Source organism: Bacillus sp. AFS012607, from assembly GCF_002558005.1.
Lineage (GTDB): Bacteria > Bacillota > Bacilli > Bacillales > Bacillaceae_G > Bacillus_A > Bacillus_A thuringiensis_S.
Window position 1 is genome coordinate 173,015 of the sequence record NZ_NTVM01000006.1, and the last position, 57,671, is coordinate 230,685.

Genomic DNA, 57,671 nt, shown 5'->3' on the forward strand with positions numbered 1-57,671 from the left:
CCATTGTATAATCCCTCTCATTCGTATTTAAAAATAGGATGGGTGACTTAACCATTTCTTTAATTCCACATTACCTTGCACAGATAACAGTCGGTATAAATAACGATAAGGCTGTCTATATTCTTCTAAGTGAGGAATAGACATAATTGTTTCGTAACCACTTTGAAAGGCATGTGCTTCTTTTTCGGTAAGTACATATTCTAGTCCGATAAAATCAAGCTCTCGCGGAGCAACAGCGTAAGCTTCAGTATCTACTAAACCCGTAATAGTTGTACCGTCAGATAAAAATTGAGTAGGATCCATATCAATTAAGACGAGTGTAGATTCCTTTGGTACGGACAGGGAAGAAAGTTGTGATTCAAAGGTAGGGAATGTATTTTGTATGCTTTCATCATCAGAATAAAACATATTCACAAGCTCTTTACTTACGTTTAAAATATGTGATTGGAATTCATCTAGTGGAACTTGGAACGTGCCTGACGGATTTCCTATGAAATCGGCTTTAAATTTATGTATTTCTGCAAGTCCTTTTCCTAGGCTGAATAAAATAGAATCTGGTTGCTCGATAAAAGATTGAACTGTGTTACCTACTAACTTTTCAACCACCACAAATTCACGGCCATTTAAAACATGTTCTTCTAATATTGTTGGGATAGGAAGATTCGTATGTTCTTGCAGCAATGTATGTACCGTTTCTAAATGATGGACGTTCCTTGGATCAATTCCAAATAAATTTTTACATCCCCACCAAAAATCATTATTTGGTTCTTCATTCATTTTAGAAGCACGAACGATAACTTCTGTATCTTCTGTTTGAACGAGAAAAACATCACTTGCATGATCTTCATAACCTGGGTGCAAGGCTTGAACGGATAGAATAGGTGAATTGAATAGTTGTTGTAACATGAAAAGACCTCTTTTTCTGTAAATTCTATAAATTTATTATATAACAGGTGATGTGTTATGGGGATAAAGATAAAAAATTGAAATCATAGTTACATTTATAGTGAGAACTTATTAAAAATATTATATTTCTCCATTTTTGTGTGAATTGTCAAAAAAACAGAGTGATAGTATTTGAATGTAAAGCTCGTATCTTTAAAGCTATGAAGAGTAAAAGTAGAATTAAGCATTCGTTTATAAGATTGTGAATCATAATAATGTAGACTATTGAAAATATTTCTCAATAATAAAATGAAGAGAAAAGCATGAAGAAGTAGAATGCATTCATTTATAATAGATTTAAATTAATTAATATAATTAATTGTTAATTTTATTATATTAAATGGATAGGAGAGAATATTATGGCAAATGTACTCGTAATAAATTTCCCTGGGGAAGGTCATATTAATCCGACTTTAGCTATTGTAAGTGAGTTAATTCAGCGAGGGGAAACAGTTGTTTCTTATTGTATTGAAGATTATAGAAAGAAGGTTGAAGCAACAGGTGCGGAATTCCGAGTGTTTGAGAATTTTCTCTCTCAAATTAATATTATGGAACGAGTAAATGAAGGTGGGAGCCCTTTGACGATGCTATCTCATATGATTGAAGCATCAGAGCGTATTGTTACTCAAATTGTAGAGGAAACAAAAGAGGAAAAATACGATTATTTAATATATGATAATCATTTTCCAGTAGGACGTATTATAGCGAATATTTTACAATTACCAAGCGTTTCATCTTGTACAACGTTTGCTGTTAATCAGTACATTAATTTTCATGATGGGCAAGAATCGAGACAAGTAGATGAAATGAATCCATTATATCAATCTTGTTTAGCGGGAATGGAAAGATGGAATAAGCAGTATGGAATGAAATGTAATAGTATGTATGATATTATGAACCATCCTGGTGATATTACGATTGTATATACTTCAAAAGAATATCAGCCGCGTTCAGATGTATTTGATGAATCGTATAAATTTGTAGGTCCATCAATTGCTACTCGAAAAGAAGTGGGGAGTTTTCCTACTGAAGATTTAAAAAATGAAAAAGTAATTTTCATTTCTATGGGAACAGTTTTTAATGAGCAACCTGCTCTGTATGAAAAGTGTTTTGAAGCGTTTAAAGATGTAGATGCGACAGTCGTATTAGTCGTTGGTAAGAAGATAAATATAAGTCAATTTGAAAATATCCCGAAAAACTTTAAGTTGTATAATTATGTCCCGCAATTAGAAGTTTTACAGCATGCTGATGTATTCGTGACACATGGTGGTATGAATAGTTCGAGTGAAGCGTTATATTACGGTGTTCCATTAGTTGTAATTCCGGTAACAGGAGATCAGCCATTCGTTGCAAAACGATTGACTGAAGTAGGGGCAGGCATAAGACTTAATCGTAACGAGTTAACTTCTGAATTGTTATGTGAGACTGTAAAGAAAGTAATGGATGATGTGACGTTTAAGGAAAATAGTCGTAAAGTGGGAGAGTCGCTTAGAAATGCTGGTGGATATCAAAGGGCAGTTGAGGAAATACTTGAATTAAAAATGAAGCCGTACGTAAAGATTAAATAGATGTTAAAAACACACTTACTTTTAATTGGTAAGTGTGTTTCTAGTATTACGCGCTAAATGTGTTACATAAAAATAGCGATAAAGGTGAAACTTTTGTGTATATAAACTGATATCTTTGTCTTAGCAGAAAAATTACGTTAAAATAATACTAAGAAAATATATAAGCTTTGGGGGTAATGAATGAAGAAAGTATTTGAATACGTATTATTAACAATTGGCTCAATTATAGTAGCAGGTTCATTAGAGCTTATTTTAGCACCTAATGGATTAGTAGATGGCGGGGTAACGGCTATTGCTATTATGGCAAATAAAGTTGCAGGATTGCCGCTTTATGGCGTTTTCTTAGGAATTAATATCCCAATTTTATTATTTACTGCAAAAGTAATGGGAAAGAAATTTTTTATCCGTACATCTTATGCGAATGTAGTTACAACACTCGGATTAATTTATTTAAAACCATTTCCAGCAATTACGACTTCTGAGTTATTAATTGTACTTTATGGTGGAGTGCTGTTCGGAATTGGTGTTGGGATTGTTGTTAAAATGGGTGGAGCAATTGACGGTTCGGAAATGTTAGCAGTTTGGATGAATAAACACTTTAATGTACCAATTAGTACATTTTTACTTGCAGTAAATGCAGTTATTTTCATCTTTGTTGCAATTTTATTTTCAATCGAACAAGCGATGTTCTCATTAGCAATTTTCTATATTGTTACGAAGATGATTGATTTTATATTAGATGGTATTAATCAAGGTAAGAGCGTTATGATTATTTCTGGTAAGAATAAAGAAATAGGCGATTTACTTATGAAAGAATTGCAACTATCTGTTACGTATCTACATGGAGAAGGTGGTTTTTTAGGGGAGCATAAGAGAATCATTTATTGCATTACAAACCGATTCATTTATCCGAAAATGAAAGATCTCGTTCTCTCTGTAGATCCAACCGCTATAATTGAAGCTTCCTATTCAACAGAAACGACTGGTGTGAAACGTCCGGGAAGGAAAGCTAGGTCAGGTGAGTAACTAGAAGAAGGCTGTCCAAAAAGTTATTTTGGAACAACCTTCTTTTTTATTTTGTTGAATTGTTAGTATGTTACAAGTTAAACCCACTGTTAACAAGTTTCCTTGCAACTAGGGAACCAAGCGTCTTTCAATAATGTAGCCAACGTCTCAATTTTATTTTCCGGAATACTACCAAAACCGAGTAATACATATGATTCCTTGCGTAAATCATTCATGAAATCATATGGAGAAAGTGGGTATAATTTAACGCTTTGTTTTTTAGCGGATTCAATCAGTTCATTTTCATTCATACTGTTATGTACACATAAAACAATATGAAGTCCGGACTGTTCGCCAAGAATTTGAACATTAGCCCCCATTTCTTTCATAATGGATTTTACTAACGCATGATGTTTTCTTTTATATAGTGTACGACTCCGATTAAGGTGACGTTCCCAATTCCCGCTTTGTATAAAGTTAGCAAAAGCAAGTTGTTGTATTGTAGCCACTGTTTGTTTAAAAATTCCATGCAGTTCTTGATATATTTTTAAAAGATGTGGTGGTAAAACAACATATCCCATTCGTAAAGAAGGTAAAAAAGATTTTGAGAAAGTCCCCATATAAATAACGCGTTCATTTGAATCAAGACTTTGTAAAGAAGGAATCGGCTTACCAGCGTAGCGAAACTCTCCATCATAGTCATCTTCAATAATGTATCCATTGCAATCATTAGCCCACTTTAACAATTCTAATCTTCTAGGTAAAGGCATAATAATCCCAAGTGGAAATTGGTGTGATGGTGTAACGTATGCGACATTGGCATTTGTATTGTATAAGCTAGAAATATTAATCCCTTTTTCATCCAATGGTATGGGATGGATTTGTCTATCACAGCTTTTAATGATTGCGTGTATACGGTGAAATCCAGGGTTTTCAATGCCGTATTTTTTTGTAGGGCCAAGCAGTTGAAGTAGTAACCAGAGAAGTGGCTGCGTTCCGGCACCGATCACAATTTGATCAGGTGAAGAATGTACACCGCGAGAATGATATAAATATGTTGATATATGCTCTCGAAGAGCGAATTCACCTTGAGGGTCTTCTTTGGCAAATAGTGCATTTTCGTATGTAAGTATGGATTCTTGTAATGCCCGTTTCCAATTTGTAATCGGAAATTTATTTTGATCAATAAGCCCTTGGCTACAATCGTATTCGAATTTTTCGTCTATCAAATTGCTCGTCTTCTTTGCTGCATTTCGTTTTTTATTTGGGATAACGTCAATATCGAAATTTGCTACAAAAATACCACGTTTCGGTTTACTTTCTACATAACCTTCAGCTAATAATTGTTGATAAGCTGATTCAACAGTAATGCGGCTAATATTAAGTTGTGATGCTAAATTTCTGTGTGAGGGTAGACGTGTGCCAACAGAAATAGTCCCTTGTATAATTTCAGCTTTTATATATTCGTAAATTTGCAAGTAAATAGGTGTGTTACTTTGTAATTGCAATGGGATAGTAAAATCCATATAAAACTCTCCTTTAAAACTGACCTTATAAAAAATACTGAAACTGCCACTTAAGTAAAGGGCAGTCACTTTCTATAATAATGATATAACATTTAGAAAATTAAATAAATAGTTAAGGGAGAGTTAAAAATGAATGTTAAAGAAGTAGTAACAGAAGAGCAATTACATGAAGTATTACCTGTTTTACAGCAATTACGAACACAACTTTCAAAAGAGGAAACAGGCACTTTATTTCGAAATATGAAAGAAGAAAATTATAAACTATTCTCGCTGCGTAATGAAGATGATGAAGTTGTTAGCCTTGCAGGTGTAGCGATTTGTACGAACTTTTATAATAAGAAGCACGTTTTCGTATATGACCTTGTAACGGCAGACGCACATCGTTCAAAAGGACATGGAAATGTATTACTTTCGTATATAGAGAACTGGGGAAAGGAAAACGGATGTGAGTCTATCACCCTCACGTCAGCATTTTCAAGAATTGATGCTCATCGTTTTTATGAAAGAGAAGGGTATGATAAGGTGAGTTATTCTTTTCATAAAGAATTATAAATAATAAGAAGAAGCTGTCTCGAAAAGTTGGGAACAGCTTCTTCTTCTTATTATTATTATTATTTCTCAAGTTATTATTGAACCGTAAATAGGTTGTAAGTTATGGTATATGTATTTGAAAAGGTTATATAGTGTTATTGTATCGAATTGTTTTAAGTAATAATAAAGAGAATGATTGGAGCGCTTATACTTGAAAAAAATAAAGAAACTATCAATCCCTAATGATGCTAGAGTTATTGTCATATCGGATATTCATGGAGAATTAAATCTTTTAAAAGAAGCACTACATAAAGTTAACTTTAAAGATGAAGATTATTTAATTATTAATGGAGATCTTTGCGAGAAAGGACGAGATAGCGTAGGTGTAGTAAACTACGTTATGAATCTTGTAAAGAACAATTCAAAGGTTCACGTTGTTGAAGGGAATTGTGAAGTTTTAGTTGATGCTCTTCTAAATGAAAATCCTCGTCTTATTAATTATTTATGTACGAGGAAGCATTCAATTTTTAATGAATGGCTAGAGCAATTGGATTTTTCAGTTCATGAAGGTACTTCAATTCGTGAAGTGAAAGAAGCATTGCTAAGTGAATTTTCACAAGAACTATATTGGCTAACGGAGTTGCCAACAGCGATTGAAACAGAAGATTATATTTTTGTGCATGCAGGGCTAGAAGATAGAGTAGATTGGAAAGAAACAGAGCGCAAAAATGCGATAGCAATGCCGGAGTTTTTTTATAAATCACATAAAGCAAATAAGTATGTAATAGTTGGTCATTGGCCAGTCGTGAACTATTCTGAAGAAGCACCGTCTAACAATCCAGTTATTGATGAGGAGAAAAAAATTATTGCAATTGATGGAGGAAATGCAATTAAAGAAGCAGGACAATTAAATGCATTTATTATTCAGAGGAAACAAACGGGCGATACATTTTCTTATACATATGTAGACTATTTCCCACAGTATGAAGTAATAGCGGATTTTAATGCGAATTCAGAAATGCAGGGCGGAGTGACATATCCGTATTATTACATAGAGCCTATCGAGAAGATGCAAGATTACACCGTATGTAAGCAAAAGGAAACGAATAATTTGCTCACTGTAAAAAATGAATATATGAAACAACTTGAGTCAGGTGAATATACAGTGAAAACCGATATTTCTTGTGCGCAAATAAGCGTTAGGAAGGGAGATATCGTTTCTCTCATTGATGATAGCTGTTCAGGATATGATTTAATTAAAAAAGATGGCGTAGAGGGTTGGATAGAGAAAGGGATTTTGCTTGAGGTGAATAAAAAGGGAAATAATATATTGAGCTGAAATAGGAGGGGATAACCTCCTATTTTTTATTACCTATTTTACAATCACATATTTCAATTAACCTTTTAAATTAGTGGACTGCTTGCTGTCTTTAATAAGTAAATAAATCGTAGTCGGCAGAATGATAAGCGTCATTCCTAAAAGAATTGCTAGTATGCCATAACCTCTATAGGGAGCAGAAACGATAAAAGGAAGTATCGCTAAAAAAATCCCTGCTATCATCATTGAAATACTACTAATATTTGAAGCTCTTTTTTCAAGGTGCTTATCATTCCATTCTAATGAAACGGTTGATTTAGTCGTATCAATTTTGGAACTGAAATAACCTATTAATATAAATAAAAGCCCTAATGCTAAAAATATGAAATGATCAAGAGGGAGTGAAAAGCCAAGAGCAATGAGGGCGATGACAATATCGACAAAAAATAAGAATAGTAATATTGTGTTGCCGATCCAATGGAGAAATTTCTGGTTACTCGCTGCTTTAGATAAAGCTAAAAATATAAAGAATAAGAAGGAACATATAATTATATTTACGATTACAAAAGTGCTTTTATCCATTGTTGATGTAGGCGTTCCATTGAAGTCCCATTTCGTAACAATATTTGATGGTAAGAAGAAATATAGAATAATATTTGTGGTAACAATAGTGAGAAATAAAGCAATACTAAATCGATTATTCACTGAATCACCAGCTTTCTAAATCAATAATTGGTATCTAATAACAAAATTATACAATATAATATATGATATTAGTTTTGATTTTTCTGAAAAAACATTATAATTATATATGAAATAAAGAGGAATGCAGGAGGGAATTATGCAAAACGTTGTATTAAAGGGGAAGAAAGTTACAATTCGTACAATAGAAGAATCGGATATAAAAACATTATGGAATATCATATTTAAAGAAGAAAGCCCAGAATGGAAGAAATGGGATGCGCCATATTTCCCGTTCTCAATGCAAGAATACTCTTCCTATAAAGAGAAGATGCAAAATCGTTTGAAAGAAGAACCACTGTCAAATTTAATTATAGAAAATAACGGTCAAATCATTGGGACAGTCGGGTTTTATTGGGAATATAAAATGACGCGTTGGTTAGAGATGGGAGTTGTGATTTATGAGCCAACATACTGGAATGGTGGATATGGTACAGAAGCATTAAAATTATATAGAGATTTGCTATTTGAAAAAATGGAGATTGGTAGAGTAGGAATCACGACTTGGTCTGGCAATGAACGAATGATGAAAGTAGCAGAGAAAATAGGAATGAGCTTAGAAGGTAGAATGCGAAAGTGTCGTTATTATAACGGAACATACTATGATTCTATTCGAATGGGCATAATTCGTGAAGAATGGGAAGCGCTATGTGTAACGAAGGGGTGAGAAAGATTGTACGCTATCATTGCTACATTTAATCGTGTGTTTACTAATAAAATTACAGAATTACAAAATAAATTAACAAATGTAATTGGAACAAATCAATTAGCTGGAGTAGAACCTCATATAACGATTGCGGATTATAATGAGTTGGATGTTAATTTGTATATTGAAAAATTAAAGGAATTTGTAGCTATTCAAGAAAACATGTCTGCAGTCACTTTTCCTTCTGTTGGAACTTTTCCTACTAACGGTACGGTTTTTCTAGCGCCGACTGTTACCGATGATTTATTGAGACTTCATCATTTTTATCATGATCATTTCAAAACTTTTCATGATAATTCAAATTCATATTATGTACCAGGAAAATGGGTTCCGCATTGTACGATTGCGAATCATTTGAATTCAACTCATTTTTTAAGTGTGATGGAGTATATATATGAGAATTTTGATGTTACAACAGCTTCGATTGAAAAGTTAAAATTAATTAAGGTCAATTATGAAAATGGTTCTGCCGTTTCTTCTAGTATATTAGCAGAATATAATTTAAAGAGAATGGAGACATCGAGATGACATATATAATTAGAGAAATGAAGCAAGAAGATATTCAGGCTGTACAATCAGTAGCGAAAATAGCTTGGCATGATACATATGAAGGCATTATTCCGAGAGAGATTCAAGATAGTTTTTTAGACGAGGCATATTCTGATGAAAAAATGAAATATCGCCTTAAAAATACACATTTATTCGTTGCGGAAGAAGAGGGAGAAGTAATAGGATTTGCGAACTTTTCACCTGTTAGACTACAAAACGAAGCAGAATTAGGGGCAATTTATTTGTTACCAGATCAGCAAGGAAAAGGGATCGGAAGTGCTTTATTACAAAGAGGGATTAAGGCATTAAATGGGATACGGAAATTGTACATACATGTAGAAGCTGCAAATGAAAAAGGAAAACGCTTTTATGAAGCGAAAGGTTTTGCTGAATTAGAGCAATTTGAAGAAGACTTTGAAGGACATATGATGCAGACAGTAAGGATGGTTTTATACGTATAAGGAGGACTAGTAATGAAAACTTTTGATTTTAGTGAAAAAGTAGGAAAGCACTTATCAGTATTTCAATCTAATTTCATCATGTCGAAAATAGTAAACCATCAAGGAAATGTACATATCGGTGCTATGCATTTACAAGCCAATGGAATAATCGGATGTCATGAAGCAGTTGTATCTCAACTGCTTCTTATTGTGGACGGAGTAGGATATGTGTGTGGGGCAAATAAGGAAAAGGTAAAGATAGAAGCGGGACAAGCTGTGTTTTGGGAGAAGGGAGAGCTTCATGAAACAAGTACAGAACAAGGATTAACGGCAATTGTTATGGAAGCGGAGAATCTTGAACAAGGGATAGTAATGCCTATTATTCAAGGGGAGTTGTGAAAAATGATAATTAAGGCGAATCAAGAAGATACCAATGAAATATTAAAATATGCGGCTCAATCGCTTTTTGAAGGGACGAGAGGGAATTGTCAATTAAGTATCGAGAAAGCGATTGAAATTACAAAGCCGATTGTAGAAAAAGGAGCATACTATTTAATCATTAAAGAAGAAAATAAAGTAATGGGATGGATATTAATAGGGGAAAATACAGACTATTTTTCTCGTGAAAAACTTGGATTTATATATGAATTGTACGTTTTCCCAGAATATCGCGGGAGAGGATTATCGCGAGAACTGATGGAAGGTGGTATTAAGGAATTAAAGGAGAAGTATTCAGAAATTAGGTTGAATGTATTTGCTGGGAATTTTGCAAAAGAGATGTACGAAGAGTTTGGGTTTGTTGAAAGGCAGGTAATTATGACTTTGAAGTGAGTATTATAGTCGGAATGGGAGAAGAGAAAATAATGATTTAGTGGCTACTTTATCGCTGGAATTTAAAGCCAATAAGTCCTTATAAATATATAAAATAGATGGTTTGCCTTTATTTTATAGTAGATTGATAGTGTATGCTTAAAAATAAATAAATTACTATTATACAATATATCGTTATTATAGTAAAAGAGAAATTTTGGAAAAATATCATTTTTTTGTTTAGAAATTTTTAAATTATTGATATAATCAATTTGTAGAATTGATTATTGGTTAATTTTACTATTTTTAAATTTTAAGGGGGATTTAATAATGGCAGGACAAATTCGTATGTCACCAGAGGAACTTAAATCGAAAGCTACTCGATATGGACAAGGTGCAAATCAAATTGAGGACATTTTACGTCAACTACAAAACTTACAAAATGAATTAAGAGGAGAATGGGAAGGTCGTGCTTTCGAAGGTTTTGACCAACAGTTCAATCAATTAAAGCCAAAAGTACAAAACTTCGCACAGTTATTACAAGAAATTAATATGCAGCTTAATAAAACTGCAGAAGCTGTTGCTAGACATGACGAAGATCTTTCTCGTAATTTCGGTCTACAATAAGACAGATAAAAAGAAATATATAATTTAGCCATGCAACCATACGTTGTATGGCTAAATTACTTTAAAACTAGAGTAAGATACGAAGTCTTTCATTAGATAGACTCGCAGTCGCAGGAGTGATAAGTTGTGAAAAAGTTCAAATGGAGCATCTTGTTGTTTATTATTTTAGCTCTTGTACTATCAACAGGGGTCTCCTATTTAGCATTAAATCAAAATGTTAAGAAAGCTAATGAGAATACTACACCAAAAATGACAGTTGCGTTGGTAAATGAAGATCAGGGCACTGTTTTTGAGGGCAATAAAATAGCGTTTGGGGATCAATTTGTTAAAAATGTAAATAAAAATACGAAACAAGAATGGTACGTAGTTAGTCGCGGGGTAGCAGAAAATGGATTGAAAAATAATAATTACAATATGATGATTGTTATTCCAAATGATTTTTCTAGGAAAGCAGTTGCGATTGATTCAGAGATTCCGGAGAAATTAACGTTAAACTACAAAGTAAATGCAACTGGGAATAAGGATTTGAAAGCTGAGGCAGAAAATACAGCTTCTGTTATTTTAGAAGATTTCAATAAGCAAATAATCGACGTTTATTTTGCGAGTATTATCGGTAAGCTACAAGGTGCACAAGATAATATAGGTAAAATAATTGAAAAAGGAAACGTTCAAACAACTATGTATAAAAAAGATATACATAGTCCGTTAGCAAATTACACAAATCAATTTAAAACAGTACAAGATTATACAGGTGTTTCTGTTAATAGTTTCAAAGGATTTCAGGATGTTTTAAAAGGTTTCGGTCAAGCGTTAGATGAAGGGAATAAATCTAACAGTACGTACTTAGATGGTTTTAATAACTTTCAAAAAATGCAAACTGATAACAATTTGTTAGCGAATAATTTCACAAATCAATTCAATCAATATATGAATGATATGAATACAGGCGATGCTTTAAAGCAATTAAGTGCATTGGAATCAGCTAATAAAAGTATTTCAAATCAATTTACGTTTTCAGAGAAAGAACCAAATATTTTAACTGATGCTTCAGCAGTTCAAAAATATTTAGCAGATGTAAAAAAACAAGTATCTGAATATGATACAGAACTTGCTGGAAAGTTAGAAAGTGATATTCAAGAGACGGTAATTAAGAAGTTAAAGCAATCTATGTCGAATGATGGAAAGCAAGAAATCTTTATAAATACATTAATGAAACAACCAGATGCTCGAATAAAGAAACAAATCGAGAATTTAATTGCGAAATTACCTAGTTTAAACATGGAAGAAATCGGTCAAAGTGATTTACCAGATGCAACGAAATTACAACTGCAAAATGTAATTCAATTTACAAAAAAATATAATAAAGAAAATAATTTTTATTATGATCCTGTAAATAAAATATCTTTAGGAAACGCAATTAAAGAAGTGAAGGATAGACTTTATACAGAGAGAATTACATTTAGTGATACTGCGAAAGTAATTAAAATGGAATCGCCGCAAATTTTGAAGATAAAGATTCCAGAAGAATTTAAATTAGATGGAAGTACAGAAGCTTTATATATTGATGATGTGGATCGTACAAGTGACTTTCTACAAAGCGAAGCAGGAGAAATTACAATAGCTCCTCGTAATGAAGGGGATATAAAGATTGATCTGCATGTGAAGTTAAAAGATCCAAACATCAATATAGATGTTTTCTCTCCTGTAATGTGGCAATGGGAATTGAGTGGGACTCATACAAAAGAAACTAGTCCTGAGAAAGAAGAACCTAATAAAGAAGATAAAGGAACACAAACGGAAAATAGCAAGGTGGAAAATGTGGTTCATAAATCACAGTATGGCATAATGCCGTTAGTACACAATGCTAAAACGCCTATTATTCAAAAAACAGAACAGAGTAATAATGGTGACAGTGTAAAGCCTGATACAGGAGGAAATCCAGACACGGGAGGAAAACCTGATACAGGAGAGAAACCTGACACAGGAGAAAAACCTGATACAGGAGAGAAGCCAGACACTGGGACAGATAACGGTAGCAATTCAAAAATTATTGAAAGTACAACGAATCAAGTTATACATCAAAAAACAGAAAAAATACCAGATATTACTTCTAGTGTATTAATAAAAGAAGCAGTAGATACAGTCGAAAGTTATCAAGGTTTAATGAGCCTTTACGAAATGTATTATGGGATTGATTTAAGAACGAAAGATGTAGGTCCTAAGTTAGAAGAGGGAAGTTTAGATGCAATTGCGACGGATCAATCTTTGTACTACGTATTAAATAAACAAAGCTTAATCGATTTAATTTCAAATCTTGTTTCATCAAGTATTACTACAGAAATAAAGCAAGATATGTCAGGTTTAAAACAAAAAATAAACTCTTATCAACAATCTATTACTAGTGCGGATCAAAATTCTATGCTACTAGCGGAGAAATTAAATGGAACGACGCAACAAGCAACTAGTATGAATGAAAATTTAGGAGAGTATGTAAAAGGTTTAGCGAAATGGCGTGAGAATAGCTTAAAGCTAGTTGAAGAGCAGCAAGTAGTAACAACAAATCATGCTGGTGAGCAAACGGCTGTTTTATCGTTAGATTCTGGTATTAAATCATTAATGATGCAAAGTCAGTCATTGGTCGAAAGTTCGAAGCATAGTTTAGCAACTTCAGACGATGTATATAAAACATTTGATCAAATTAATGGACAAGCAAAAGAAATTCAAGACAGCGGAACGACAATTGTTTCAAAAGCTGATTTATTATTAAATGACTTTACAAAGAAAATGGAAGATGATAAATCATTCTCCAAAAACTTTACGAAAATTTTAGCGAATAGTCGTATTGGAGATCGTCAAAATGAAATGCTATATGACTTTTTAGCTAGTCCAGTTCAAAAGCAAAATGATGGAGTAATTGTAGCAGGTAATGCTTTTACACCGTACTTAATTGTATTAACTTGTTTCATTGTTGCATTATTTACAGCATACGCAATTGCGAATCAAGAAAAGAAACGAATGCAATCGGATCATTTTGAAGAGAAATTCTCATTAATTGATATGAATGTACCAACTACAGTAGTAGCTTTCGGTATATCAATTGTGGAAGGAATTAGTATAGGTATCATTTCTGGGCGTCTTTTAAAGTTCGGTCAGGATCAAAGTTTACTATGGATTGCGTTCATCACATTTATTATGATGGCGTTTGTATTGGTCTCAACCTACTTATTACGACAAATAAAAATGGTAGGAATGTTTATACTATTAGTATTTTTAAGCATGTACCTATTTTTAACTGAGGCAGTTGGAAGTAAAGTAGATCAAATGTCTTCTGTCGGAAAGATACGTCAATTCTCACCGCTTCAGTATATAGAAAGTTTTCTAAATGATTTTATTAGTGGTAAAGATACTGGGAAAGTTATTTTTGTCGTATTGTTTGTAATTGCCATTATTGGATTGGTTAGTAATCTATTTGTATGGCATAAGAAATGGGAGGAAAAAGAAGTAAATGATCAAACAATGGAGCATAGTGGCTAAGTTATCATTTCTCTCTATCCTTTTACTGTTTGTCGCGCTACCGATAAGGAGCGCGGCTGACAGTTATCTTGGTGATGATGGGAAGATTAAGTTTAAAGTGGATCGACTTGAAGAAAGCGACCAAGAAAAAAATAAAAAGGAACATAAGGAAACAGAATTAGATAAAGCATCAATTGAGTTATTTAACCAAGATATAGAAGAAGAAATTGAGAAAAAGAAAAAGAAAGAACAAAAAGATATGGAAGCTCTGCGAGATTCTCTTTTTATAAAACAAAAAGAGAATAATAGTGTTAAAGATACGAAAAATAGTTTGTTTAGCAGTGAATACATTGTCAGAAAAAGTGCAGATGAAGTAGCGAGTAATGAAACAATGAATGAAGAGCCAATTAGTATAACAATAATATTATTATTTGGCGGCGGCATTCTACTTATTTGCATCGGTATTTATACGGTTCTTCGTAAAAGTTGGAGGTAAAGCGATGGCAATACAAACACATATTAATGTCACAGTAGATTTTAATAAATGGAATGGAAATACATACGATTTGCGTATTCCGAATCACCAATCTATTAAATATTTATTGAAAAACTTATTAGATACGCTAAAGATTGATAATCATGAAGGTTCACATTTTGTAATTAAAGTGAAAAATAAGTCAATTGTTTTAACAGATAATGATCGTTTAATTGATCACCAAATAACAGATGGAGATATTTTGCAAGTTTTATAAAGAATATTTTTTACTTTTAGTTATTTGAAAATAAGTTATTACGGGTTATAAAGAAAAGGAGAAGAGGATAAACATGACGGAAAAAATAATTCAAATTGATGCAATGAACTATCAATTTCAAATAGAAAAAGAAAATTGGAAATTGGAGATGACCAAATCTCAAACACGTATAAAAGACTTCCGTCAATTCGATATAATTACGGGCGTATCATCTGAATTTGTACCATTAACAATAGAAGAAGCGGATGATATGTTTACGTTTCTATATCAAGTAGATAAAAAATTATATAAGTGGGACAATCTTAGCCGTTTTGGAAGAAATGAGAAATTAAGACTACTTCGGAATGTTGCGCAGTTTCGTAAATATTTGAATAAACGAATCACGTTCTTTTTACATCCAGACAATATAGTTTTTAATGCTAATTTAATACCAAGTATTATACATAGAGGAATTCGAGATATTGTTCCACCAACCCCGTTATCAGAAGAACAATTTTTAACACAATATAAGTGTCTAATTATTGCTTTATTCTCCCAAAAACATAACTTTGATGATTTGTATGCTGGGTTACTAAAAGATGCAAAAGAAACAACATTTGAACAGACCGTTGCTCAAATGGAAAGCTTAGATGCATTACTGCAGTTTCTTGATGACAGCTTTGAGAAGGAACAAACAAAAACAGAGAAAAATATGCAGTTAGTACCTAAAAAAAGCTATAAATCGTTTAAATACTTAGCTTTTTCCTTCATAGCGGCGACAGTTATTTTAGCTGCTCCTTTAATATATTTCACTTTTATAAAATTTCCTTATCAAAATAAATTGTTAGAAGCAAATGCAAGTTTCATAGCAACTGATTATGACAAAGTCATTACGCAATTAAATGAAGAGGAATTTGAATCATTACCGATTGCATCTAAATATGAGTTAGCATTTGCATACATTACAGCTGAAAAACTAGGTGAAGCTCAAAAGAAATCGATTATGAAAAACATTAGTTTGAAAAGTGATGAAAAGTATTTGCTGTATTGGATGTATAACGGAAAAGGTAATTTTGATAAATCATTAGATTTAGCTAAGACACTTGATGATCCTCAGCTTATTATGTACGGCCTTGTTAAACAAATTGAATCACTGAAAAATAATCCGGATTTATCAGGAGAAGAACGTGATCAAAAGTTAAAAACATATGAGCAACAATTAGATGAATATAAAAAGAAATATGGCAATTCATCAAGCGATAAAAATTTGGCGGACACAGAGAAAAAAGAGTAAGCACTTGATGAGACAGTTGAAAAGGAGCAGTGAACACGGATGGAGCAACTATTAGTATTGACTTATGGAGACAAAATATATAAGTGCACATTACATCCAAATGAGCAATCAATAGTGTCGATTGGAAAAGAGTGGACAAATGATATTACGAATCCAAGTTTAGAACAAGAAATAGAGTTAAAGTGGAATAATGAAGTAAATGCTTGGATGGTACAGGATCAATTAATAGAATTCAATAAGGAAGTTGAGATTGGAAAAACAAGAGATGTGAGCTTGAAAATCTTTATATCTATTATTGGCACAACTAAAGTGTTTGATATCGGAACGAAACTTTCTCTTACAGTGAGTCGAAACGATTACGATGATATTTCTATTACCGGGACTAGTGTAGATTTAATGCTATCTCGCGAAACGTTGTACGATTCTTTTAAAGTGAACGTGTATGGCGGGGATGTATTTCATAATTATACGAAGTTAAAAGATAGCGTTATGTTGGAATCAGGAGACGTATTATATTTTGATGGTATTTTATTGGAGATTGGTAGTGAAGACATTCAAGTACTTTCTTCAGAAGATAAAGTGAAATCTGCGTTACCTATTTTAGTAGAATCAGAAACGAATTATCAAAGTGGTTATCCAGACTATCATCGTTCACCACGTATTATTTACCGTGAACCAGAAGAGAAAATGACAATTGCAAAGCCTTCAAGTATGCCATCAAAACCAACGGAGCATTTAGCAAGAATCATTGCACCTTCACTTGTCATGATTGTCGTAACTGTATTACTTGCTATTTTCATGAAATATGGAATGTTTATTATCGCATCGATTGCGATGACATTAGTAACAATCATTGTTTCTGTCACATCGTATATTAAAAATTTGAAGCAATATAAAGTCGACATTGTTGAACGAGATAAAAGCTATAGAGAGTATATAAAACAAAAAACGAAAGATTTACATGCAGAAAGTGAAAAACAGCGTCACGCATTACATTATCACAATCCAAATGTAGAAGTAATACGTAATATGGCAGTTCAAGTAAATCCTCGAATTTATGAAAAAACAATGTTACATCATGATTTCTTAACATTTAGCGTTGGAACAGGACAAGCTAATACGAGTTTTGAAATTCAATTTAATGAAGAAGAATTTAGTCAAACGAAAGATGAATTAATTGATATAGCACGTGAACTAAGACAGCGTTATCTATCATTGGAAGATGTACCAGTTGTAACAGATTTAATGAATGGACCAGTCGGTTATATTGGTCAACGCTCTTTAGTGTTAGAGCAATTACAATTATTAGTTGCACAAACGGCTTTATTCCATAGTTATTATGACTTGCAGTTTATTACTATTTTTCCGGAAGAAGAAAAAGAAAAATGGGATTGGATGCGCTGGTTACCTCATGGAAGTGTTCGCGATATAAATGTACGTGGATTTGTATACCATGATCGTAGCCGTGATCAAGTGTTAAATAGTTTGTATCAAATATTGAAAGAACGAAAATTAAAACTAGATGAAAAAAGTTCTACTAATGAAAAAATGTACTTTGCACCGCACTATGTCGTTCTCATTACAGATGAAAAACTAATATTAGACCATGTTGTTATGGAATTCTTTAATGATGATCCGAGTCAATTAGGTGTATCACTTGTATTTGTACAAGATGTTATGCAAAGTTTACCGGAGCATGTGAAAACGGTAATAGATATAAGAGATGCAAAACAAGGGAACATCATCTTAGAGCAAGGAGAGCTTGTTAACCGTCAATTTAAACTAAATCATGTGCCAAAAGGGTTCAATTTAGAAGATATTTCAAGGGCATTAGCACCATTAAATCATTTGCAAAACTTAAAAAATAGTATTCCAGAAAGCGTAACATTTTTAGAAATGTACGGCGTTGAAAAAGTAAAAGAACTGAATATTACAAGTCGCTGGGAGAAAAATGCAGCGCATAAATCTTTAGCTGTACCACTTGGATTACGTGGGAAAGAAGATATCGTAAACTTAAACTTACACGAAAAAGCACACGGACCACACGGGTTAATAGCAGGTACAACAGGTTCAGGTAAATCAGAAATTATACAATCGTACATTTTATCTCTAGCAGTTAATTTCCATCCGTACGAAGTAGCCTTTTTACTAATTGACTATAAAGGCGGCGGTATGGCGAATTTATTCAAAAACTTACCGCATTTATTAGGAACAATTACGAACTTAGATGGAGCACAAAGTATGAGAGCGCTCGCATCAATTAAAGCTGAATTACAAAAAAGACAACGATTATTTGGGGAAAATGATGTAAACCATATTAATCAGTATCAAAAACTGTATAAAGAAGGCTTAGTAAGTGAACCGATGCCACATCTATTTTTAATTAGTGATGAATTCGCGGAACTGAAGTCAGAACAACCAGAATTTATGAAAGAGTTAGTTTCAACAGCGCGTATCGGTCGTTCACTCGGAATCCATTTAATATTAGCTACGCAAAAACCGAGTGGTGTTGTAGATGATCAAATTTGGAGTAACTCGAAATTCAAACTAGCACTAAAAGTTCAAAATACGTCAGATAGTAATGAAATTTTAAAAACACCGGATGCTGCTGAAATTACATTACCAGGACGTGCTTACTTACAAGTTGGGAATAATGAAATTTATGAATTATTCCAATCAGCTTGGAGCGGAGCAGACTATGTAGAAAACAAAGAGGATAAAGAACATTTAGACGCAACAATCTATGCAATAAATGATCTAGGACAATATGAAATATTAAGTGAAGATTTAAGTGGACTTGGTAGCAGTAAAGAAGTAATAAGCGTACCATCTGAACTGGATGCTGTTATTGACTACATTCACGATTACGCAGAAATAAATGAAATTGAAGCATTAGCAAGACCGTGGTTACCACCACTTCCAGAAAGCGTATATTTACAAGACTTACATGCTATTCAGTTCAAAGAAGCATGGACGAAAGAAAAGAAACCATTACAAGCAACAGTTGGTCTACTAGATCAGCCTGAATTACAATCACAAACACCATTAACACTAGATATTAGTAAAGACGGACACGTAGCGGTCTTCTCAAGTCCAGGCTACGGAAAATCAACATTCTTACAATCAGTCATTATGGATGTAGCTCGTCAACATAGTCCGGAGCATTTGCATGTGTATTTAGTGGACCTTGGAACAAATGGTCTTCTACCTTTGAAAGGATTACCTCATGTAGCGGATACGATTACGATTGATGAATCTGAAAAATGTTTAAAGTTTGTTGAAAGATTAACTCAAGAAATGAAAAATCGTAAACGATTATTAAGTGAATATGACGTTGCAAATATTGAAATGTATGAAAAGGCAAGTGGGAAAGAAATACCACATATTATTATTGCGATCGACAATTATGATGCAGTAAAAGAAGCGAAGTTCTATGAAAGCTTTGAAATGCTAATTATGCAAATTGTCCGAGATGGTGCAAGTTTAGGAATTCATACCTTAATTAGTGCAGGGCGACAAAATGCACTTAGAATTCAATTGTACAATAATATTAAAATTCAAACTTGCCTATATATGATTGATCAAAGTGAAGTAGCTAGTATTGTAGGGAGATCTGATATAAAAGTGGAAGAAACAGCAGGAAGAGCGTTAATAAAACTAGAATCTCCTACATTATTCCAGATTGCATTACCTACGAAAGCAGAAGATGAATTACAGCAAATTCAATTATTACAACAAGAAGCAAATGATATGGATCGAGAATGGGATGGAGAACGTCCGAAGGCAATTCCAATGATGCCAGAAGTGATTGATATTGCTACTTATCGTAAAAATAAAGACGTTACAAAAGCTCTACAAGCAGCAAGAATTCCAATGGGGCTTGATTTTACAAACGTAGAAGTTGTAGCTCATGATATTGCAGTGAATGATCATTTAATGATTTATAGTGTAGATGATAGTATGAGAAAACAAATTGTATCTAGCATCCTATCTCAATTGAATAAAGATTATTTTGAAAGTGTAACGTTGGTGGATACAGCAGAGTATAGTTTCGTTCAATATAAAGACGATGTGACGCACTACATTGTAGACGAAAATGAAATAAATATGCATGCAAAGTATTGGATGGAAGTAATTCGTGAACGAGCTCTTGAATTAGCACAAGCAAGACAAGAAGGTAGAGAAATTCCTGCATTCACAAAACAACTCATTATCATGACAAATGTTGAAGAGTTTAGTAAATTTGTTTATTTAGAAATGGAAGATGCAGCAACTTTAATTGATCTATCTCGTACAGTAGGCATTTACTTTGTATTAGCAGGTCACCACGACTACATGGACCGAAATCGTGAAGCTCTACCTATGAAAATGAGAAGTAAGCTAACAGCAGCAATTATCGCAATGCCATTAAATGATCAAAGTATCTTCAACATAAAATATATAAGCAACGAAGCGCCATTAGGTAAAGATGAAGTGTATTACTATCAAAAAGGGAACATAATGAAACTAAAAATGCCTAGAGTAACTAACGAGGTGACAGTATGAAATTAAAGAAGAAAGCTAAGGTGATGATAGTCGTGTCAATAGTGGCAAGTTTATTAAGTGGATGTGGTTTTGGGGAAAAGCAAATAGATTATAAGCCATTTGTCAAAGCTTTGGATGAAGGTGACATGAGAAAGGTTATGTCTGCGAGTGATGATGGGTATGCGTATGTGAAGGAACGGGTTATTGATTTTACGACAGAAAAAAATGGTGATGACAGAATTCATAATACACTATATCAAACTACTGAAGGTATATATAATTTGAAAGAAAAATTGTTATATGGAATAACGTCTCAAAAAATAACAAGTAAAACAAAAGATATAAAGGATAGGCATAAGGATATTAATTATAAAGAAGAAGAAAAATATAATACCAACTTTATGTATAAAAACGGAAAACTTCAAGGTTCGGATTCAAATTTAGATATTTCTCCTGTGAAATTGATATTTAATAGATTACAAGGTGTAGGGAATTTAAAACTGAAAGCAGATGGTAATAGAAAAAAATTTAATGAACCAAATTCAGTTGGATTTACTTTAACAGAAGCACAATTTCAAGAAATAATTAATGATAAATTAAAATTGCAATATAATAAATTTGAAAATGCATCAATTGTACTTAACTTTAACGATTCAATAGACAATGAAAAACACCCAATGCAAATAACAGAATTAACAATTTCAATTGACTATGAGAAGAAAAATGATGAAGGTAAAATGTTAACGCATAGTCAACAAATATATGTTTATTTTAGTAGTAAAAAAGATAACAATCAGGAAGCTAAGAAAGAGTTTGTAAATTATGAAAAACAATATAAAAATAAGTAATTAAATGGGAAGGTGAAGTGGTTTGACGAAAGGTGTGGAAAAGACAGAAAATTATAGATTGACTTCGGATTGGGGGAAATTGAAACTAGCAGGAGAAGATATATATAGTTTCAATAACAGCGAAGAGCCATATAATAAAACAGGAGAAAACGGCAGGGAATTAAACATAAATACTTTAGAAGAAAAATTTGGTGCAACACTTATAGAGGTTGAAGTGGATAAAGATACAGGATTTGCAGCTTATGCCTTTAAGGATAATAAAACAGGAGAAGTTGTTATTTCGTATGTTGGAACGGAAGCTGGAAAAGACAATAATAGTGATGTAGTAGTGGATGCGGAGATAGGTGGTCATAATTTAACCAATGCAAATAAATTAGTGTTTAATGATTGGGAACATGAGTTAGAAGTAAAACAATATGATCAAGGAGAGGCATTTTACGAAAAAGTGAAACAATATGCTGATGGTAAAACCATTAGTATAACAGGACATTCTTTGGGCGGAGGTATTGCAAATACAGTAGCATTAAGGCATCAAGAAGACGATATTGATGTTTTGGCGCTAAATCCAGCACCAGTTTTAAATCGAGATGTAGATAAGTTTGGTAATGGCTTTGATATGAAAAATGTTCGGAATATCATTAATCAGAATGATCCACTACATATTGGGATAAAGGCAGCAGACTTCACACTTCCAGGAAGAATGTATAAAATCCCAAATCAAGCAGGACACTCATATGCTTTTACAGCGAAGGATTATGATGAAAGTGGGCACCTAATATGGCTTGATAAACTAGCAAGTGATAATGATACAGGGTGGGATATTATTCCGGGGATTCTGGAGCTTTCCCAATCTACTGGTGCAATATATACAGGAACTATAAATGACGTATTTCATAGAAAAGTTTCTATCCAGGAAGAAAAAATAGCTGGAAATGCAATTAATTTGATACTAAGCGTAACGCCAATTTCTACTATTTTAGGTGGGATATTATGGTACTCGGACGTTATGCAAGGTAGCAAGGAGCTTGAAAAGCTAAAAGATATAGTTCAAGAAGGTTTTTCAAGATTAAATACAAAGTATGAAGGGCTAAAATCCCAAATTACAGCAGAAGCAATTCAATTTAGCCTAATGGCTACAATTGAAATTAAAGGCACAGTAGATACAGCTGTAGAGTGGATTGAAACAACTTTAGCGAAATGTAAGGAAAAAGTTTTAGAAGTATTAGAGTCTGTATTTAATACTGCTATAAATTTTTTGGCTGGAAGTGTTGTAGTATATTTAGCTACAAGTGAAATTTTAGAAATTGCAAAAGAAGTAGCAGCTTCTTACGTGCAAGATTTACTAGATTTGTTTAAAGGAGATTTTGTGGTAGATACAAATGTAGCTGCAATTGTATCTGAACATATATTAAGTCATCGTCACTCATTATTAAATCTTTTTATGAATGACAACAGCAGGGGGATAAACCGTTCTTTATTAGGTGAAATTGCTAAAGATGTAAAGGAGTTATCAAAAGATTTAAAGCAATTAAACAACGATGTTTCAGAGGCAGTATTTTCTATGTTTGCAAAAGATGAAGAATTAGGGGCAGTTTCATATTATTAAAACTCCAAGTTTATAAATTTAAAAGAGAGGGGTATGAAGGTGGATTTACATACGATAATGTCAAGAGTTCATAGTACATTTCCAGCTAGTGGTGGACGAGAACAAATTATAAACGTTGTAGTGCAATTGGAAAAAGCAGCTGCATCTTTAACTGGGGATATTAGAAGGTTAGAGAGTAGTATTGATAGTACATTACAAGGGAAAACACGTGAGGCATTTATTGATCGTATCCGTCAATTAGAGAAAAAAAGACAAAAAATAGAAGAGAAAATTAGCGTACTAAAAGGGACAGTGAATTAATATGAAAGATTATATGGATAGAGTATTACCTTTAGGCAGTGTTGTGAGATTGGCTCTTAAAGAAGGGGAAAATGTAGAGTATGTAATCACTACGAGAGGTTTATTACTTGATGAAAACACATTCTATGATTATGGCGGAGTATTGCATCCAGTGGGTTTAACCGAAGAGACATATAAATTATTTAACCACGCGGATATTGCAGAGGTTAAATTTGAAGGGTATCGAAATAAAATTGAAGGTCAATTCGCAGCTAAGTTTAAAATGTGGCGGAATGAGTTTGTTGAAAAAGTAATTGAAAAAAATAAAAAGAAACAACGAGAACAAGGGTTAGAAATAAAGGGAAAAAAATAAATTAAAAAGGAAATAAGCTTTCCTCTTCCAAAATGGAGAGAGGGAAGCTTATTTTGATTGATTAAGGGTGTCAGTATGAAGTTAAAGAAGAAAGTTAAGATGATGATAGTTATGTCAATAGTAGCAAGTTTATTAAGTGGATGTGGTTTTGGGGAGACAAAGATAGAGTATGAGAGATTAGTAAAGGCGTTGGATGAAGGGGACATGAAGACTGTTATGTCTGCTAGTGATGATGGGTATGCGTATGTGAAAGAAAGAAGCATATATGGGACTTTTGAGGAAAAAGAAGACGGTACTCATAGTAAAACAATCTATCAAACAACAGAGGGGATTTATAATACCGATGAGAAAAAATTATTTGGAGAAACAACGGAGGAAATAGCTACGAATATTAAAAATGAAAAAGAAAAGGCGGATAATAGTAATTACAAAGAAGAAGAAATTTATCATACTAATATAATGTATGAAGGTGGGGAAGTGAAGACTGTAAAAAAGGTATTTGATGTGTCCTCTGTTAAATTAATTATGGATTGCTTACAGGGAATAAAAGATTTGAAAGCGTCAGAAGATACAAAGGGATTCGATGAACCGAATATTGTTAGTTATAGTCTAACAGAATCTCAGTTTCAACAAGTACTAAACGATAAATTAAAGTTAGAATATGATGAATTTATTGGTAGCTCAATTGGATTGCACTTTAATGCTATAAAAGATTCAAAGAAAGGATCTATGGGACTATTAGAAATAAGAATAGCTGTAAGTGTAAAGAAAGAAAATGTTTTAAAACAACAGCAAATATTTGTAAGCTTTAATGATAAAAAAAGTAATAATAAAATAAAAGAAGACTATTTGAACTATCAAAGACATTTTAATTATGTAGGTGATTAATGTGACCAAAAGATTAATTAATAAAATAATTATTATGATGGTAGTAATGATTCTATTAGGTACGTGTAGTTTTGGTGAAAAAAAGATAGATTATGAGCCGTTTGTCAAAGCTTTGGATGAAGGAGATATGAGAAAGGTTATGTCTGCGAGTGCTGAGGGATATGCGTATGTGAAAGAACGAGTTGTTGATTTTACTATAGAAACAAATGGTGATGAAAACCATTATAATACGCTATATCAAACTACTGAAGGTATATATAATTTGAAAGAAAAACTGTTATATGGAATAACGTCTCAAACAATAACAAGTAAAACAAAAGATGGAGAGGATAGACATAAGGATATTAATTATAAAGAAGAAAAATATAATACAAACTTTATGTATCAAAACGGAAAAGGTCAAGAATCTGATTCGAATTTGGATGTTTCTCCTGTGAAATTGATATTTAATAGATTACAAGGTGTAGGGAATTTAAAATTGAAAGCAGGTGGTAATAGAAAAAATTTAATGAACCAAATTCAGTTGGATTTACTATAACAGAAGCAAAATTTCAAGAAATAATTAACGATAAATTAAAATTGCAATATGATAAATTTGAAAATGCATCAATTGTACTTAACTTTAATGATTCAATAGATAATGAAAAACACCCAATACAAATAACAGAATTAACAATTTCAATTGACTATAAGAAGCAAAATGATGAAGGTAAAATATTAACACATAGTCAGCAAATATATGTGTATTTTAGTAGTAAAAAAGATAACAATCAAGACGCTAAGAAAGAGTATGTAAATTATAAAAAGTAATATGAAAATAATAAATGATTAAATAAGTGATTGAAAGGCCGAAAGTTGAGGAGGATTTAGGCGATAACAATTACTTCTGGTTGTATTATGATGGAATATTTAGAGAGAATAGTATGGTGAATGTTTCATAATTATTTCTAGTTGTAGTGGAAATAATTTGAGAATAAACGCCCCAATTGCTGGAGTAGATGCAACAATTGGGGCGTTTATCCCGCTTTAATGGGCAGTAAGACCCCCACCTCAAAATTCAGCGAAAGCAAAGAAGTTAGGTGGGGGATCAACTGCCCATAAAAGTCCGATTGGTTCAACTAATAATCAGTGGGGGATGGAGAAAACCCCCACTGATTAAAGTTTCACTTTATCTGTCTAAATTTAGTTTGAATGCATACCATTTTTTAGTTAGAGTCCTCGCTCCTCAAGTAGTTTCTTCATAATAACGGTGTGAAGTTTTTGTGTAATCGGCTTTTATTGCTAAGTTACAACTATTTCCTCTTATAGAGTACTTCTTATTATCGATACATCGTCCACATTCCAATGTCTTTAAATCCTAGTCGTTTATAAATTCGTCTAGCAGCTGGATTGTTATAAAATAAACAAAGTGTTCGGCCTTCTTTCGTAAAGTCTTGGATCATTTTTTGTAATATGAGTGAAGCGTAGCCATTTCCGCGATAATTCGGGTGTGTACATACACCAACTACCATAGCGGATAATGAATTTTCAGCGGAAGTAGAGGCGGATGCGATGATCACGCCATCTTTTTCAATATAGTATGTGCGTCCTGTATTTGTTTCGATAGTCTGACTTAATATTTTCTCTGATTCATTGGTAGTCGGAAATTCAGCGATGTCACTTCGTAATTTCATAATTCGTTCTATATCATCGAGTGAGGCAAGTTTAATTGTTTCATGAATTGGTGTGCTAGGTAAGTTGTTGTCATTTAGACATTCGCAAAAATACATTTCATTTTTAGTACCTAGTTGTATATTTGAAGCAGTTTCAAATTGTTCTACGATAGTCGACTTACCAGAGAGTTTAAGTGGCTTATATGCGGAAAGAAGTGCCTCATAATCAGTGGTAATAAATTCTTCTTTACTATAGGGTATAAATGAATCGTGGAATCGGAGTAGAATTGATTTTAATGTTCCATTCTCTTTAAATACTCCCCATAATTCTTGAAAATCTGTGTCATAACCGAAAGCTTCAATATCTCCAATAATAAACAAGTTAAGGGCTGCTTCTTCTTTTAGATAAGCGAATACTTGTTCATGATCTTTCTTTGTTAATTTTCGCATCATAACGAATCGACCTCTTTTTTATTTTTCTAAATATTACAACTTAAGTTTTTTGAAATCAATATAAAATTTTATGTTTAGTTCACAAACTTTCGGAAAAACTAGGAAAGATATGACAAAGGAGGTTATGAACGGTGGATCATCCAATTCAAGGGTTAATGAAAGCAGCAATGGAAAATTTAAAAGAAATGGTTGATGTAAATACGATTGTTGGAGAGCCTGTTCAAACGGCTGACGGTGGTGTGGTGTTAACGGTTTCTAAAGTAGCGTTCGGTTTTGGAGCAGGAGGTTCTGATTTCCCAACGAATGATGGACAAAGAGCGAACGGTAACGCTGCATTTGGTGGCGGTAGCGCGGGTGGTGTTTCGATTACACCAGTAGCATTTCTTGTGGTGAATAAAGATGGAGTAAATATTCTTCATTTACAAAATGCGACACATTTAGCAGAAAAAATGATTGAATTAGCTCCGCAAACAATTGATAAAATTCAATCGATGTTCCAAAAAGAAGAAAAGAAAGAGGGAAATCATCATCCTCAAAACCCTGATGAAATCCTTTAAAAACGCCTGCTTATGAGCAGGCGTTTTTTCTTGTAATCACTATGTAATAAAACACATGAAATTGTAAATAGTTTTTGAAGTTTTTTCTATGTTTCTAAAATTTTTCATGTTAAAATATGCTATAGAATTGAAACATATAAAACGAAGGTGGCTAGGTGCTTTGTCTGGAGGATCTGACCAAGTAAAGAATATGATATATATTAATGGTAATCGTCGAGGTCATTGTTTTATTACATCAGGAATTACGTTTAAAGAGTTTGCGAGTAACATCCCTTCACCGCTTCATCAAGTGTTGCTTTTGAAGCACAACTTTGAATGGACGGATTTTCATTATCATACTTTATTTGAATATGTTGAGGAAGAAAATATACATAAGTTAATTCAAGCAGAGATTGATGAATTTGATGAATTTTGTTGGGTAGATTTTGATGATGCAAGCGATTTAGATGAATTAGAGCCGAAAGAAATTGCAGAATTATTATATTTGGCTCACAAAAAAGAACCACTTGCAAGAACATTCTTTCCGCTGTTGAAAAATCGATTTGTTTATTTTTCACATGATGACGGATGGTACAACAAAGTGTATTATCGTAGAATTGCTGATTTTGTAGGAATGTTAAGTAAAGTCATTCCGTATAAACTCGGTGCTTTCGGTAAGAAACGTTTTTCTTTCTTCCAAAAATCAAAAATTTTCCCAGCAATTTCAAAAGAATTGATCATGGGGCTGATTCCACTAATGGAAGATGGTCTTTACATAGATCTAGCAGGGAAGATTGAGTCAAGAAGAGGTCTTGAAATTCCGGTATATGTAGTTGGTTCGTATGAAAGTACGGATGAGGTGTTAGATAATATCGATGAATTGAAAGAGGAAGCAACAGAAACAGGTTGGCTCATTTTTGATAAGAAAGAACAAGAGTGGCAATGGGTTGTTGACTAAGAAAACTTGGCGTATGAAGTCAAGTTTTCTTGTCATTTGAAAGGAGTACAAATGAAGAAATATTATACAATTGTGGGTATTATAAGTATTATTCTCGTGGCAATATTACTTATAACTTGTCCGAAAGAATCAGATTTTAAAGTGTATGTAGAGGATAAGTATGCGTTGAATTGTAATGAGAGTAGTTTTGAATGCACGCAAAATGTAGATGGTAAAAAAGAAAAACTACAATTTGAAAGTACAGATGCACGAAATGGTGTATTCTTTATGACTGTAAAGCAAACATTTAAAACAGAAGCTGGTGTTTCAAAAGAATATAGCGGAGTAGGAATGTTTGGTACATTTCTTTTTGTTTCAGAGAAGACTTTCTAGTAATAGAAGGTCTTTTTTTTATGCTTATGTTCATATAGATGAAGTAAGACAAGCATAGGAGGGATAGCGATGAAGAACACATGTATCGTTTGCGGTGGTGAGGAGTTTTTTTCCTCAACGTTATATGCACGTACGAAACAAGATTGGGCATATGCACCAAACATGTATCGATTTGAAAAAGTATTTATTGAGCATCGAGATGAAGAAAATTATCCAGTGTTTCAAGAAATTACAGCGAAACATTGTTGTGGATGCGGTCATATTATGTTGTATCATGAATGAACACACCAAGTATAACTTGGTGTGTTTTTTTAAAACGCTGACAAAGCAAGCGGATAAAGTAAAGTAAATAAAACAGAAAAACTACCAAAGCCAATTGCTGTATATCCAAGTGTTCTTGCTCCGAAATTGACAGCTAATAGGCCAACTAAAATTGCTAGGGAGCCGAGCGTAACGGGATAAAAAGCAATGGAGAATAACGAAAGAAATAAGGCGACATAGCCTACCATTGCGCCGGTATTTGTACCTTCTATCTCATTTGCAATTTCTTTACGCTTATGTCTAATTGGAATGCCAGCTGGTGATATTTCAGCAGCATACTCTTCGTTTTTTTCACCACTTTTAAAATGATGATTTCTCTTTCTTCGCATGTACATCCCTCTCTTTCAATTGGGTGTATCTATAGTATCTTTCAAAATGAGAAGAGCATGAGTATGAGTTAAACCCAAGTAAAGCAAAAATTGGAGAATACGCATTCCATCGTTAACATATCCATCTCCTATTGAAGATAAAGTGTGGAATTTTTTCCACTAGGACTGATTATCAGCCAGCGACAATTGGATTTTTATGAGCAATTCTCTCCCATTAACTGGTCCGCATCCATTGAATTTTGGGGTAGGTGTCTTACTGCAAGCGGGATAAAACAGGAATTTTGGAAAATGATGTAGAATGAAATGAATGATAATACGTGAAGGTAGGGGAATGTATGACAACATTTAATTGGCATGAATCAGCAGAGAAGAAATGGGATAGTAGTGCGGAGTTTTGGAATCAAAATAGTCAGGAAATGTGGGATAGCGGGAGTAGGAGCACAATTATTCCGTTTTTTGAACAATACGTGAAGAAAGAAGCACAAGTGCTCGATGTTGGTTGTGGTGATGGGTACGGTACATATAAATTAAGTCGCGCAGGCTATAAAGCAGTGGGAGTAGATTTATCGGAAGTGATGATTCAAAAAGGTAAGGAGCGCGGAGAAGGACCAAATTTATCTTTTATAAAAGGAGATCTTTCTGCATTACCATTTGAAAATGAGCAATTTGAATCAATTATGGCAATTAATTCTTTAGAATGGACGGAAGAGCCATTACGAGCGTTAAATGAAATAAAGCGTGTGTTAAAGAAAGATGGATATGCATGTATTGCAATTTTAGGACCGACAGCAAAGCCACGAGAGAACAGTTATCCTCGCTTGTATGGAAAAGACGTTGTTTGTAATACGATGATGCCTTGGGAATTTGAACAGTTAGCGAAAGAACAAGGTTTTGAAGTTGTAGATGGCATCGGCGTATATAAGCGCGGAGTAAATGAGAAGATGCTAGGTCAACTACCTACAGAGTTACAACAATCGTTAACATTCTTATGGGTATTTATGTTAAAAAACGTATAAAGAAATGAAAGAATTTTTAGGAGGTAAATAAGTGCAGAAAATACAAAAAACTGATACAATATCATCAGAACCAATTAAAGGGGGACTAGGGTATATGACAACTACTACAACAGTGAAATCCGATATTGAAATCGCACAAGAAGCGAGTATGAAGAAGATTCAAGAAATTGCAGCTGATTTAAATATTTTAGAAGATGAATTAGAGCCATACGGGCATTATAAAGGTAAGTTATCTCTTGATATTTTTAAGCGCTTACAAGATGAGAAAGACGGTAAAGTTGTTTTAGTAACAGCGATTAACCCAACTCCAGCTGGAGAAGGTAAATCAACAGTAACAGTTGGTTTAGGTCAAGCTTTTAATAAAATTGGTAAGAAAACAGTAATTGCACTTCGTGAACCATCTCTTGGACCAACGATGGGATTAAAAGGTGGAGCAGCAGGTGGCGGTTTTTCACAAGTCGTACCAATGGAAGACATTAACCTTCACTTTACTGGAGATATCCATGCGATCACAACTGCCAATAACGCATTAGCAGCGTTTATTGATAATCATATCCAACAAGGAAACACACTTGGAATTGATACGCGTAAAATCGTTTGGAAACGCTGTGTTGACTTAAATGATCGTGCCCTTCGTAATGTAGTAATTGGTCTTGGTGGACCTGTACAAGGTGTACCACGTGAAGACGGTTTTGACATTACAGTAGCATCTGAAATTATGGCCGTGTTCTGCCTTGCAACAGATATTCAAGACTTAAAAGCACGTCTATCTCGCATCGTAGTTGCTTATAACTTTGCAAATCAACCTGTGACGGTTAAAGATTTAGGTGTAGAAGGTGCGTTAACGCTATTATTAAAAGACGCATTAAAGCCAAACTTAGTACAAACGTTAGAAAATACACCAGCTATTATTCATGGTGGACCATTTGCGAATATTGCTCACGGTTGTAACAGTGTTATCGCTACGACAATGGCAGCAAAATTAGGTGATTATGTTATTACAGAAGCTGGATTCGGTGCTGATTTAGGCGCTGAAAAGTTTTTAGATATTAAAGCCCGTGCAGCTGGTATTAAACCAGAAGCAGTTGTTATTGTTGCGACTATTCGTGCGCTTAAAATGCATGGCGGCGTTGCAAAAGATCAATTAAAAGAAGAAAATGTAGATGCATTAGCAAAAGGTATGGAAAACTTACAGAAGCATGTTGAAACAATTCAAAGCTTCGGTGTGCCTTTCGTAATTGCAATTAATAAATTCATTACAGATACAGATGCAGAAGTTACATACTTACAAGAGTGGTGTAATGAGCGTGGCTATGCAGTATCCTTAACAGAAGTTTGGGAGAAAGGTGGCCAAGGCGGAGTTGATCTTGCTGAAAAAGTACTAAAAGAAATCGAAAAAGGTGAAAACAACTACGCACCACTTTATGAATTAGAATTACCCTTAGAAGAAAAAATTCGTACAATTGCTCAAAAAGTATATGGCGCAAAAGATATTGAATTTGCTCCGAAAGCACGTAAGCAATTAGCTCAATATGAAGGAGAAGGTTGGAGTAACCTACCAGTTTGTATGGCGAAAACTCAATACTCTCTTTCTGACGATGCAACAAAATTAGGTCGTCCATCTGACTTTATCGTTACAATTCGTGAGTTAAAACCATCTATCGGTGCAGGCTTTATCGTTGCGTTAACAGGTACAATGTTAACAATGCCAGGTCTTCCAAAACAACCAGCAGCACTTCAAATGGATGTAAATGAAGATGGAAAAGCAGTAGGTTTATTCTAAAAGGTTGTAATTCATCTCGTTTATCTGTAAACTATATATACATCAAGTGGCGCCTTTCCATCGAAAGGCGCCTGTTTTTTGGAGGAAATTATGTTTGATCCAACTGCTTTTGACAATTTAAAAGTAATCGTAGAAGGTGCTGTGTATGATTTTGATCTACATGGAGATATTCTTGTAACAGATCGAAAAGATATGATGGACCTTGCTTCATTAAGTCGTATATATCATATCTCATTTCAATTAACAGAACCGTTTGAACCATTAGTAGAAGCAACATTTTCATTATCTGTGGATGCAAAGAACTTGTCTGGTGAAATACTAGAAGTGCCTCAGTTTACACCAGGTTGTGAAATGAAGCTAGCATTTTCATTCCCGTTAGAACAACCAGAAGTAGGATGCGAAGAAATTGAAACTTTAATGCGTTCTATATGGGGAAAAGAAAGAATGATTATGCAGAAAGTTTCATACGAATATAATAAGCAAGCGATTTCATATCATAATAAGGTAGAGGTTCTATTTCAAAAAGCGATTACAGAAGACCATGTTGATGATTTAATAGCTGTTATTTCACACATGATAGAAACGGTGCGAACAATACAGCATTTTCTTCAAAAATAGAGATAAAGGAGAAAAACAAATGATAAAAGATATGCAACCATTTTTACAAGAAGCTTGGGAGAAGGCTGGTTTTAAAGAATTAACTGAAATTCAAAAACAAGCGATTCCAACTATTTTAGAAGGACAAGACGTTATAGCTGAATCTCCAACTGGAACAGGAAAAACATTAGCGTACTTATTACCCCTTTTACATAAAATTAATCCTGAAGTAAAACAGCCACAAGTTGTTGTTTTAGCACCAACACGTGAACTTGTCATGCAAATTCATGAAGAGGTTCAAAAGTTTACAGCAGGAACTGAAATTTCAGGGGCATCTTTAATTGGTGGTGCAGATATTAAGCGCCAAGTTGAAAAATTAAAGAAACACCCGAGAGTAATTGTCGGTTCACCAGGACGTATTTTAGAATTAATTCGAATGAAAAAGTTAAAGATGCATGAAGTAAAAACGATTGTATTTGATGAGTTTGATCAAATTGTAAAACAAAAGATGATGGGCGCAGTACAAGATGTAATTAAATCTACAATGCGAGATCGTCAATTAGTATTCTTCTCGGCGACAATTACAAAAGCGGCAGAAGATGCTGCACGCGATTTAGCAGTTGAACCACAATTAGTGCGTATAACACGTGCAGAGTCAAAAAGCTTAGTTGAACATACGTATATCATTTGTGAGCGACGCGAAAAAAATGATTACGTAAGAAGAATTATGCATATGGGCGATGTAAAAGCAGTTGCTTTCTTAAATGACCCATTCCGTTTAGATGAAATTACTCAGAAATTGCAATTCCGTAAAATGAAAGCAGCAGCTCTTCATGCAGAAGCAAGTAAGCAAGAGCGTGAAGCGACGATGCGTGCATTCCGTGGTGGGAAACTAGAGATTCTCCTTGCTACTGATATTGCAGCACGCGGTATCGATATTGATGATTTAACACATGTAATTCACTTAGAGTTACCAGACACAGTAGACCAATACATTCACCGCTCAGGACGTACTGGACGTATGGGTAAAGAAGGAACAGTAGTTTCTCTTGTAACAGAACAAGAAGAACGTAAATTACTGCAATTTGCGAAAAAACTAGGCATCGTATTTACGAAGCAAGAAATGTTCAACGGATCATTCGTAGAAACGAAACCGAAAGCACCAAAGAAAAAGAAACCAGCATTTACTGGGAAGAAAAAGCCTAGATAAATAATGGGGAAGGCGTAACTATTTGTAGTTACGTCTTTTTTTATTTGCAATTGAATAATACAAGGAGGTTTATTAATGGTTATTAAAATGTATCTATCATCATTTTTTAAATCAACATATGTAAAAGGAAGTAATATAAAAAAAGTCGAATATTAAATTGATGCGAAATAATAAAAAGAAGGTACATATATGGATAGGAAATTAGGAATGTTTTTGAATACGAAACATATTGAAGTAAACGAAGGAATACAAAAAGCAAGGGAATGGGATTTAGAATATATTCAATTATATGCTATGAATAAAAACTTCAACTTAGCTAATATTCCAGTGGTAGAATGGACTGCTTTAAAGAAAAGCTTATCTTTTAATGGAATAAAGATTCCATCATTAGCAATTAGTTTTGGAGAAAATGGAATTACAGGAACAGAAGTTGACAGTGCAATAGATCAGATTAAATATATTACTGACAGAGGTTTGGAGCTGGGAGCAAAGATAATAACAGCTCATATTGGGAAAGTTCCAGATGATGAAAAAAGTGAGTACTATGATAAAATGATACGGGTTTGTTATGAGATAGGGGAATTAGCATTCAAACTTGGGGGAGTCTTTGCTATTGAGACGGGATCTGAAAAAACAATAGTATTAAAACAATTTTTAGAAACTGTAAACTCGAAAGGACTAGCTGTTAACTTTGACCCAGCAAATTTAATAAGTGATGTAAATGAAAATCCGGAAGAAAGTTTATTACTATTAAAAGATTATATAGTACAAACTCATATTAAAGATTGTAAAGAAGTGAAAAGCAATCGTTCAAGTAAGTATATAGAAGTAGCAGTAGGAAATGGTGAAGTGGATTTCGATATATTTTTCAAAGTATTAGATGAAATTGGATTCGACGGATATAACATGATTGAAAGAAATGATTATTTTGACGAACTGGATGGGATGAGTCAGTCGATAAATTTTGCAAAGAAGTACATACCAACTCAAAAGGAATAACGATAGCACCTGTGGAAACCTACATAGAATATAAAAAACCATTAGGGGGAAATGAAATGATCCATAAAGTTGGACAAATTATGCTGTATGTAAATAATCAAGATGAGGCAGTAAATTTTTGGACGGAAAAGGTAGGGTTTCATGTAGTAGCAGAGGAAGATAACAAGCAAGGAATGAGATGGATTGAAATCGCTCCGACTAATGGTGCTGAAACGAGCATTATACTACATAATAAAGAAGTTATTTCGAAAATGAGCCCAGAATTAAATCTTGGTACACCGTCCTTAATGTTCTTCTCAGAAAATCTGGATCAATTATATGCAGATTTAAAAAATAAAAATGTTACTGTTGGAGAAATGGTAACTATGCCTTCTGGTAAAGTATTTAACTTTGCTGATAGCGAAGGGAATTATTTTGCGGTTATGGAAAAGAACAAATAGTAATATTACTATGTGAAAATCCCCCTCAAATATATTGAGGGGGATTACATGTTTGAAGTGGATTTTTCATTAGAGAATTGATTAATATAAAATACGCCTTTTTCAATGGCTGTCTCAATATAACCAACGATTTGGTCAAACGTAAACACTTGTAAGTCTTCATGCAAATGTTGCTCCGGATACAACATATCTTCAAAAAGATACTTTCGAAAAGAAAAAACGTTTTCTTTAGAAACTTCTTCAATATCCATGATGTGAGCCTCTTGGTTGAGAAGAGAGAAGAGTTGCTGTTCTGTATCGTAATGATGAAGCAACTTTGCATTTAATAATTTAAAATCGTTATAGTACAGGGGTGCGATCGTTTCGTCATTTTCGATTCTATTTTTTAGCCAAGGTAGAAAAAAGCCGCTTAGCCAATTGTCATCGGCAATGAGATGGGTGTAATAGCCTAAGAGAAAAGGGGAATCCATATGAGCTTTATATTTTTGAAAAAAAGAATTGAAATCTATCCTTCTCGTATAGTTTTTCGTTGTACCAGCGTAAAAGTGTGAAGTTCCTTTTTCTTCTGCTGAATGAACCGCATCAGGGGCTACACCTCCAAGTATGAAAGAAGTTTTATCTTGGATATATAGTTTTTCGGCAATCTTGATAGCGATAATAGCATGCATAATTCGTGATCCCATGAATGACACCTCGGTTTCAAGTATTCATTTCAGGAAGAGGACTGAACAGTTAGTATTACTTTCCCTGTACTTTTTCTACTTTCGACCCATTCATGTGCTTTCCCTGCATCTTGAAGCGGAAAAGATTTCGTTGCTTTTACTTTTAGACTGCCATCACGTAAATAACGGAAAACTTCATTTGCAGTTTCTTGGAGTAGTTCAGGACGTTTTTTTCGTGTAGTGCCAAAGCTAAAACCGAGTATAGAGCGACAACTTGCGTGTAAATCTTTCGTTTGGAAATTACCAATTTCACCGCTAGCATTACCGAAATGAATGAGGCGACCATAATAAGCGAGACAATTTAAACTTTTTTCTGAAACCGTTCCAGAAATAGAGTCTAAAATTACATCAACCCCTTCACCGTTTGTCAGTTCGTTGACTTTCTTTACAAAATCCTCATCTTGGTGACAAATAACATAATCAGCTCCAGCATTTAAAGCTATTTTTCTTTTTACTTCACTTCCGACAGTACCAATAACGGTTCCAGCCCCTAATCGTTTTGCAAGTTGAATAGCTGTTGTACCAATTCCGCCAGCCGCAGCATGAATGAGTACAGACTCGCCTTGTTGAAGCCTTGCAACATTTGCGAGTAAATTATAGCTTGTAAAAGATACAATCGGACAAGCAGCTGCAGTTTGAAAATCGACTTCATCAGGTAAAACGAAAGTAAGGTTTTCGTTTGCGACAACGTATTCTGCGTAAGATCCATTTTGAGGAAAAGCAATGACACGTTGTCCAGGATGAATATTTTTCACTTGAGAACCGACACGTTCTACAATACCAGCGGCATCTATCCCTGGTATAAAAGGTAGTGCTTTATTTCCTTTTTTACCATAACGGGATTTAATATCGGCGAAATTCACACTAGTAGCAACAACACGAATTAAAACTTGATCTTCTGAAATAGCGGGTATATCCACATCTGTATATTTCATCACTTCAGGACCACCGAACGACGTTACAACGATAGCTTTCATTATATGTCCTCCTAAATTTGACTATATAAAACATTTTAAATGTTCATTAGAAATTGGGAAATTATATAATAGTTATGCGACTTTATAAGTGAAGCTTATGTACATATTGAATCATTATATTAATCTATATAAAAAAATTTAAAAAATCGAACGAAATAGTAATTACTTGCCAATATATAGTGTAGGACAAAGGAGGGATGGTATGTGAAGGATGAAACAGTGTATACAAATTTAATCCAATTGACTTTATCAGGAAATAAAGAAGCGTATAGCGAATTGTATGATAAAACGATTCAAGAAGTATATAAAACAGCACATTTTTTAATTGAAGATAAAACAGATGTAGATGATGTCGTTCAAGAAATATACATACAACTATATGAATCGCTTCGTAAGTATGATAGTGAGAAGCCATTTCGTCCTTGGCTAATTGGACTTGCGATTAAACAAATTCACTCTTATAGAAGAAAGAGGTGGATGCGACTACGCATTATAAAAAAAGCAGAAGAGCAAAGAAAACCAGTACAAATTGATTTTTCTAACGATGTTGTAAGTAAAATATCAAACAAAAAACTAATTGAACTCATTCATAAATTACCGTATAAATTGAAACAAGTTATTATCTTAAGATACTTACACGATTATTCACAAGAAGAAGTAGCACAAATATTACATATTCCAATTGGTACTGTGAAATCTAGAATTCATTCGGCATTAAAGAAACTACGTCAAAAAGAGCAAGTAGAAGAAATCTTTTTAGGAGAGGTAGGGAATGTGAAATGAGTTTAGATTGTAGAGTTAGAGAATCTATACGAGAAGAAGCGAAGGGGATTGTTGCCCCGCCGGAGTTAAAAGAAAAAGTAATCGTTCAAATTAAAATGAATCAAGGAGGGCGTAAGAGAAAGAAACATCTTATTGCAGGAGTGCTTGCAGCAGCTCTTTTAATCCCGACGACTGGTTTTGCGTATCAATCTATTATGGCGGATGGTATATACGGATCTTTTGAGAATTTAAAAAAACATGCCGGAGCAATGACATTAGAAACGTATATGCGTTTTAATGCAAAATTATCAGAAGCGAAAGATGAAATGGGTACGAAGGAATATGAAGAGTTTACAAAAGAAATGAAAAAATTAACTAGTGCAAAGCTTGCGTACGGAGATTCGAACGGTAATATAGATTACGATCAATTATCACCAGCTAAAAAAGAGGAATTGAAAAAGGTAGTAATGGAGCTTCATCCGTATTTTGATAAATTAAATGGCCATAAATCTAGTAAAGAAGTACTAACTCCTGAAGAGTATGAACAATATATGGAGGCATTAATGTCATATCAAACTGTGTTAGTAAAAACGAAATCGAGTGGCGGGATAACAGTAGAAGAAGTACCTGAGGCGTACAAAGAAAGATTTATTAAAGCGGAGCAGTTTATGGAGTATGTAGATGAAAAGGTGAGATAAGTAAAAAAGCTCAAAGCTTTCTTTCGTTTAACTATTACATATTGAATATGTAAACAATAAAAAATGAGTATACAATCTACGTGATTGTATACTCATTTTATTATTACTTAAATTTCCTTACCGCATGAATAGCGACTCTTACAAGTAATATCGCACTTATAAATAAACCACCGTAACCAACGACACTTAAAAATTGATCATTTGGCTCTGTCGCACTGTTTGCTAAATGCAATACGCCTACCGAAATCCCACCAAATGCAGTTCCAATAAATGCAATGAGGAATTGTGAGATAAATGTAGTAATAAACGATGCATTTGTTTCGTCAGAGAAAAAGCCAACCTTAACGGATAGTTCTCCGTTTTCTAGTTTTGAACTTAAATCATCTAGTTTTCTAGGAATGCGTCGCATGGCAGGTAACATAGCGAGTAATTCGTTTGTTGCAGCTTCTTTTAAACTAGAATAATTGTTAACTGACATGAAACTAGCTGCATGATCTTTCGCAAAGCGTTTCGCTTCGTCCATTAAATTGAATTCGGGATTTAGTTGCAGCATCGTTCCTTCTAGCGTAATTAGAGAACGGAAAGCCCCTGCAACCATTGGATAAAATGCTAATTCAAACTCAGCGATTATTTGAAATAGCCCCTGAATGAATTCTTCAGAACCATTTGTAGAACCATACGTACTTTGGATTAATAATTGACTGATAGATTGTTCTAATGCCTCTTTATCAACATTTGGCTTCTTTTCAACTAATTGAAGCAGTCCATCAAGCAAGACATAAGAATTTTTGCGCTCAAAGCCGATAAGTAGTCGCTTGAATGCATCTTGTTGTAGTGTTCCTAATCGCCCGACGGAACCGAAATCAAGTAATGCAGGTGTGCCATCACGAAGAATATACACATTACCTGGATGAGGGTCTGCATGGAAAATACCTTTAAAGAAAATTTGCTCTAAAATACAATCAAAGAGTTGTCGTTGTACTTTTTTCGTATCAATTTGTAATTCATTCAATAATGCTGACCCACTTTTAACACTTACTCCATCTAAAAATTCAAGCACAAGTATTTTTGAATTACTGTATTCTTTATATACTTTCGGTATTTTTACTTTCGTTTCGCTATTTTTTAGTGAATCAGACACTTGTTCGAAGTTACGAGCCTCAATTTTGAAATCAATTTCTTCTTTCATTGCGATGGAGAAGCCATGTGCTAAATCAAGAAATCCGATATTTTTAGCCCAAGTTGATTTGTTGGAAATCCATAAAGAAAAATGAATTAAAATATCTAAGTCACGTTTAATTGTCTCAGAAATATTAGGACGTAGTAGTTTAACGACGACATCCTGGTCGTTTTCTTTCAACTTCGCTTTATGTACTTGGCCAATAGAGGCGGCAGCTAACGGTTCCATTTCAAAGGAGCTGAAAATTTCATCTTTTGGTATATGTAGTTCCTTTTTTAATATTTCTTCAACTTGTTTTTGTGATAAACGCGTTACATTTTCCTGAAGGTTTGATAACTCGTGAATAAAAGCAGGTGGTAATAAATCAGAGCGAGTTGATAAAACTTGTCCGAATTTAATAAATACACCGCCGCATTCTTCTAGTGTATTTCGAAGTGAAGTGGCGAGCTTACGATCTGCTTCTGGCGAGCGCTTTAAAGCTAAATATTTACCCATTCCGTGTTTTATTGCAATAGAAGAGACACGCATATATCTTTTTTGTCTACCAACCTTTGCGAAGAATTTTGAAATAGGGTTTCGGCTTTCCGTTACTACGTCATCCATTTCGCCTCGTCTAATAGGATCAAATAATTCAAAAACTAGGTAACAAAGCATGGATACAATTAATGAGCTTCCTAGCCAAAAATATCTATCAACACCGACAACCGATTCATCTTGATAGCGTAAATATAAAAACCAATACAGAGCTGACGTAAGTGAAACACCTAAAGTTGCTGCACTTGCTTGTTTGAAAAGATTTAGTTTTGTACCAATTAGTCGACCACTAATAAAAGACATAATGATTGCTAGTAGAAAAAATTGAAAAAACATTGTATCATTCCTCCGAATTTTATTCGATAACTGTATTATACAGGAATATAATTATTCTAAAAACAAGCCAAGGAGGTACAATCCTTGACTTGCACGATTAAATAGAGCATTCAATTATATTTTTTCATCGTTGCATTGTCCTTTTGTATAAAACAATCTAATAGTGAATAACCAGCTATTAAACTAATTATCGTAACAAAAGTTGTATTTATAAGAATAACATTAGCTAAATAAGGTAGGTATTCGCCAAGTGGTGAGAAAAGTAGTGCTGGAGAAAAGGAAATTAATATTGTAGGCACTGTAATAGCGATAAACTTATCCGGTTGAAAACGCCAGTTTTGTTTACTTGTTTCGTGATTAATGGATTGAAGGAATCGTAATAAAATGCCGACCAAAAGAGGAAAGAGTGTAAAGTAGAATAATCTTGGATAAACGTTAAAGTTCACTTGCGCGTCTGTATCTAAATAAAATTGAATCTTCACTCCAACAAATAATAATAAGACGATAAATAATGTGAAGCAGAGGTATAGCATTACTCTTTGCATTATATTCCACCATCCTTTACTCAAAATATATTCAAAAAAAGAAGAGATATACAATAACTACTGTTGTATATCTCTTCTTTTACTGTTAGTTAATAGTGGAGTTTGCTTTTTCTTGCTTCGTGAAATAATCAATAATGCCCATCGCACTAATTTCTATATCTAGATGTAAAATGTTATAAACGGAATGATCTGCTGGAACGTTTAACTTTGTAAGATGAGAAGAGATTTTATCCATTAATAAAGTTTGTAAAGCTTTAGTCGCTTCATCGAAATCATTATACTGTTCAAAGACTTCCTTACCAGTATGAACGAAAATAGGTAGCCAATGTTCCAGTTGATTATATATTTCTGTAACATGAGAGGATGCGCCGTAATGACCGAAATAAATAGTATCTACATTCATGCTTTGAATGTGATTTTTAGAAGCAATCATCGCATCTGGTTGGAATTGTGAAGGGGACGTTGATGGTAGATATAACTCTACATCAACGTCTGCGAGTTCTCTATAATAAATTCCAATTGTATCGCCAGTAAAAATCCCGTTTGTTAATGAATCGTGAATGCTAATATGGTGCTTCGCATGCCCTGGTGTATCATAAAATGTAAGGATGCGGTCTTCTGCAATTTTTAACGTATCACCATGTTGTACAATATGAACACGTTCTTCTTCAATTGGAAGAATTGGATCAAAGAGTTTATCAAAATCTTCTTTGTACACAGCTTTTGCACCTAAAATAAGTTTTGTTGGATCAATCATATGACGAGCACCACGAGAATGCACATATAACGTAGCATTTGGGCATTTTTCCATTATTAAACCAGCAGCACCGGCGTGATCTAAATGAACATGTGTAACGATAATGTTTTTAACTTCGTTTAAATCAATATGTAATTGTTGTAAGCCGTCTAAAATATACGGAAGAGAAGGGGCTGCACAAGTTTCAATTAAAGTAATATCGTCACCTAATAAAACGTACGTACCTGTTCGTTCATTATGCTGTAAATCGAAATCATCAATAAGATATAGGTGAGAAGATAATTGCTCTACTTTTTTCATATTTACCACTCCTTATATATTACATGTTTCTATTATACGCTAAAATAGAAAAAAGGCAGAAAACGAAAGCTCGTCTTCTGCCTTTTGTAATACTATTATTTCGTTTGTTGTTTATTAATAGACATAATGAACAGTCCAACAATCCCACCAACTAATGGAAGCATAATTTCTCCTGCTAAATTAAAGTAGGAGCTTAAGAATAAACCATTTACATCGATTACCCAGCCAGTAACATACAATAACATCATATATAGTACGAAATAAAACTCGCGATTTGAAATCGTTTCATGTTGTGCAGTTTTCATAATGAACACCATCCTTTTCTTTTATAATGGAATATAAACTGTCACATTTTGTTCACATTTCGATTGTAAAACTTTCCATCATAAAAGTCTAGTAGTTTGTGCCGAATTTTCGAACGGAAATAAAGCGCTATCATTATAGCGTATAAGTACGTAATAAGAGCTGTATATTCACGAATGTAGTATAGTATAAACATAGAATGATAGTGAAGAGAGGGGCAAAGACAATGACAGTTTATGATTTTTCAGCTAAAACAATTACAGGTGAAGAAAAATCGTTAAAAGATTACGAAGGAAAAGCACTTCTTATTGTAAATGTAGCTAGTAAATGTGGTTTCACACCGCAATATAAAGGATTACAAGAGGTGTATGATAAATATAAAGACCAAGGACTCGAAATACTCGGGTTTCCTTGTAACCAATTCGGGGGACAAGAACCAGGTACAGAAGCGGACATTACTAGTTTTTGTGAATTAAACTACGGTGTAAACTTCCCAATGTTTGCAAAGGTTGATGTGAAAGGTGATAAGGCTCATCCTTTATACACATACATGACAGAACAAGCACCAGGTTTACTCGGTATGAAAGCAGTGAAATGGAATTTTACGAAGTTTTTAATCGGAAAAGACGGGAAAGTAGTAGGGCGTTTTGCGCCGCAGACGAAGCCGGTAGATTTAGAGGTTGAGATTGAGAAGGTACTTGGAGAATAATTAGGAGTTTCACTTTATTAAAAAACGTCTCAAAGAACAATGTAGTTCTTTGAGACGTTTTCTTTAAACTCACATTTTCAAGATTAAATAACTGTATCAAAGCCATCTGATTTAGGTAGAGAACCTGCTTTTTTCATAAGCACTTCCCATAAGTGTACGGATGTCTTCCATTCTGCTGCAGCCTGCCCCTGTTGATATATAGCGTTCTCATAACTGGCAGTAAGTTGTTGCATATCGGCCGATTTGTAAAGTGTATCGATATGGAGAGCGTATTCTCGGAATGTTTGACTTTCACCCCGTGGTATGCCAATTCTCGCAAATTGTTTTAAAAGTGCACCGTAAGCTTTTTGATAAACAGCATCATCTTTTCGGTATCTATAGAAATGAATAATAAGAAATGTCATCCATTTCATTCTAGTGATAAAGAGAATGTATCCCATAATACTAATTAGTATCGTAGAGAGGAATACGTACCACCAAGAAAAACTAGTTTTAGAATTTGTGACCTTTTTAGTAGAAGCTTCTTCTGTATGTTCTATTAAACTTTTAAGTTTTGCTTCATTATTTCGTTGGTGTATTTGCTCGTTATTAGAATTATTTGCTTCGCTATTTTGTGAAATAGGAGCAGGCGTATTATTTATAAAATTATAGGGATTGGTAAATCCTTTTGTTGGTTCGAATGGAATCCATCCGTATCCTGGGAAATATACTTCGACCCAAGAGTGTGCGTTATCGTTCGTGATTGTATAAACATCCGCACCTTCTGCAGAGGCAAGTGTATTGTCAAGAGTTCCTTCTGTATAGCCTTTTACCCAGCGAGCAGGAATCCCGGCAGAACGAAGTAGTACAATCATAGACGTCGAAAAATTATTACAGTAGCCGCTTTTTGTATCGAAAAGGAATTGATCTACATAATCTTGGCTTTTGGCAGGAAATAAGACATTCGTTGATTCGTATGTAAAAGAGTTGTCTGTGAAGTAATTTTCAATAGCTAATACTTTATCATATCGGTTGTCTTTATCATTTGTAAGATTGGCAGCCAAGTCTTTTACGCGCTGTGGTAATGACTCGGGAAGTTGTGTGTACTTTGTCATAAAATAAGGATTTGTTTCTTGACCTTCATTTGTTTTTACAGCTTTCAAGTTTTCTATGGAAAACTCAGGGATCTCATATGTTACTTTATACGAATGTAAAGTAGTAGAAGAGTCTCCATTCATTGTATAAATTTTTTCTGAAAACGAGTTAACACTGTATGATACATCAGAAGAAGCCTCAACTGATACTAATCCTGCTGGATAGGTAAGGTGAGGATAACTTTTTAGCATGGTAATTGTTGCCTCAGTCGTTTCCGTTTTTGTATTTTGTTCGTACCAGCTTACGACGTCGTTTTTATTTTTAAAAGAAACCTTTTTCGGATTTTCAGAAATTTCCCAGCCTTTTCCTGTATAAAAATCTTTTGTTTCTACTCGCCAATATTGTTTGTTTTGCGTTCGTGCTGTGAAAATAATTGTAGGATCCGCCTTAAAAGGACCACCTAATCGCGAGTCATCTAAACCATACCCAATTGTAGAAAATTTTTGTTCTTTACTTGCTTCAGATGTGTTGAATTTTAAAAAATCCATTGGGTTTGGCCATTGAGGGCCAAATTTTGGAGCAAAGTATGCGATGGTTGCTAATAATACAATAAATATTGTAAGTGGTCTAAGTAATTTTGAGATTTCCCTAGCATAATTTTGTAAGTGTTCGCGCTCTTTTATTCGTTCTACTTGAAGAAGACTAAGCATAAAAAAGCCGATGACAACAGTACGAATAATAGCGTAGTTTGCATTGTATAAATGTAAGTTATGAAAAGTTGCGATATAAATAATAGTCAATACAAGAAATAAAAACCCACGTTTTTTATGAATAATCCAAAATGAAGTGAAAGAACTCAAAAACCAAAATGAGAGAAAAAATAAAACCGTCGGAAAAACTGGAGAAATATCTAGTAAATTCCCTTGGAAAAATAGGGAGGAATTTCGAGACATATCAGAAAAGAGTGTTGTTAGCCAAGATGGATTTATAAAAGCATTTTTATAATATAGGGAATGAATGATAAATAGGACTGTGACAATTTTTATTGGAATCTGCCACCTCGTTTGAAAAAAAGAGAGAGCGAAGCAAATTCCTATAAATGTTACGAAAATATCTAATCTACCTACATTTGTAATACCTATAAGAGGTCTTATCCATTCTAGTAAAAGAAGAAATACACATGCATGCATGAAGAATTTGTTCGTATCCCACTTGTATTTTGCTTGTAATGTTATCATTTGCTCACCTCAAAAAACACGTTTGTATACCGGTTTTCATAAACCGTGTTTACAAATATTTGTCGTTTTTTTAGAGTTTCTAATATACTGAGTTCTCGGTGTGAAAGTTGATTCGCTTTTTCTTTCACGACAAAAATCATACATTTTCTATTTCTTATAGCAGCACAATCAGCCGCCTTTTGAATATCGGGAGAAAGATTACTTGTCACGAGTATAACCGTGACGGGCTCATAAATTTTTCTTAGTTCTATTTCTACACTCTGGGAGAGCGGGAATACACTGTCTGCTTGTACTTTTGCTAAATGACAAAGGATTTGTTGTAACTGCGTATCTCCATTATCTAAAGGGAAAATAGTTTGTTCTTTTCCGATAGACACGAATGATGCTGGTGAATTTTGTTTCAAGACAGCCCTTACGATAGAGGCAGTAAATGTGACGACTGATTCGAATAGAGGAGACTCGGTTCTGTCTATGAATATCATGATATTATGGCTGCGCTGTTGTTCAAACTCTTTTGTCATAATATTGTTTGTTCGTGCAGTTGCTTTCCAATCAATCCATGAAAAGCGATCTCCAGGTTTATAGTCTCTGACACCGACAGAGATTGTAGAGTCTTTTGCAGAATTTATATTTGCTGAAAGCGCTCCTTGTTCGAAATGATTTTCCAATTGTCGATACGCTATATCTACATACTGGGGATAGACTAAAAATGTATCTGGAACTGAAAAAGTTACTTCTTTCTCCATCATGCCGAATAAATCGCCAGTTTTGACACGAACGCTTGAAAAAGTGTGCTCGCCTCTAGGGATTGTGTCAATAACATATTGAAACGAAATATTTCGTTTCAATCCTGGGAAGAGTACTACCTTATTCATCTTTGTTTGTTTACAACTTATAAATTGTGGTGGCAGTTCATCTTCTATAACTAAATAAAGTAAGGGAAAAGGAAATTTTCTTTTTATTGTAATCGTGCTTACAAATTGTTCTCCTACTACATATCCATTTTGGTTTGTTGTTCGTTTTACTTCAGCGTCCCGTAAAGCGTAGAAGGGGAGTAGTAGTGAATAAAGAGCAATGGGAATTGTGCTGTAAAATAAAAACCAACTTACAAACCCTCCTTGAAACATAGCGTACACAAATGTTAAGACTAGGCATAAAGGGAGTAGCAATAACTTCATAACGTGATATAGCGCTCGCAGCATTTGTTTCATCAAGGGTTCATCGTCCTTTGAGTCGGCACGGTAGTTCGTGCAACGATTTTTGCGATAACTTGTTCTCCTGTTATCCCTTCAAATTTTGCTTCCATTTTTAGCATGAGCCTATGCGCTAAAACGTAAGGAGCTAAAAATTTAACATCGTCTGGAATAACATAATTTCTGCCATGGATAAATGCATAAGCTTGTGAAGCTTTCATTAAAGCAATTGAGCCACGTGGACTTGCTCCTAGCTGTATAGAGCTATACGTACGAGTCTGATTAACAAGCTTTACAATGTAATGCTTAATTGCTTTGTCCATACTTACTACCCGTACGCTTTGTTGTAAATAAAGTAATTCTTCTATTGTAGTAATGGCCTGTAATTGAGAGAGTGGATTTGTTTTTTCCATCCGGTTTAAAATTTCAAATTCTTCTTCTGGTGTAGGATATCCCATTTTTAGTTTCAATAAGAAACGATCGAGCTGAGCTTCTGGTAGAGAATATGTTCCTTCATATTCGACCGGATTTTGTGTAGCCATGACAAAGAACGGCTTTGGTAAAGGCCTTGTAATGCCATCTATTGTAATATTGCCTTCTTCCATACATTCAAGTAAAGCAGATTGTGTCTTAGGAGATGTACGATTAATTTCATCAGCAAGTACAAAATTCCCCATAATTGGTCCAGGCTTGAACTCAAATTGGAGCTCTTTCGGATTATAAATAGAAACTCCTGTTACATCTGATGGCAGTAAATCAGGTGTAAATTGAATTCGCTTGTAATCCGCATCAATGGATTTAGAAAGAGCACGTACTAGCATTGTTTTGCCGACACCAGGAACATCTTCTAATAGCACATGACCTTCAGCTAAGAGAGCTGTCAAAGCTAAGATTGTTTCTTTTCGTTTTCCGACCATTATTTTTTCAATATTATTGATTATTTTTTCTACAGTGGGATGTAATGAATCAAGCTGGGGCATCGTAATCCTCCTAATTTTATTATCGTTTTCTAATCTATTTAGTGGACAAATTTATAATTATATTTGCAGGTAGTAAAAATTTTGTCATTAATTCTAAGAATATTCAGAATATTTATTTCGATTACATCTAGTATAATTGTTTCCGTAACTAAGGGCAATACAGTAAATAATGATTTGTAGTTTTATGTAAAATATGTCTGGATATAAAATAGTATTGTTAAAGAAAAAATTCCTTATATACAATTTCTAAACTCTTTCTTATGGCAGTTTTGAAATAATATCAAAACTCTTTTTTATATATTTATAAAGAAAAACGTAGGAATTTCTCCTGCGTTTTTCTTTTGCAAAATAGTCGATACCTCAAAATACCATTCTCCTAATAATCACGATTAATCATAACCCTTCAAAACGGAATAAAAGATTTTCTCACAAACTTATTTTCTACTGAATTTTTGACAATCTCTTGAACTGTGCGAAATGTCACATCTGTATTTTACAACCTCTCTTATAGTAAGGGTATGTAAGAGAGACGTATTAAAGGAGTGAACAGTATGAAGAAGAAACCTTCAGCACTAATGAGACGTTTAAAATATTTTTCACCAATAGATCGTTATAACGATAATCATACTCAAGAAACATATGAAGATCGTGAATGGGAGAATGTGTACAGAAAGCGTTGGCAGCATGATAAAGTAATTCGTTCTACACATGGTGTGAACTGTACTGGTTCATGTAGCTGGAATATATATGTGAAAGATGGAATCGTAACTTGGGAAGGACAGGAGCTTAACTATCCAACTACAGGTCCAGATATGCCTGATTTTGAACCACGAGGATGTCCGCGTGGAGCGAGTTTTTCTTGGTATATTTATAGTCCACTTCGTGTGAAATATCCGTATGTACGTGGTGTTCTTTGGAGTATGTGGCAAGAGGAATTACAAAATAACAAGTCACCACTAGATGCTTGGAAAAGCATTGTGGAAAACCCTGAAAAAGCACGCAAGTATAAGCAGGCACGTGGTAAAGGGGGATTCATTCGTGCGAATTGGGATGAAGTGTTACAACTTGTTTCTGCTTCATTACTCTACACAGTAATGAAATACGGTCCAGACCGAAATGTTGGTTTTTCACCAATTCCAGCTATGTCGATGTTAAGTCATGCTGCTGGTAGTCGTTTTATGCAACTTATGGGCGGGCCAATGCTTAGTTTCTATGATTGGTACGCAGATTTACCACCAGCTTCTCCTCAAATTTGGGGCGATCAAACAGATGTACCAGAAAGTAGTGACTGGTATAACTCTGGTTACATTATGACATGGGGTTCAAATGTACCGATGACGAGAACACCAGATGCTCACTTTTTAGCAGAGGTTCGATATAAAGGAACGAAAGTCGTTTCTGTCAGTCCTGACTTCGCTGAATCTACAAAGTTTGCCGATGATTGGATTAGTGTAAAACAAGGTACAGATGGTGCACTTGCGATGGCAATGGGGCATGTGATCTTACAAGAGTTTTACGTAGATAATCAAGTGGAATATTTCACAAAGTATGCGAAGCAATATACTGATTTTCCTTTCTTTGTCACATTGAAACAAAAAGGAGATCAATTCGTTGCTGATCGTTTCTTAAACGCTTCTGATATTGGACGCGAAACGAAGTTAGGAGAATGGAAGCCTGTTCTTTGGAACGAGAATACGAATGATTTTGCAACACCTCAAGGCACAATGGGCTCACGTTGGGATAACGAAAAGAAATGGAACTTGCGTTTAGAAGATGAAGAAACAGGTGAAAAGATTGACCCACGTCTTTCTTTACTTGGAATGGAAGAATCGATTGGAACTGTACAAATTCCGTACTTCTCTGATGATGGAAACAAAGTATTAGAACGTACAATTCCAGTGAAAAAGGTTATGACAGAAGAAGGCGAAGTGTTCGTTACAACTGTATACGACTTAACGTTAGCAAATTACGGCGTGAACCGAGGGCTTGGCGGACAAGAGCCGAAAGACTTCAATGATGATGTACCGTTTACACCTGCATGGCAAGAGAAAATGACAGGAGTGAAACGAGAACTAATTATTCAAATCGCTCGTGAGTTCGCACAAAATGCCGTTGATACAAATGGTCGCTCGATGATTATTGTTGGAGCTGGTATTAACCATTGGTTTAATTCTGATACGATTTATCGCGCAGTTTTAAATCTTGTTCTTCTAGTTGGAGCACAAGGAGTAAACGGCGGGGGATGGGCGCATTATGTTGGGCAAGAAAAATTACGACCAGCAGAAGGATGGCAAACAATCGCGATGGCAAAAGATTGGCAAGGGCCACCGAAATTACAAAATGGTACATCTTTCTTCTATTTCGTAACAGATCAATGGCGCTATGAAGATACACCGGTTGGACATCTAGCATCACCAGTAGAAGGCAACTCTCGTTATCAACATCACGGTGATTACAACGTATTAGCGGCACGACTTGGCTGGCTACCTTCGTATCCGACATTCGAGAAAAATGGGATTGAATTATATAAAGAAGCTGTTGCTGCTGGTGCAACAACGCAAGAAGAAATCGGAAAATATGTTGCACAAAGATTAAAAGAAAAAGGACTAAAATTTGCGATTGAAGATCCAGATAACAAAAACAACTTCCCGCGCAACTTATTCGTATGGCGTGCGAACTTAATTTCAAGTTCTGGTAAAGGACACGAATATTTCTTAAAACATTTATTAGGTACAACAAACGGGTTAATGAATGACGATAGTGATTCATTACGACCAGAAGAAATTAAATGGCATGAGGAAGCACCAGAAGGGAAGTTAGATTTACTCATTAACTTAGATTTCCGTATGGCTGGAACAGCGCTTTATTCTGATATCGTCTTACCTGCTTCAACTTGGTACGAAAAACATGATTTAAGTAGTACAGATATGCATCCATTTGTGCATCCATTTAATCCAGCAATCGGTTCACCGTGGGAAGCACGCTCTGACTGGGATATTTTCACTTCACTTTCTAAAGCTGTGTCAGATTTAGCGAAGAAAATTGATCTTGAACCAATGAAAGAAGTTGTTGCAACGCCACTTCTTCACGATACACCGCAAGAATTAGCGCAACCACTTGGCAAGATTAAAGATTGGAGCAAAGGTGAGTGTGAGCCAATACCAGGTAAAACAATGCCACAAATTCATGTTGTTGAAAGAGATTATAAAACAATTTATGACAAAATGACTTCGCTAGGACCAAATGCGGGAAAACAACCGATTGGTACGAAAGGGATTTCTTGGTCCGCAGAAAAAGAGTATGAGCAATTAAAGAGCCGATTAGGAGTTGTTCGAACGGATTCTATTGCAAAAGGTTGCCCAGACATAAAAGAAGCAATCAATGCTGCTGAAGCGGTATTAACACTTTCTTCTACAACAAATGGTCATATGGCTGTAAAAGCATGGGAAGCACTTGAAAAACAAACGGATTTAAAATTACGTGATTTAGCAGAAGAACGTGAAGAAGAATGCTTCACATTTGAACAAATTACAGCGCAGCCAAAAACAGTAATTACTTCTCCGGCCTTTACAGGTTCTGAAAAAGGTGGACGTCGTTACTCACCGTTTACAACAAATGTGGAACGCCTCATCCCTTGGAGAACAATCACTGGACGACAATCTTTCTACTTAGATCATGACATGATGAAAGAATTTGGTGAAACGATGGCAACGTTTAAACCGATTCTGCAACATAAACCGTTCCGTAAATCACGACCTGAAGTAGAAGGAAAAGAGATTACGTTAAATTATTTAACGCCGCATAATAAGTGGTCCATTCATAGTATGTATTTCGATTCATTACCGATGTTAACGCTGTTTAGAGGTGGTCCAACTGTTTGGATGAATAAAGAGGATGCTGAAGAAGCTGGTGTAGCAGATAATGATTGGATTGAGTGCTTTAATCGTAACGGTGTTGTTGTAGCCCGTGCTGTTGTAACGCATCGTATACCGAGAGGAATGGCGTTTATGCACCATGCACAAGATCGTCACATTAACGTACCTGGTACGAAATTAACAAGTAACCGCGGGGGAACGCATAATAGTCCAACTCGAATTCACGTAAAACCGACACATATGATTGGTGGATATGGTCAATTAAGTTATGGATTTAACTATTACGGTCCGACTGGGAACCAGCGTGACTTAAACGTTGTAATTCGCAAACTGAAGGAGGTAGATTGGCTTGAAGATTAAAGCACAAGTCGGAATGATAATGAATCTAGATAAATGCATCGGCTGCCATACTTGTAGCGTAACGTGCAAAAACACCTGGACAAATCGTCCAGGTGCTGAATATATGTACTTCAATAACGTAGAAACGAAGCCTGGAATTGGTTATCCGAAACAATGGGAAGATCAGGAGAAATATAAAGGCGGTTGGGAATTGAAAAATGGTGAAATTCAGCTGAAATCTGGTTCGAAAATGAAACGTCTTATGAACATTTTCCACAATCCAGATCAACCAACAATTGATGATTATTTTGAACCTTGGAATTATGATTATGAAACGTTAACAAATAGTCCGCAACGTAAGCATCAACCAGTTGCTCGTCCGAAATCAGCAATTACAGGCGAATTTATCGACAAAATTGAATGGGGTCCAAACTGGGAAGATGATTTAGCAGGCGGACATATAACAGGATTGCAAGATCCGAACGTAAAGAAAATGGAAGAAGAAATTAAAACAGATTTTGAAAACGTCTTTATGATGTATTTACCACGCATATGCGAACATTGTATGAATCCCTCGTGCGTATCATCTTGTCCATCTGGTGCGATGTATAAACGTGAAGAAGATGGGATTGTTCTTGTCGATCAAAATGCATGTCGCGCATGGAGATTCTGCGTATCATCTTGTCCATATAAAAAAGTGTATTTTAACTGGCAAACGAATAAAGCTGAAAAATGTACAATGTGTTTCCCACGTATTGAAGCGGGTATGCCAACGATTTGTTCGGAAACATGTGTAGGACGTATTCGGTATATTGGGGTAATGCTATATGACGCTGACAAAGTAAAAGAAGCAGCTTCTGTTGAAGACGAAAAAGATTTATATGAATCTCAGCTTACTGTTTTTCTAGATCCAAATGATCCAGAAGTGGCAGCTGAAGCGAAAAAACAAGGAATTCCTGAAGAATGGATTAAAGCGGCGCAACAATCGCCAATTTATAAAATGATTATCGATTGGAAAATTGCTCTACCTCTTCACCCAGAGTATCGTACAATGCCAATGGTTTGGTATATCCCGCCGCTTAGCCCGATTATGAATATGGTGGAGGGAAAAGGTAGTAACTGGCAAGCAGAAGAGATTTTCCCTGCTATTGATAATATGCGTATTCCAATTCAATATTTAGCGAATTTACTCACTGCGGGGGATGAATCACACATTCGTCTTACATTGAAGAAAATGGCTGTTATGCGAACGCATATGAGAGCACTTCAAATTAATAAAGAGCCAAATGAAGCTGTATTAAAAGAACTTGGTTTAACGAAACAGGATGTAGAAGATATGTATCGTCTTCTTGCCATCGCGAAATATAAAGATCGCTTCGTTATTCCGACATCTCACCGTGAACAAGTGGCAGATTTATATAGCGAACAAGGAAGCTGTGGTTTATCATTCACAGGTGGTCCAGGCTCTTGTATGACAATTTCTTAAATAAAGGGGGCAGAAAATTATGAAACAAAGTTTACAAACAGCTTTTTCTTGTTCTTCTTTTCTTCTCTCCTATCCCGAACTAGGGTGGAGAGAAGCTTTAACTGAATTGCAAGAAGAGGTTGAAACAATAGAACAGGAAGACGTTAAAGCGTCACTTACAGGCTTTATAAAGCAAGCGCTAGATAAAACGAATGATCAACTCATTGATAGTTACGTATATACATTCGATTTTGGGAAGAAAACAAATATGTATCTTACTTATATGAACACTGGTGAACAAAGAGAAAGAGGTATTGAATTACTAGAGTTAAAACAACATTATAAAAAATCAGGTTTTAGCGTAACAGATAAAGAACTACCTGACTATTTACCACTTTTACTTGAGTTTTTTGCAAATGCAAATGAGCAAGACAGTGAACCAATTATGAGTAAATACACGGAAAATATACAAGCATTACATGTTCAATTAAAAGAAGCGGGTAGTATGTATGAACCAATTCTTGCGTCTGTGCTACTCGCTATCGAAACATGGGGTGTACAGACAAATTAGAAAGGAGCGTTGTCAAAATGATGGATCAATTTCTTTGGGTATTGTTTCCCTATATCATTTTTGCGATCTTTATCGGTGGACATATTTTTAGATACAACTATGATCAATTTGGATGGACATCAAAATCTAGTGAACTATTAGAAAAGAAGATGCTCCGGGTCGGAAGTCTATTATTCCACTTTGGGATCATGTTCGTAATTGGCGGCCATGTTATGGGGATTTTAATTCCAGAAGCTGTATATCGTTCAATAGGTATTTCTGAGCATATGTATCATGTAGTAGCAATTAGTTTTGGGCTTCCGGCAGGTATTGCTTCTATTATCGGTTTAATTATATTAACGTACCGCCGTGTAACAGTAAAGCGTATCATTGCAACGAGTACAAAGGGAGATTATATTGCGCTTATTTTATTACTTATCGTAATGCTAGCAGGACTTTCTTCAACATTTTTAAATATAGATTCAAAAGGATTTGATTATCGTACAACGATTGGCCCTTGGTTCCGAAGTCTCTTTATTCTCCAACCGAAAGTTGAATATATGATGGAAGTACCAGTATGGTTTAAAATTCATATTCTTGCAGGAATGGGTTTATTCGCAGTATGGCCATTTACAAGACTTGTACATGTATTTAGTGCCCCAATTAAATATGTAAGCCGTAGTTATGTAATTTACAGAAGACGTATTCCTAATGAGTTGAAAAAATAATACTGCTGTAAACGGATAGGAGCTAATGGTTAAAACGAAACGAGGTCTAATATGGAAGGCCTCGTTTTTGTTTATATAGGGAATAACCGTTAATAAGTAGCTTAAATTGAAAAAAGATTAGCATCTAAATAAGATGCTAATCAATGCTACAAACAGAGGCAGAGCAATCTTCACAAGCAATTTCACATTTTAAAAATTGTAAATCGTGGATTGTAATCTTTCCTTTATGAATAGAAATTGTACCTTGCTTTTTTAATTCATTTAACATTCGATTTACACTTTCACGTGAAGTTGCACAGAAATTAGCAAGTTCTTGATTCGTTAATGGTAAATCGATGAGAATCCCATTTTCTTTTAATACACCGTAACTATTTGTCATTCGTATAAGAGTAGAATACAGGGCACCTTTTTTGCCGTGTAATACTAAATCTCGGAACTTCGTTTGCATTCTTCTTAAATGTTCACTAATCCATTTCATAAATTCAAATACAAGTGCGGGTTTTTGGAGCAATGCTTTTTCTAAGGTTTCACGCTTTATAACCCCTACTTCAACATCTTCAAGGCATTTTGAATTTAATAAATACTTCGCATTGTCCGTGAATAATGTTAATTCTCCAATAATGTCGTATGCCGAACAAATACGGAGTGTTAATTCTTGCCCGTCAGCACTTAATTTACTAATTTGTACTTTTCCTGAGTGGATGATATAGAGCTCTGTTGCCTCCATACCTTCTTGAAAAATAAAACTACCTTTTTTAATTTGCATTTTATATTCAACAGATGCAAGTAATTCTTTTAAATCTTGAGATAATGTCATACTGTTTGCCACAGTGATCACCTTTCTTCTTATAAGCAATACATTTCCTATTTTGAGTGTAAGTATGATGAAAATGCAAGAGCTATTTTAAAAATACATTGAAATTTCAATGACCGTAAGGGGAAGTGATTTTCAATTTTTAGTTTGAAAAATTCAATAGACAAAGTGGATGAGATTAAAGATGTGAACAAAATTCGAACGGATTTGTGAAGAATTTTTGAATGGGGAAAGTAATGTGAGAAAAGTCACATTGAATATGTAGCTTCTTTTTTATAATGAAGGCAAATAAAAAAATGAAAGCTTACTAAGGATTACAGCAGAAAAGAAGGGATATAGATGCACGAGAACATGAAAGATTCTTTAGAACGTCCACTTCAAGATTTACGTATTTCAGTTATTGATCGTTGTAATTTTAGGTGTACATACTGTATGCCTGCTGAAGTGTTCGGACCTGATTACGCTTTTTTACAGGAAGAGCTTTTATTAACGTTTGATGAAATAGAAAGATTAGCGAGATTATTTATAAGTCTGGGAGTCAATAAAATTAGGCTTACTGGCGGTGAACCGTTATTGCGTAAAGACTTACCGATGTTAATTGCAAGACTTGCAAAGCTAGAAGGCTTAAAAGATATTGGACTCACAACAAACGGTATTCATTTAGCAAAACAAGCAAAGGCGTTAAAAGAAGCGGGATTAAAACGTGTAAATATTAGTTTAGATGCGATAGAGGATTATGTCTTCAAAAAAATTAATGGACGAAATGTAAATACAAAACCTGTACTGAAAGGAATTGAAGCAGCAAAGGCTGCTGGATTAGAAGTAAAGGTAAATATGGTCGTAAAAAAAGGAATGAATGATAGTCAAATTCTTCGTATGGCTCGTTATTTTAAAGAACAAGACATTCAGCTCCGTTTTATAGAGTTTATGGATGTGGGCAGTACAAACGACTGGAACTTTGAACAAGTTATTACGAAGGAACAATTAATAGAGAAGATTAATCGCGTATATCCAGTTGAGCCTGCTCAGCCTCGTTACTTTGGAGAAGTTGCGAAATTGTATCGATATGTAGGGAGCGATGCAGAAGTTGGGTTTATTACTTCAGTATCTGAGTCATTTTGTTCTTCTTGTACGAGAGCTCGTATCTCGGCAGACGGCAAGTTTTTCACGTGTCTATTTGGAACGAAAGGAACGGATTTGCGAACGCTTCTTCGAGGAAATATTTCTGATGCATCACTATTAAAAATTTTACAACATACATGGCGATATAGAACAGATCGATATTCAGATGAAAGAACGGCGGAAAGTACAAATCAACGTCCAAAAGTTGAAATGTCCTACATTGGCGGATAGTGAGAGGAGGATTCCCTATGCAAGAGCGATATGCAAGGCAAATATTGTTTTCTGGAATTGGTGAAATAGGACAAAGAAAAATAAGAGAAAAGCATGTGCTCCTAATTGGTGCAGGTGCATTAGGAGCTGCGAATGCAGAAACACTCGTTAGGATGGGAATTGGGAAATTGACAATCGCTGACCGTGACTACGTGGAATGGAGTAATTTACAGCGGCAACAGTTATACATAGAAGAAGATGCGCAGCAATGCAAACCGAAAGCAATTGCAGCGGCAGAACATGTAAGGAAGATTAATTCTGAAGTAAAAATTGTACCAGTTGTAACGGATGTCACAATGCAAGAAATAGAAGAGTTAACAAAAGAAGTGGATCTCATCATAGATGCGACTGACAATTTCGATACGCGCCTACTTATAAATGACATTTCACAAAAAGAAAATATACCTTGGATATATGGTGGATGCATTGGAAGTTACGGTGTAACGTATACAATTCTTCCTGGGAAAACACCATGTTTTCGCTGTCTAATGGATCATCCTATGGGCGGTGCAACATGCGATACAGCCGGAATCATTCAGCCAGCTGTACAAATGGTCGTTGCTCACCAAGTAACAGAGGCGATGAAAATATTGGTGGATGATTATGAGTCGTTAAGAGGAACGATGTTATCATTTGATATTTGGAACAATCAATATCTTTCATTAAAAGTAAATAGACAGAAAAAAAGTACATGTCCATCTTGTGGGAAATC

The 57,671-nt window shown here is 34.4% G+C and carries 55 protein-coding genes and 1 pseudogene (2 of these 56 running past the window's edge); 40 read left to right on the top strand and 16 right to left on the bottom strand.

The features are described 5' to 3' along the window. Both CN409_RS05570 and CN409_RS05575 read right to left on the bottom strand, forming a co-directional pair. On the bottom strand, positions 1–4 hold the beginning of the coding sequence (locus tag CN409_RS05570; protein ID WP_000354633.1) for a GNAT family N-acetyltransferase. The gene continues 884 nt to the left of window position 1, outside the view; only the first 4 of its 888 coding nucleotides appear in the window; it begins with the start codon at positions 2–4; the stop codon falls past the left edge of the window. A gap of 23 nt (positions 5–27) precedes the next feature. Further along, positions 28–906 carry a protein kinase family protein gene (locus tag CN409_RS05575; protein ID WP_081143886.1) on the bottom strand — a complete coding sequence of 293 codons (879 nt, stop codon included), beginning with the start codon at positions 904–906 and terminating at the stop codon, positions 28–30. 398 nt (positions 907–1,304) lie between these two features. Here CN409_RS05575 and CN409_RS05580 point away from each other — a divergent pair, with 398 nt between their 5' ends. Continuing rightward, entirely contained in the window at positions 1,305–2,513 is a 1,209-nt protein-coding gene (locus CN409_RS05580) for a macrolide family glycosyltransferase (protein ID WP_000024469.1), read from the top strand. 180 nt (positions 2,514–2,693) lie between these two features. Next, positions 2,694–3,539: a YitT family protein gene (locus tag CN409_RS05585; RefSeq protein ID WP_000755126.1), complete on the top strand. Its 846-nt coding sequence runs from the start codon at positions 2,694–2,696 to the stop codon at positions 3,537–3,539. Between the two features lie 89 nt (positions 3,540–3,628). Here the strand turns inward: CN409_RS05585 and pdxR are convergent, their stop codons facing one another. Next, a complete protein-coding gene (pdxR, locus tag CN409_RS05590) occupies positions 3,629–5,044 on the bottom strand; it encodes a MocR-like pyridoxine biosynthesis transcription factor PdxR (RefSeq protein WP_097980848.1) in 1,416 nt (471 codons plus the stop codon). A 129-nt stretch (positions 5,045–5,173) separates the two neighbouring features. On the opposite strand from pdxR, the gene CN409_RS05595 reads away from it, so the two are divergent. Then, a complete protein-coding gene (locus CN409_RS05595) occupies positions 5,174–5,596 on the top strand; it encodes a GNAT family N-acetyltransferase (RefSeq protein WP_001101124.1) in 423 nt (140 codons plus the stop codon). A gap of 190 nt (positions 5,597–5,786) precedes the next feature. After that, positions 5,787–6,914, top strand: a complete 1,128-nt coding sequence (locus tag CN409_RS05600; protein ID WP_000721389.1) for a metallophosphoesterase — start codon at positions 5,787–5,789, stop codon at positions 6,912–6,914. A 57-nt stretch (positions 6,915–6,971) separates the two neighbouring features. Here the strand turns inward: CN409_RS05600 and CN409_RS05605 are convergent, their stop codons facing one another. Then, positions 6,972–7,598, bottom strand: a complete 627-nt coding sequence (locus CN409_RS05605; RefSeq protein ID WP_097980849.1) for a DUF1648 domain-containing protein — start codon at positions 7,596–7,598, stop codon at positions 6,972–6,974. Positions 7,599–7,734: 136 nt separating this feature from the next. Here CN409_RS05605 and CN409_RS05610 point away from each other — a divergent pair, with 136 nt between their 5' ends. From CN409_RS05610 to CN409_RS05690, 17 genes and pseudogenes are all read left to right on the top strand, one after another. Further along, a complete protein-coding gene (locus tag CN409_RS05610) occupies positions 7,735–8,301 on the top strand; it encodes a GNAT family N-acetyltransferase (protein ID WP_097980850.1) in 567 nt (188 codons plus the stop codon). A 6-nt stretch (positions 8,302–8,307) separates the two neighbouring features. Beyond that, complete coding sequence (locus tag CN409_RS05615) at positions 8,308–8,868, top strand: 2'-5' RNA ligase family protein (protein ID WP_097980851.1); 561 nt, start codon at positions 8,308–8,310, stop codon at positions 8,866–8,868. Further along, positions 8,865–9,350 carry a GNAT family N-acetyltransferase gene (locus CN409_RS05620; RefSeq protein WP_000221053.1) on the top strand — a complete coding sequence of 162 codons (486 nt, stop codon included), beginning with the start codon at positions 8,865–8,867 and terminating at the stop codon, positions 9,348–9,350. Before CN409_RS05615 ends, CN409_RS05620 begins: the two co-directional genes overlap by 4 nt. A 12-nt stretch (positions 9,351–9,362) precedes the next feature. After that, positions 9,363–9,728, top strand: a complete 366-nt coding sequence (locus CN409_RS05625; RefSeq protein WP_000846433.1) for a cupin domain-containing protein — start codon at positions 9,363–9,365, stop codon at positions 9,726–9,728. 3 nt (positions 9,729–9,731) lie between these two features. After that, complete coding sequence (locus tag CN409_RS05630; RefSeq protein WP_000584235.1) at positions 9,732–10,160, top strand: GNAT family N-acetyltransferase; 429 nt, start codon at positions 9,732–9,734, stop codon at positions 10,158–10,160. 309 nt (positions 10,161–10,469) lie between these two features. Continuing rightward, the gene (locus CN409_RS05635) at positions 10,470–10,766 is read left to right on the top strand and encodes a WXG100 family type VII secretion target (RefSeq protein ID WP_000918601.1); all 297 of its coding nucleotides are present in this window, start codon (positions 10,470–10,472) and stop codon (positions 10,764–10,766) included. A 126-nt stretch (positions 10,767–10,892) separates the two neighbouring features. Beyond that, positions 10,893–14,300, top strand: a complete 3,408-nt coding sequence (gene esaA, locus CN409_RS05640; protein WP_098217783.1) for a type VII secretion protein EsaA — start codon at positions 10,893–10,895, stop codon at positions 14,298–14,300. Beyond that, positions 14,272–14,775, top strand: a complete 504-nt coding sequence (essA, locus tag CN409_RS05645; protein WP_000595661.1) for a type VII secretion protein EssA — start codon at positions 14,272–14,274, stop codon at positions 14,773–14,775. The genes esaA and essA overlap by 29 nt, the downstream gene beginning before the upstream one ends. Positions 14,776–14,779: 4 nt before the next feature. Then, on the top strand, positions 14,780–15,031 hold the full coding sequence (locus tag CN409_RS05650; RefSeq protein ID WP_001007566.1) for an EsaB/YukD family protein: 252 nt from the start codon (positions 14,780–14,782) through the stop codon (positions 15,029–15,031). Between the two features lie 73 nt (positions 15,032–15,104). After that, positions 15,105–16,304 (top strand): type VII secretion protein EssB, encoded by a 1,200-nt coding sequence (gene essB / locus CN409_RS05655; protein ID WP_097980853.1) that lies wholly within the window; start codon positions 15,105–15,107, stop codon positions 16,302–16,304. Positions 16,305–16,343: 39 nt separating this feature from the next. Continuing rightward, positions 16,344–20,849 (top strand): type VII secretion protein EssC, encoded by a 4,506-nt coding sequence (essC, locus tag CN409_RS05660; protein WP_097980854.1) that lies wholly within the window; start codon positions 16,344–16,346, stop codon positions 20,847–20,849. Then, a complete protein-coding gene (locus tag CN409_RS05665) occupies positions 20,846–21,676 on the top strand; it encodes a DUF3952 domain-containing protein (RefSeq protein WP_000768472.1) in 831 nt (276 codons plus the stop codon). Before essC ends, CN409_RS05665 begins: the two co-directional genes overlap by 4 nt. Positions 21,677–21,698: 22 nt before the next feature. Continuing rightward, complete coding sequence (locus CN409_RS05670) at positions 21,699–23,282, top strand: lipase family protein (RefSeq protein ID WP_000160311.1); 1,584 nt, start codon at positions 21,699–21,701, stop codon at positions 23,280–23,282. A gap of 39 nt (positions 23,283–23,321) precedes the next feature. After that, positions 23,322–23,582: a hypothetical protein gene (locus CN409_RS05675; protein WP_000363098.1), complete on the top strand. Its 261-nt coding sequence runs from the start codon at positions 23,322–23,324 to the stop codon at positions 23,580–23,582. A gap of 1 nt (position 23,583) precedes the next feature. Beyond that, complete coding sequence (locus tag CN409_RS05680; protein ID WP_097980855.1) at positions 23,584–23,934, top strand: DUF4176 domain-containing protein; 351 nt, start codon at positions 23,584–23,586, stop codon at positions 23,932–23,934. Positions 23,935–24,009: 75 nt separating this feature from the next. Further along, positions 24,010–24,822 (top strand): DUF3952 domain-containing protein, encoded by an 813-nt coding sequence (locus CN409_RS05685; RefSeq protein WP_097980856.1) that lies wholly within the window; start codon positions 24,010–24,012, stop codon positions 24,820–24,822. Positions 24,823–24,856: 34 nt separating this feature from the next. After that, a pseudogene (locus CN409_RS05690) lies at positions 24,857–25,632 on the top strand (DUF3952 domain-containing protein). A 509-nt stretch (positions 25,633–26,141) separates the two neighbouring features. On the opposite strand, the gene CN409_RS05700 reads toward CN409_RS05690, so the two are convergent. After that, on the bottom strand, positions 26,142–26,927 hold the full coding sequence (locus CN409_RS05700) for a GNAT family N-acetyltransferase (RefSeq protein ID WP_097980857.1): 786 nt from the start codon (positions 26,925–26,927) through the stop codon (positions 26,142–26,144). A 131-nt stretch (positions 26,928–27,058) separates the two neighbouring features. Between CN409_RS05700 and ytfJ the strand changes: the two genes are divergently transcribed. The 4 genes from ytfJ (at position 27,059) to CN409_RS05720 (ending at position 29,075) form a co-directional block, all read left to right on the top strand. Further along, positions 27,059–27,484 (top strand): GerW family sporulation protein, encoded by a 426-nt coding sequence (gene ytfJ / locus CN409_RS05705; RefSeq protein ID WP_097980858.1) that lies wholly within the window; start codon positions 27,059–27,061, stop codon positions 27,482–27,484. Positions 27,485–27,644: 160 nt separating this feature from the next. Next, positions 27,645–28,421: an oxalate:formate antiporter gene (locus CN409_RS05710; protein ID WP_000014087.1), complete on the top strand. Its 777-nt coding sequence runs from the start codon at positions 27,645–27,647 to the stop codon at positions 28,419–28,421. A gap of 51 nt (positions 28,422–28,472) precedes the next feature. Continuing rightward, positions 28,473–28,793 (top strand): hypothetical protein, encoded by a 321-nt coding sequence (locus tag CN409_RS05715; RefSeq protein ID WP_000761171.1) that lies wholly within the window; start codon positions 28,473–28,475, stop codon positions 28,791–28,793. A gap of 69 nt (positions 28,794–28,862) precedes the next feature. Next, on the top strand, positions 28,863–29,075 hold the full coding sequence (locus CN409_RS05720; RefSeq protein ID WP_000798747.1) for a hypothetical protein: 213 nt from the start codon (positions 28,863–28,865) through the stop codon (positions 29,073–29,075). 29 nt (positions 29,076–29,104) lie between these two features. Here the strand turns inward: CN409_RS05720 and CN409_RS05725 are convergent, their stop codons facing one another. Continuing rightward, positions 29,105–29,443: a hypothetical protein gene (locus CN409_RS05725; RefSeq protein WP_001253201.1), complete on the bottom strand. Its 339-nt coding sequence runs from the start codon at positions 29,441–29,443 to the stop codon at positions 29,105–29,107. Positions 29,444–29,778: 335 nt separating this feature from the next. Between CN409_RS05725 and CN409_RS05730 the strand changes: the two genes are divergently transcribed. The 6 genes from CN409_RS05730 to CN409_RS05755 all read left to right on the top strand — a co-directional run bounded on the left by CN409_RS05730 (position 29,779) and on the right by CN409_RS05755 (position 35,488). Further along, positions 29,779–30,459 (top strand): class I SAM-dependent methyltransferase, encoded by a 681-nt coding sequence (locus CN409_RS05730; protein WP_000206579.1) that lies wholly within the window; start codon positions 29,779–29,781, stop codon positions 30,457–30,459. Between the two features lie 94 nt (positions 30,460–30,553). Then, positions 30,554–32,242: a formate--tetrahydrofolate ligase gene (locus CN409_RS05735; RefSeq protein ID WP_014482011.1), complete on the top strand. Its 1,689-nt coding sequence runs from the start codon at positions 30,554–30,556 to the stop codon at positions 32,240–32,242. Positions 32,243–32,332: 90 nt separating this feature from the next. Continuing rightward, complete coding sequence (locus tag CN409_RS05740; protein ID WP_000460216.1) at positions 32,333–32,860, top strand: hypothetical protein; 528 nt, start codon at positions 32,333–32,335, stop codon at positions 32,858–32,860. Positions 32,861–32,879: 19 nt separating this feature from the next. Then, positions 32,880–34,049, top strand: coding sequence for a DEAD/DEAH box helicase (locus tag CN409_RS05745; RefSeq protein ID WP_000588599.1), 1,170 nt, complete (start codon positions 32,880–32,882; stop codon positions 34,047–34,049). Positions 34,050–34,238: 189 nt separating this feature from the next. Next, entirely contained in the window at positions 34,239–35,048 is an 810-nt protein-coding gene (locus CN409_RS05750; RefSeq protein WP_141527689.1) for a sugar phosphate isomerase/epimerase family protein, read from the top strand. A gap of 56 nt (positions 35,049–35,104) precedes the next feature. Then, on the top strand, positions 35,105–35,488 hold the full coding sequence (locus CN409_RS05755) for a VOC family protein (protein WP_000581472.1): 384 nt from the start codon (positions 35,105–35,107) through the stop codon (positions 35,486–35,488). A 44-nt stretch (positions 35,489–35,532) separates the two neighbouring features. Here CN409_RS05755 and CN409_RS05760 read toward each other — a convergent pair whose 3' ends face one another. After that, positions 35,533–36,171 carry a zinc dependent phospholipase C family protein gene (locus CN409_RS05760; protein ID WP_097980859.1) on the bottom strand — a complete coding sequence of 213 codons (639 nt, stop codon included), beginning with the start codon at positions 36,169–36,171 and terminating at the stop codon, positions 35,533–35,535. A gap of 29 nt (positions 36,172–36,200) precedes the next feature. Then, the gene (locus CN409_RS05765) at positions 36,201–37,187 is read right to left on the bottom strand and encodes a quinone oxidoreductase family protein (RefSeq protein WP_000644643.1); all 987 of its coding nucleotides are present in this window, start codon (positions 37,185–37,187) and stop codon (positions 36,201–36,203) included. A 204-nt stretch (positions 37,188–37,391) separates the two neighbouring features. Here CN409_RS05765 and CN409_RS05770 point away from each other — a divergent pair, with 204 nt between their 5' ends. Continuing rightward, positions 37,392–37,970 carry a sigma-70 family RNA polymerase sigma factor gene (locus CN409_RS05770; RefSeq protein ID WP_000651123.1) on the top strand — a complete coding sequence of 193 codons (579 nt, stop codon included), beginning with the start codon at positions 37,392–37,394 and terminating at the stop codon, positions 37,968–37,970. Further along, on the top strand, positions 37,967–38,647 hold the full coding sequence (locus CN409_RS05775; RefSeq protein ID WP_000050700.1) for a DUF3600 domain-containing protein: 681 nt from the start codon (positions 37,967–37,969) through the stop codon (positions 38,645–38,647). Before CN409_RS05770 ends, CN409_RS05775 begins: the two co-directional genes overlap by 4 nt. A gap of 103 nt (positions 38,648–38,750) precedes the next feature. On the opposite strand, the gene CN409_RS05780 is transcribed toward CN409_RS05775, so the two are convergent. The 4 genes from CN409_RS05780 to CN409_RS05795 form a co-directional block, all read right to left on the bottom strand. After that, positions 38,751–40,697 (bottom strand): ABC1 kinase family protein, encoded by a 1,947-nt coding sequence (locus CN409_RS05780; protein WP_000465998.1) that lies wholly within the window; start codon positions 40,695–40,697, stop codon positions 38,751–38,753. A 110-nt stretch (positions 40,698–40,807) separates the two neighbouring features. Further along, positions 40,808–41,242, bottom strand: coding sequence for a hypothetical protein (locus tag CN409_RS05785; RefSeq protein WP_001190001.1), 435 nt, complete (start codon positions 41,240–41,242; stop codon positions 40,808–40,810). Positions 41,243–41,327: 85 nt separating this feature from the next. Further along, a complete protein-coding gene (locus CN409_RS05790; protein ID WP_000754981.1) occupies positions 41,328–42,299 on the bottom strand; it encodes an MBL fold metallo-hydrolase in 972 nt (323 codons plus the stop codon). Positions 42,300–42,394: 95 nt separating this feature from the next. Then, entirely contained in the window at positions 42,395–42,604 is a 210-nt protein-coding gene (locus CN409_RS05795; RefSeq protein WP_000844984.1) for a DUF3925 domain-containing protein, read from the bottom strand. A 224-nt stretch (positions 42,605–42,828) separates the two neighbouring features. On the opposite strand from CN409_RS05795, the gene bsaA reads away from it, so the two are divergent. Next, a complete protein-coding gene (gene bsaA, locus CN409_RS05800) occupies positions 42,829–43,311 on the top strand; it encodes a glutathione peroxidase (RefSeq protein WP_000219434.1) in 483 nt (160 codons plus the stop codon). 83 nt (positions 43,312–43,394) lie between these two features. On the opposite strand, the gene CN409_RS05805 is transcribed toward bsaA, so the two are convergent. The 3 genes from CN409_RS05805 to CN409_RS05815 are packed head-to-tail and all read right to left on the bottom strand — an operon-like array spanning position 43,395 to position 47,796. Beyond that, on the bottom strand, positions 43,395–45,623 hold the full coding sequence (locus tag CN409_RS05805) for a transglutaminase TgpA family protein (RefSeq protein ID WP_097980860.1): 2,229 nt from the start codon (positions 45,621–45,623) through the stop codon (positions 43,395–43,397). Next, positions 45,620–46,834, bottom strand: coding sequence for a DUF58 domain-containing protein (locus CN409_RS05810; protein WP_000812152.1), 1,215 nt, complete (start codon positions 46,832–46,834; stop codon positions 45,620–45,622). Before CN409_RS05810 ends, CN409_RS05805 begins: the two co-directional genes overlap by 4 nt. Further along, positions 46,834–47,796, bottom strand: coding sequence for an AAA family ATPase (locus tag CN409_RS05815; RefSeq protein WP_081143543.1), 963 nt, complete (start codon positions 47,794–47,796; stop codon positions 46,834–46,836). Before CN409_RS05815 ends, CN409_RS05810 begins: the two co-directional genes overlap by 1 nt. A 551-nt stretch (positions 47,797–48,347) precedes the next feature. Between CN409_RS05815 and CN409_RS05820 the strand changes: the two genes are divergently transcribed. Genes CN409_RS05820 through narI form a run of 4 tightly spaced genes read left to right on the top strand, consistent with a single transcriptional unit; the run spans position 48,348 to position 54,753 of the window. Further along, complete coding sequence (locus CN409_RS05820; RefSeq protein ID WP_000729101.1) at positions 48,348–52,031, top strand: nitrate reductase subunit alpha; 3,684 nt, start codon at positions 48,348–48,350, stop codon at positions 52,029–52,031. Next, a complete protein-coding gene (gene narH, locus CN409_RS05825; protein ID WP_000692656.1) occupies positions 52,021–53,496 on the top strand; it encodes a nitrate reductase subunit beta in 1,476 nt (491 codons plus the stop codon). Before CN409_RS05820 ends, narH begins: the two co-directional genes overlap by 11 nt. 19 nt (positions 53,497–53,515) lie before the next feature. Then, positions 53,516–54,046, top strand: a complete 531-nt coding sequence (narJ, locus tag CN409_RS05830) for a nitrate reductase molybdenum cofactor assembly chaperone (RefSeq protein ID WP_000814227.1) — start codon at positions 53,516–53,518, stop codon at positions 54,044–54,046. A gap of 17 nt (positions 54,047–54,063) precedes the next feature. Then, positions 54,064–54,753 (top strand): respiratory nitrate reductase subunit gamma, encoded by a 690-nt coding sequence (gene narI / locus CN409_RS05835; RefSeq protein ID WP_000969224.1) that lies wholly within the window; start codon positions 54,064–54,066, stop codon positions 54,751–54,753. A gap of 136 nt (positions 54,754–54,889) precedes the next feature. On the opposite strand, the gene CN409_RS05840 is transcribed toward narI, so the two are convergent. After that, entirely contained in the window at positions 54,890–55,582 is a 693-nt protein-coding gene (locus tag CN409_RS05840) for a Crp/Fnr family transcriptional regulator (protein WP_000013863.1), read from the bottom strand. Positions 55,583–55,906: 324 nt separating this feature from the next. Here CN409_RS05840 and moaA point away from each other — a divergent pair, with 324 nt between their 5' ends. Continuing rightward, positions 55,907–56,920 carry a GTP 3',8-cyclase MoaA gene (gene moaA / locus CN409_RS05845; RefSeq protein WP_000545009.1) on the top strand — a complete coding sequence of 338 codons (1,014 nt, stop codon included), beginning with the start codon at positions 55,907–55,909 and terminating at the stop codon, positions 56,918–56,920. A gap of 17 nt (positions 56,921–56,937) precedes the next feature. Beyond that, positions 56,938–57,671: the 5' portion of a molybdopterin-synthase adenylyltransferase MoeB gene (locus CN409_RS05850; protein ID WP_001158062.1), read on the top strand. 280 nt of this gene lie beyond the right edge of the window; 734 of the gene's 1,014 nt are visible here — the first part of the coding sequence; the start codon lies at positions 56,938–56,940; the stop codon falls past the right edge of the window.

What these genes read in the sequence shown, in the direction of transcription:
- CN409_RS05580 (WP_000024469.1), top strand. Translation starts at nt 1,305, where the DNA reads ATGGCAAATGTACTCGTAATAAATTTCCCTGGGGAAGGTCATATTAAT.
- essA (WP_000595661.1), top strand. Translation starts at nt 14,272, where the DNA reads ATGATCAAACAATGGAGCATAGTGGCTAAGTTATCATTTCTCTCTATC.
- CN409_RS05795 (WP_000844984.1), bottom strand. Translation starts at nt 42,604, where the DNA reads ATGAAAACTGCACAACATGAAACGATTTCAAATCGCGAGTTTTATTTC.
- CN409_RS05750 (WP_141527689.1), top strand. Translation starts at nt 34,239, where the DNA reads ATGGATAGGAAATTAGGAATGTTTTTGAATACGAAACATATTGAAGTA.
- bsaA (WP_000219434.1), top strand. Translation starts at nt 42,829, where the DNA reads ATGACAGTTTATGATTTTTCAGCTAAAACAATTACAGGTGAAGAAAAA.
- CN409_RS05610 (WP_097980850.1), top strand. Translation starts at nt 7,735, where the DNA reads ATGCAAAACGTTGTATTAAAGGGGAAGAAAGTTACAATTCGTACAATA.
- CN409_RS05720 (WP_000798747.1), top strand. Translation starts at nt 28,863, where the DNA reads ATGAAGAACACATGTATCGTTTGCGGTGGTGAGGAGTTTTTTTCCTCA.
- CN409_RS05785 (WP_001190001.1), bottom strand. Translation starts at nt 41,242, where the DNA reads ATGCAAAGAGTAATGCTATACCTCTGCTTCACATTATTTATCGTCTTA.
- CN409_RS05790 (WP_000754981.1), bottom strand. Translation starts at nt 42,299, where the DNA reads ATGAAAAAAGTAGAGCAATTATCTTCTCACCTATATCTTATTGATGAT.
- pdxR (WP_097980848.1), bottom strand. Translation starts at nt 5,044, where the DNA reads ATGGATTTTACTATCCCATTGCAATTACAAAGTAACACACCTATTTAC.
- CN409_RS05735 (WP_014482011.1), top strand. Translation starts at nt 30,554, where the DNA reads ATGACAACTACTACAACAGTGAAATCCGATATTGAAATCGCACAAGAA.
- CN409_RS05680 (WP_097980855.1), top strand. Translation starts at nt 23,584, where the DNA reads ATGAAAGATTATATGGATAGAGTATTACCTTTAGGCAGTGTTGTGAGA.
- CN409_RS05700 (WP_097980857.1), bottom strand. Translation starts at nt 26,927, where the DNA reads ATGATGCGAAAATTAACAAAGAAAGATCATGAACAAGTATTCGCTTAT.
- CN409_RS05650 (WP_001007566.1), top strand. Translation starts at nt 14,780, where the DNA reads ATGGCAATACAAACACATATTAATGTCACAGTAGATTTTAATAAATGG.
- CN409_RS05745 (WP_000588599.1), top strand. Translation starts at nt 32,880, where the DNA reads ATGATAAAAGATATGCAACCATTTTTACAAGAAGCTTGGGAGAAGGCT.
- essB (WP_097980853.1), top strand. Translation starts at nt 15,105, where the DNA reads ATGACGGAAAAAATAATTCAAATTGATGCAATGAACTATCAATTTCAA.
- CN409_RS05810 (WP_000812152.1), bottom strand. Translation starts at nt 46,834, where the DNA reads ATGAAACAAATGCTGCGAGCGCTATATCACGTTATGAAGTTATTGCTA.
- CN409_RS05760 (WP_097980859.1), bottom strand. Translation starts at nt 36,171, where the DNA reads ATGGGATCACGAATTATGCATGCTATTATCGCTATCAAGATTGCCGAA.
- CN409_RS05805 (WP_097980860.1), bottom strand. Translation starts at nt 45,623, where the DNA reads ATGATAACATTACAAGCAAAATACAAGTGGGATACGAACAAATTCTTC.
- essC (WP_097980854.1), top strand. Translation starts at nt 16,344, where the DNA reads ATGGAGCAACTATTAGTATTGACTTATGGAGACAAAATATATAAGTGC.
- narJ (WP_000814227.1), top strand. Translation starts at nt 53,516, where the DNA reads ATGAAACAAAGTTTACAAACAGCTTTTTCTTGTTCTTCTTTTCTTCTC.
- CN409_RS05665 (WP_000768472.1), top strand. Translation starts at nt 20,846, where the DNA reads ATGAAATTAAAGAAGAAAGCTAAGGTGATGATAGTCGTGTCAATAGTG.
- CN409_RS05715 (WP_000761171.1), top strand. Translation starts at nt 28,473, where the DNA reads ATGAAGAAATATTATACAATTGTGGGTATTATAAGTATTATTCTCGTG.
- CN409_RS05815 (WP_081143543.1), bottom strand. Translation starts at nt 47,796, where the DNA reads ATGCCCCAGCTTGATTCATTACATCCCACTGTAGAAAAAATAATCAAT.
- CN409_RS05595 (WP_001101124.1), top strand. Translation starts at nt 5,174, where the DNA reads ATGAATGTTAAAGAAGTAGTAACAGAAGAGCAATTACATGAAGTATTA.
- CN409_RS05730 (WP_000206579.1), top strand. Translation starts at nt 29,779, where the DNA reads ATGACAACATTTAATTGGCATGAATCAGCAGAGAAGAAATGGGATAGT.
- CN409_RS05780 (WP_000465998.1), bottom strand. Translation starts at nt 40,697, where the DNA reads ATGTTTTTTCAATTTTTTCTACTAGCAATCATTATGTCTTTTATTAGT.
- CN409_RS05740 (WP_000460216.1), top strand. Translation starts at nt 32,333, where the DNA reads ATGTTTGATCCAACTGCTTTTGACAATTTAAAAGTAATCGTAGAAGGT.
- CN409_RS05625 (WP_000846433.1), top strand. Translation starts at nt 9,363, where the DNA reads ATGAAAACTTTTGATTTTAGTGAAAAAGTAGGAAAGCACTTATCAGTA.
- CN409_RS05620 (WP_000221053.1), top strand. Translation starts at nt 8,865, where the DNA reads ATGACATATATAATTAGAGAAATGAAGCAAGAAGATATTCAGGCTGTA.
- CN409_RS05585 (WP_000755126.1), top strand. Translation starts at nt 2,694, where the DNA reads ATGAAGAAAGTATTTGAATACGTATTATTAACAATTGGCTCAATTATA.
- CN409_RS05725 (WP_001253201.1), bottom strand. Translation starts at nt 29,443, where the DNA reads ATGCGAAGAAAGAGAAATCATCATTTTAAAAGTGGTGAAAAAAACGAA.
- CN409_RS05775 (WP_000050700.1), top strand. Translation starts at nt 37,967, where the DNA reads ATGAGTTTAGATTGTAGAGTTAGAGAATCTATACGAGAAGAAGCGAAG.
- CN409_RS05755 (WP_000581472.1), top strand. Translation starts at nt 35,105, where the DNA reads ATGATCCATAAAGTTGGACAAATTATGCTGTATGTAAATAATCAAGAT.
- CN409_RS05635 (WP_000918601.1), top strand. Translation starts at nt 10,470, where the DNA reads ATGGCAGGACAAATTCGTATGTCACCAGAGGAACTTAAATCGAAAGCT.
- CN409_RS05765 (WP_000644643.1), bottom strand. Translation starts at nt 37,187, where the DNA reads ATGAAAGCTATCGTTGTAACGTCGTTCGGTGGTCCTGAAGTGATGAAA.
- CN409_RS05685 (WP_097980856.1), top strand. Translation starts at nt 24,010, where the DNA reads ATGAAGTTAAAGAAGAAAGTTAAGATGATGATAGTTATGTCAATAGTA.
- moaA (WP_000545009.1), top strand. Translation starts at nt 55,907, where the DNA reads ATGCACGAGAACATGAAAGATTCTTTAGAACGTCCACTTCAAGATTTA.
- CN409_RS05820 (WP_000729101.1), top strand. Translation starts at nt 48,348, where the DNA reads ATGAAGAAGAAACCTTCAGCACTAATGAGACGTTTAAAATATTTTTCA.
- CN409_RS05630 (WP_000584235.1), top strand. Translation starts at nt 9,732, where the DNA reads ATGATAATTAAGGCGAATCAAGAAGATACCAATGAAATATTAAAATAT.
- CN409_RS05575 (WP_081143886.1), bottom strand. Translation starts at nt 906, where the DNA reads ATGTTACAACAACTATTCAATTCACCTATTCTATCCGTTCAAGCCTTG.
- narI (WP_000969224.1), top strand. Translation starts at nt 54,064, where the DNA reads ATGATGGATCAATTTCTTTGGGTATTGTTTCCCTATATCATTTTTGCG.